Origin of the sequence: Clostridium akagii DSM 12554 (genome assembly GCF_000686725.1) — a bacterium.
Taxonomy (GTDB): Bacteria; Bacillota; Clostridia; order Clostridiales; family Clostridiaceae; genus Clostridium_I; species Clostridium_I akagii.
Genome location: NZ_JMLK01000011.1, coordinates 115,344 through 173,014, shown reverse-complemented (window position 1 = coordinate 173,014; position 57,671 = coordinate 115,344). Strand labels below are relative to the sequence as shown.

General features: G+C 30.1%; 53 protein-coding genes, 1 tRNA gene and 1 riboswitch. Of the genes, 19 read left to right on the top strand and 35 right to left on the bottom strand.

What is annotated here, in order from left to right:
• Positions 1–26: 26 nt before the first annotated feature.
• The 12 genes from BR66_RS0106605 to BR66_RS0106550 all read right to left on the bottom strand — a co-directional run bounded on the left by BR66_RS0106605 (position 27) and on the right by BR66_RS0106550 (position 13,041).
• The gene (locus BR66_RS0106605; protein ID WP_035795620.1) at positions 27–1,778 is read right to left on the bottom strand and encodes a methyl-accepting chemotaxis protein; all 1,752 of its coding nucleotides are present in this window, start codon (positions 1,776–1,778) and stop codon (positions 27–29) included.
• Positions 1,779–1,995: 217 nt separating this feature from the next.
• Entirely contained in the window at positions 1,996–3,921 is a 1,926-nt protein-coding gene (locus BR66_RS0106600; RefSeq protein ID WP_026882203.1) for an FtsX-like permease family protein, read from the bottom strand.
• Between the two features lie 22 nt (positions 3,922–3,943).
• The gene (locus BR66_RS0106595) at positions 3,944–4,714 is read right to left on the bottom strand and encodes an ABC transporter ATP-binding protein (RefSeq protein WP_026882202.1); all 771 of its coding nucleotides are present in this window, start codon (positions 4,712–4,714) and stop codon (positions 3,944–3,946) included.
• A gap of 156 nt (positions 4,715–4,870) precedes the next feature.
• A complete protein-coding gene (locus tag BR66_RS0106590) occupies positions 4,871–5,752 on the bottom strand; it encodes a sensor histidine kinase (RefSeq protein WP_162174143.1) in 882 nt (293 codons plus the stop codon).
• A gap of 146 nt (positions 5,753–5,898) precedes the next feature.
• Complete coding sequence (locus BR66_RS0106585; protein ID WP_026882200.1) at positions 5,899–6,573, bottom strand: response regulator transcription factor; 675 nt, start codon at positions 6,571–6,573, stop codon at positions 5,899–5,901.
• Positions 6,574–6,641: 68 nt separating this feature from the next.
• Positions 6,642–7,736, bottom strand: coding sequence for an ABC transporter permease (locus tag BR66_RS0106580; RefSeq protein ID WP_026882199.1), 1,095 nt, complete (start codon positions 7,734–7,736; stop codon positions 6,642–6,644).
• 2 nt (positions 7,737–7,738) lie between these two features.
• Positions 7,739–8,902: an ABC transporter permease gene (locus tag BR66_RS0106575; protein WP_026882198.1), complete on the bottom strand. Its 1,164-nt coding sequence runs from the start codon at positions 8,900–8,902 to the stop codon at positions 7,739–7,741.
• Positions 8,903–8,904: 2 nt separating this feature from the next.
• On the bottom strand, positions 8,905–9,843 hold the full coding sequence (locus tag BR66_RS0106570; RefSeq protein ID WP_026882197.1) for an ABC transporter ATP-binding protein: 939 nt from the start codon (positions 9,841–9,843) through the stop codon (positions 8,905–8,907).
• 93 nt (positions 9,844–9,936) lie between these two features.
• Positions 9,937–10,596 carry a response regulator transcription factor gene (locus BR66_RS0106565; protein WP_026882196.1) on the bottom strand — a complete coding sequence of 220 codons (660 nt, stop codon included), beginning with the start codon at positions 10,594–10,596 and terminating at the stop codon, positions 9,937–9,939.
• Entirely contained in the window at positions 10,583–11,767 is a 1,185-nt protein-coding gene (locus BR66_RS0106560; RefSeq protein ID WP_026882195.1) for a sensor histidine kinase, read from the bottom strand. Before BR66_RS0106560 ends, BR66_RS0106565 begins: the two co-directional genes overlap by 14 nt.
• Positions 11,768–12,032: 265 nt before the next feature.
• The gene (locus tag BR66_RS0106555; RefSeq protein WP_026882194.1) at positions 12,033–12,446 is read right to left on the bottom strand and encodes an RrF2 family transcriptional regulator; all 414 of its coding nucleotides are present in this window, start codon (positions 12,444–12,446) and stop codon (positions 12,033–12,035) included.
• A gap of 157 nt (positions 12,447–12,603) precedes the next feature.
• Positions 12,604–13,041 (bottom strand): MarR family winged helix-turn-helix transcriptional regulator, encoded by a 438-nt coding sequence (locus BR66_RS0106550; protein WP_026882193.1) that lies wholly within the window; start codon positions 13,039–13,041, stop codon positions 12,604–12,606.
• 268 nt (positions 13,042–13,309) lie between these two features.
• Between BR66_RS0106550 and BR66_RS0106545 the strand changes: the two genes are divergently transcribed.
• The 3 genes from BR66_RS0106545 to BR66_RS0106535 are packed head-to-tail and all read left to right on the top strand — an operon-like array spanning position 13,310 to position 15,151.
• Positions 13,310–13,633, top strand: coding sequence for a PadR family transcriptional regulator (locus BR66_RS0106545; protein ID WP_026882192.1), 324 nt, complete (start codon positions 13,310–13,312; stop codon positions 13,631–13,633).
• The gene (locus tag BR66_RS0106540) at positions 13,626–14,216 is read left to right on the top strand and encodes an HAAS signaling domain-containing protein (RefSeq protein WP_026882191.1); all 591 of its coding nucleotides are present in this window, start codon (positions 13,626–13,628) and stop codon (positions 14,214–14,216) included. The genes BR66_RS0106545 and BR66_RS0106540 overlap by 8 nt, the downstream gene beginning before the upstream one ends.
• A gap of 8 nt (positions 14,217–14,224) precedes the next feature.
• Positions 14,225–15,151 (top strand): DUF4097 family beta strand repeat-containing protein, encoded by a 927-nt coding sequence (locus tag BR66_RS0106535; RefSeq protein WP_026882190.1) that lies wholly within the window; start codon positions 14,225–14,227, stop codon positions 15,149–15,151.
• An 85-nt stretch (positions 15,152–15,236) separates the two neighbouring features.
• Here the strand turns inward: BR66_RS0106535 and BR66_RS0106530 are convergent, their stop codons facing one another.
• A complete protein-coding gene (locus BR66_RS0106530; RefSeq protein WP_026882189.1) occupies positions 15,237–16,034 on the bottom strand; it encodes a nitroreductase family protein in 798 nt (265 codons plus the stop codon).
• Between the two features lie 261 nt (positions 16,035–16,295).
• On the opposite strand from BR66_RS0106530, the gene BR66_RS0106525 reads away from it, so the two are divergent.
• Together BR66_RS0106525 and BR66_RS0106520 are read left to right on the top strand one after the other, a co-directional pair.
• A complete protein-coding gene (locus BR66_RS0106525) occupies positions 16,296–17,159 on the top strand; it encodes a VIT1/CCC1 transporter family protein (protein ID WP_026882188.1) in 864 nt (287 codons plus the stop codon).
• A gap of 167 nt (positions 17,160–17,326) precedes the next feature.
• On the top strand, positions 17,327–17,968 hold the full coding sequence (locus BR66_RS0106520; protein WP_026882187.1) for a pentapeptide repeat-containing protein: 642 nt from the start codon (positions 17,327–17,329) through the stop codon (positions 17,966–17,968).
• Between the two features lie 282 nt (positions 17,969–18,250).
• On the opposite strand, the gene gad is transcribed toward BR66_RS0106520, so the two are convergent.
• Positions 18,251–19,636 (bottom strand): glutamate decarboxylase, encoded by a 1,386-nt coding sequence (gene gad, locus BR66_RS0106515; RefSeq protein WP_026882186.1) that lies wholly within the window; start codon positions 19,634–19,636, stop codon positions 18,251–18,253.
• Between the two features lie 230 nt (positions 19,637–19,866).
• On the opposite strand from gad, the gene BR66_RS23290 reads away from it, so the two are divergent.
• From BR66_RS23290 to BR66_RS26385, 3 genes are all read left to right on the top strand, one after another.
• Entirely contained in the window at positions 19,867–20,253 is a 387-nt protein-coding gene (locus tag BR66_RS23290) for a hypothetical protein (RefSeq protein WP_035795617.1), read from the top strand.
• Between the two features lie 203 nt (positions 20,254–20,456).
• Complete coding sequence (locus tag BR66_RS23285; protein ID WP_242841118.1) at positions 20,457–20,846, top strand: 4Fe-4S double cluster binding domain-containing protein; 390 nt, start codon at positions 20,457–20,459, stop codon at positions 20,844–20,846.
• Between the two features lie 168 nt (positions 20,847–21,014).
• On the top strand, positions 21,015–21,389 hold the full coding sequence (locus tag BR66_RS26385; RefSeq protein WP_242841117.1) for a nucleoside triphosphate pyrophosphohydrolase family protein: 375 nt from the start codon (positions 21,015–21,017) through the stop codon (positions 21,387–21,389).
• Between the two features lie 135 nt (positions 21,390–21,524).
• Here BR66_RS26385 and BR66_RS0106495 read toward each other — a convergent pair.
• The 3 genes from BR66_RS0106495 to BR66_RS0106485 form a co-directional block, all read right to left on the bottom strand.
• Positions 21,525–21,599: transfer RNA gene (locus tag BR66_RS0106495), tRNA-Trp, on the bottom strand.
• A gap of 64 nt (positions 21,600–21,663) precedes the next feature.
• On the bottom strand, positions 21,664–22,044 hold the full coding sequence (locus BR66_RS0106490) for a zinc ribbon domain-containing protein (RefSeq protein ID WP_026882184.1): 381 nt from the start codon (positions 22,042–22,044) through the stop codon (positions 21,664–21,666).
• A gap of 26 nt (positions 22,045–22,070) precedes the next feature.
• Positions 22,071–22,994: a metal ABC transporter substrate-binding protein gene (locus BR66_RS0106485; protein ID WP_026882183.1), complete on the bottom strand. Its 924-nt coding sequence runs from the start codon at positions 22,992–22,994 to the stop codon at positions 22,071–22,073.
• A gap of 142 nt (positions 22,995–23,136) precedes the next feature.
• Between BR66_RS0106485 and BR66_RS0106480 the strand changes: the two genes are divergently transcribed.
• The 5 genes from BR66_RS0106480 (at position 23,137) to BR66_RS0106460 (ending at position 27,907) form a co-directional block, all read left to right on the top strand.
• Positions 23,137–24,384, top strand: a complete 1,248-nt coding sequence (locus BR66_RS0106480; RefSeq protein ID WP_026882182.1) for an HD-GYP domain-containing protein — start codon at positions 23,137–23,139, stop codon at positions 24,382–24,384.
• 65 nt (positions 24,385–24,449) lie between these two features.
• Positions 24,450–24,908 carry a tRNA (adenosine(37)-N6)-threonylcarbamoyltransferase complex ATPase subunit type 1 TsaE gene (tsaE, locus tag BR66_RS0106475; protein ID WP_026882181.1) on the top strand — a complete coding sequence of 153 codons (459 nt, stop codon included), beginning with the start codon at positions 24,450–24,452 and terminating at the stop codon, positions 24,906–24,908.
• Entirely contained in the window at positions 24,905–25,618 is a 714-nt protein-coding gene (tsaB, locus tag BR66_RS0106470) for a tRNA (adenosine(37)-N6)-threonylcarbamoyltransferase complex dimerization subunit type 1 TsaB (protein ID WP_026882180.1), read from the top strand. Before tsaE ends, tsaB begins: the two co-directional genes overlap by 4 nt.
• Entirely contained in the window at positions 25,611–26,060 is a 450-nt protein-coding gene (gene rimI, locus BR66_RS0106465) for a ribosomal protein S18-alanine N-acetyltransferase (protein WP_026882179.1), read from the top strand. Before tsaB ends, rimI begins: the two co-directional genes overlap by 8 nt.
• 464 nt (positions 26,061–26,524) lie before the next feature.
• Positions 26,525–27,907: a radical SAM/SPASM domain-containing protein gene (locus BR66_RS0106460; protein WP_026882178.1), complete on the top strand. Its 1,383-nt coding sequence runs from the start codon at positions 26,525–26,527 to the stop codon at positions 27,905–27,907.
• Positions 27,908–28,029: 122 nt separating this feature from the next.
• Here BR66_RS0106460 and BR66_RS0106455 read toward each other — a convergent pair whose 3' ends face one another.
• From BR66_RS0106455 to BR66_RS0106445, 3 genes are all read right to left on the bottom strand, one after another.
• Complete coding sequence (locus BR66_RS0106455) at positions 28,030–28,665, bottom strand: ECF transporter S component (RefSeq protein ID WP_341350063.1); 636 nt, start codon at positions 28,663–28,665, stop codon at positions 28,030–28,032.
• Between the two features lie 156 nt (positions 28,666–28,821).
• Positions 28,822–28,939, bottom strand: a riboswitch (FMN riboswitch).
• A 76-nt stretch (positions 28,940–29,015) separates the two neighbouring features.
• Positions 29,016–29,714 carry a DNA alkylation repair protein gene (locus BR66_RS23280; RefSeq protein ID WP_051624127.1) on the bottom strand — a complete coding sequence of 233 codons (699 nt, stop codon included), beginning with the start codon at positions 29,712–29,714 and terminating at the stop codon, positions 29,016–29,018.
• Between the two features lie 58 nt (positions 29,715–29,772).
• A complete protein-coding gene (locus BR66_RS0106445; protein ID WP_026882176.1) occupies positions 29,773–31,929 on the bottom strand; it encodes a Tex family protein in 2,157 nt (718 codons plus the stop codon).
• 211 nt (positions 31,930–32,140) lie between these two features.
• On the opposite strand from BR66_RS0106445, the gene BR66_RS0106440 reads away from it, so the two are divergent.
• Complete coding sequence (locus BR66_RS0106440; protein WP_026882175.1) at positions 32,141–33,502, top strand: M28 family metallopeptidase; 1,362 nt, start codon at positions 32,141–32,143, stop codon at positions 33,500–33,502.
• 94 nt (positions 33,503–33,596) lie between these two features.
• Here the strand turns inward: BR66_RS0106440 and hemL are convergent, their stop codons facing one another.
• On the bottom strand, positions 33,597–34,889 hold the full coding sequence (gene hemL, locus BR66_RS0106435; protein WP_026882174.1) for a glutamate-1-semialdehyde 2,1-aminomutase: 1,293 nt from the start codon (positions 34,887–34,889) through the stop codon (positions 33,597–33,599).
• Positions 34,890–35,140: 251 nt separating this feature from the next.
• Here hemL and BR66_RS0106430 point away from each other — a divergent pair, with 251 nt between their 5' ends.
• Positions 35,141–35,698, top strand: a complete 558-nt coding sequence (locus tag BR66_RS0106430; protein ID WP_026882173.1) for a DUF4825 domain-containing protein — start codon at positions 35,141–35,143, stop codon at positions 35,696–35,698.
• Positions 35,699–35,764: 66 nt separating this feature from the next.
• On the opposite strand, the gene pdxT is transcribed toward BR66_RS0106430, so the two are convergent.
• The 3 genes from pdxT to BR66_RS0106415 form a co-directional block, all read right to left on the bottom strand.
• Positions 35,765–36,343 carry a pyridoxal 5'-phosphate synthase glutaminase subunit PdxT gene (gene pdxT, locus BR66_RS0106425; protein WP_026882172.1) on the bottom strand — a complete coding sequence of 193 codons (579 nt, stop codon included), beginning with the start codon at positions 36,341–36,343 and terminating at the stop codon, positions 35,765–35,767.
• A 1-nt stretch (position 36,344) separates the two neighbouring features.
• The gene (gene pdxS, locus BR66_RS0106420; RefSeq protein WP_026882171.1) at positions 36,345–37,214 is read right to left on the bottom strand and encodes a pyridoxal 5'-phosphate synthase lyase subunit PdxS; all 870 of its coding nucleotides are present in this window, start codon (positions 37,212–37,214) and stop codon (positions 36,345–36,347) included.
• Positions 37,215–37,380: 166 nt separating this feature from the next.
• On the bottom strand, positions 37,381–37,914 hold the full coding sequence (locus tag BR66_RS0106415) for a TetR/AcrR family transcriptional regulator (protein WP_026882170.1): 534 nt from the start codon (positions 37,912–37,914) through the stop codon (positions 37,381–37,383).
• A 120-nt stretch (positions 37,915–38,034) separates the two neighbouring features.
• On the opposite strand from BR66_RS0106415, the gene BR66_RS0106410 reads away from it, so the two are divergent.
• Positions 38,035–38,778: an EFR1 family ferrodoxin gene (locus tag BR66_RS0106410; RefSeq protein WP_026882169.1), complete on the top strand. Its 744-nt coding sequence runs from the start codon at positions 38,035–38,037 to the stop codon at positions 38,776–38,778.
• A 176-nt stretch (positions 38,779–38,954) separates the two neighbouring features.
• Here BR66_RS0106410 and BR66_RS0106400 read toward each other — a convergent pair whose 3' ends face one another.
• Entirely contained in the window at positions 38,955–39,566 is a 612-nt protein-coding gene (locus BR66_RS0106400; protein WP_026882168.1) for a hypothetical protein, read from the bottom strand.
• A gap of 182 nt (positions 39,567–39,748) precedes the next feature.
• Complete coding sequence (locus BR66_RS0106395; RefSeq protein WP_026882167.1) at positions 39,749–40,843, bottom strand: hypothetical protein; 1,095 nt, start codon at positions 40,841–40,843, stop codon at positions 39,749–39,751.
• A gap of 221 nt (positions 40,844–41,064) precedes the next feature.
• On the opposite strand from BR66_RS0106395, the gene BR66_RS0106390 reads away from it, so the two are divergent.
• On the top strand, positions 41,065–42,372 hold the full coding sequence (locus BR66_RS0106390; RefSeq protein WP_026882166.1) for a sensor histidine kinase: 1,308 nt from the start codon (positions 41,065–41,067) through the stop codon (positions 42,370–42,372).
• Between the two features lie 11 nt (positions 42,373–42,383).
• Complete coding sequence (locus BR66_RS0106385; protein WP_026882165.1) at positions 42,384–43,133, top strand: LytR/AlgR family response regulator transcription factor; 750 nt, start codon at positions 42,384–42,386, stop codon at positions 43,131–43,133.
• Here the strand turns inward: BR66_RS0106385 and BR66_RS0106380 are convergent.
• From BR66_RS0106380 to BR66_RS0106360, 5 genes are all read right to left on the bottom strand, one after another.
• A complete protein-coding gene (locus tag BR66_RS0106380; RefSeq protein WP_026882164.1) occupies positions 43,120–43,923 on the bottom strand; it encodes an MBL fold metallo-hydrolase in 804 nt (267 codons plus the stop codon). The genes BR66_RS0106385 and BR66_RS0106380 overlap by 14 nt on opposite strands.
• Positions 43,924–43,939: 16 nt before the next feature.
• Positions 43,940–45,082 (bottom strand): glycerate kinase family protein, encoded by a 1,143-nt coding sequence (locus tag BR66_RS0106375; protein ID WP_026882163.1) that lies wholly within the window; start codon positions 45,080–45,082, stop codon positions 43,940–43,942.
• Positions 45,083–45,099: 17 nt separating this feature from the next.
• Complete coding sequence (locus BR66_RS0106370; RefSeq protein WP_026882162.1) at positions 45,100–47,118, bottom strand: Na+/H+ antiporter; 2,019 nt, start codon at positions 47,116–47,118, stop codon at positions 45,100–45,102.
• 245 nt (positions 47,119–47,363) lie between these two features.
• Positions 47,364–47,954, bottom strand: a complete 591-nt coding sequence (locus BR66_RS0106365) for a class D sortase (RefSeq protein WP_242841122.1) — start codon at positions 47,952–47,954, stop codon at positions 47,364–47,366.
• 107 nt (positions 47,955–48,061) lie between these two features.
• Positions 48,062–50,026: a metallophosphoesterase gene (locus tag BR66_RS0106360; protein ID WP_026882160.1), complete on the bottom strand. Its 1,965-nt coding sequence runs from the start codon at positions 50,024–50,026 to the stop codon at positions 48,062–48,064.
• A gap of 338 nt (positions 50,027–50,364) precedes the next feature.
• Between BR66_RS0106360 and BR66_RS0106355 the strand changes: the two genes are divergently transcribed.
• A complete protein-coding gene (locus BR66_RS0106355) occupies positions 50,365–51,531 on the top strand; it encodes a YibE/F family protein (RefSeq protein ID WP_026882159.1) in 1,167 nt (388 codons plus the stop codon).
• 79 nt (positions 51,532–51,610) lie between these two features.
• Here BR66_RS0106355 and BR66_RS23275 read toward each other — a convergent pair whose 3' ends face one another.
• The 4 genes from BR66_RS23275 to BR66_RS0106335 form a co-directional block, all read right to left on the bottom strand.
• Positions 51,611–52,639: an SGNH/GDSL hydrolase family protein gene (locus BR66_RS23275; protein ID WP_051624126.1), complete on the bottom strand. Its 1,029-nt coding sequence runs from the start codon at positions 52,637–52,639 to the stop codon at positions 51,611–51,613.
• A 16-nt stretch (positions 52,640–52,655) separates the two neighbouring features.
• On the bottom strand, positions 52,656–55,112 hold the full coding sequence (locus tag BR66_RS0106345; protein WP_026882158.1) for a beta-mannosidase: 2,457 nt from the start codon (positions 55,110–55,112) through the stop codon (positions 52,656–52,658).
• 98 nt (positions 55,113–55,210) lie between these two features.
• The gene (locus tag BR66_RS0106340; protein WP_026882157.1) at positions 55,211–56,392 is read right to left on the bottom strand and encodes a glycoside hydrolase family 130 protein; all 1,182 of its coding nucleotides are present in this window, start codon (positions 56,390–56,392) and stop codon (positions 55,211–55,213) included.
• Between the two features lie 40 nt (positions 56,393–56,432).
• The gene (locus BR66_RS0106335; RefSeq protein ID WP_026882156.1) at positions 56,433–57,638 is read right to left on the bottom strand and encodes an AGE family epimerase/isomerase; all 1,206 of its coding nucleotides are present in this window, start codon (positions 57,636–57,638) and stop codon (positions 56,433–56,435) included.
• Positions 57,639–57,671: the final 33 nt, after the last annotated feature.

Here is a 57,671-nt window from a genome sequence, read left to right as displayed (position 1 = left end):
AAAAATTATAGTTAGTATCTTTATTTCTACACATTAAACTTATTAGTTACATCTGTTAATACTTGAGCGGTTTCTGCTTGGCTTTGAGCAACTTTTGCTACTTCCGAAATAACATGAGTTATTTCATTTATATTATTAAGTATATCTTCAGTGCTAGTTGCAGATTCATTAGTTGTGGCTGATAGGTTTTCTATGGCAGCATTTGCTCCATCTATAACTTTTTTCATTTGTTTTGATGAAGTAGATATTCCACTCGCCATATTATTAACAAATTCTGCATCTTCCTCATATTGAATACCTGTAGTCATCAATAATTCATAACTTGGTTTCACACCGGTATCAAGGTATTCCAAAACCTCTTTTCCACTATTTGATAAATTATCAAATGCTCTTTCAATCTTATTTACCATGTTCTGAATATTTGTAACTGCTTGAGACGATTGTTCCGCAAGATTTCTCACCTCATCTGCGACTACTGCAAAGCCTCTACCCATTTCACCTGCCCTAGCAGCTTCAATGGCAGCATTTAATGCAAGTAAGTTTGTTTGTTCAGCTATTGCCCCAATAGAATCTGCCATTATAGTGACATCCTTAACTACTTTTCCATCATCAATAGCCTTTAATATATTTATTCGACTCTTTTCATATATTACATTTCCTTTTTCAATGTTTTCCTTAGCTTTTTCTTTGATTTCAGTGGCTCTTTTTTTAATTTCAATTGCAGAATTAAAACTTTCATCAGCTCTATTGATCAAATCAATTATTGTGTCGCCTATTTCTTCAGTTGATGCAGTAATTTCCTCAGTTGTAGCACTTAACTCTTGAATTCCCTTATTTACCTGTACAGTAGATTCATTAACCATATCCATTTTTGAAGAAACTTCTTCAGTTGTTGCAGATAGCTCTTCACTAGCTGCACTAATATCTCCAGAACCGTTCATTATCTCTGATATAAGAAGTTTCATATGATCTTTTGCATTATTTAATGCTCTTGCAAGATCTCCAACCTCATCTTTTGTGTTAATGTCTATGTTATTAGTTAAATCTCCATTTCCTAAATCTTTAGCGAAATTGACAACTTTCTTCAGTTCTTTTGAAATAGAGAGGGCTATTAAAAGTCCTAATATGATTGAGAAAAAAACTCCCAATATAGTAACTAATATTATAATCATTTTAGAAAAATTATAGGTTATGTTATTAGTTACATAGATTCCATCGGCATCTTTAGTAGCTGATTTTTTTAGTCCACCTAATCCTTCAAATAAAGCTGCTCTAGCCTTTGATGTTCCTGAAAGATTAATTTCTGCTGTTTTATAATCTCCTGCTACTCCAAATTCAACTACTTTTTTTCCAGTGGCTAAATATAGTTTAGATGATTTCTGAATTTCATCTATAATTTTTTTGTCGCTAGCACCATCTGCTTTGTTCTTGTATGCCCTTACACCTTCATTACTACTTTTTATTGTTGCAAATAAAGAACCATTTGTTTTAGTTAGATCATCTATCTCTTTAACAATCTCTTCATTTTCACCAGAATCTTTTCTTTCCTTATAAGCCATCTTAATTAAATCTGTTCTAATATTAGAATAATTTTCTGTTAAAGTGTTAACTTGTTGTATAGTCTTTAAATCATAGTCATGTAAAAGCGATGTATTTGCCTCTATTTTTTTCATATTGCTAGTTCCTATAAATCCTACAATTCCTATGAACATTGCTAGAAAAACAACTAATGAAACTAATTTAATCCATATCTTTAAATTTTTAAATAATTTTATCATATGTATTCCCCTTATTTTGTAAAATATTATATATATTATTATTTTATTATAATTACCATTAAACTTTTTTGTTTTTCTTTGCTCTATGATTAATTATCGTGCATTAATATGTATTCTTAACTGTAATTAGCTATGTAATATTTACAAATAAAAAAAGACTTGCCTCTTCAAATGAATTTTTAATCATTTTTCGACAAATCTCTTTTTTTATTCTCTACTATTTTACATCTACTATTTTCCAGTAAGAATTAACCGTTAATAAATAATATATTATATAAATCAGAGTATACACTCCTACAGTTATAAAAACGGGATATACTACACTTGAACCAAGTATACTTTGTAAAATTGTTAATGCAATAAGACTATGTGCTATCCCCACAACTAAAGGGAGTGCGAATATAAATGCCATTTGTTTTGCTATAGAAACTCGTATTTCTGATTTTTTTACGCCAATTTTTTTTAGAATATCATATCTTTCTTTATCATCACTGGCCTCAGAGAGCTGCTTAAAGAATATTATGCTTCCAGTACATATTAAAAATACAAACCCTATAAATGAAGCTAAAAATATTATAATTCCCAAACTAGTCATAGTGCCCCTATAAGACTCATAATATGATAATAACGTTCCTTTATTACCTAAAATATTTTTTATTTCTGATGTAAGTTTTTTGCTTTTCCTTTGATTTTCGATATCTATGAATGTGTATTTTAGCCCCTTATCTTTATCATATAATTTATTGTAAACTTCATCCGTTACAACTACAGTATCATGCATATATAAATCATTTTCGGTGATCTGATTCGTTAAAAGACCATCTTTAAAAGCTTTTATTTTTAATGGCATCACTTTTCCTGCTACCTTAAGTTCTATATTTTTGCCAACAGGACTCTCCATGAGTTTGTCAGAAAAAGTAACCATAAAAAACATAACTTGATCTGACTTTAAAGATATATTATAATTCACTCCCCTTGCTTTTGATAATTTTTTCATTGAGCTTTCTGATATAACAAATGATTTTGAGTTTTCTAATGAATTTGCCTTCACTTTTGATATATCAGGCCCTTTGCTATCTAAAATCAAAAATTCACTATTAGTAAAACTTTTCATTTTATTACTAGGATATTTATTTATGATTTGCTTAACTTGTTCATCCGTACTTTTGCCCTCACTCTTATAGGCATAACTAAAAGGTGTGAATTTATTTATACTGTTTATTTGAGCGTAATAAAGTGATGCTGCCGTCCCCATAGCAGTGATAGTTGTTGCACAAAGTATTGCTATAGTTGCTAAGGATCTTCCATTAGCTTTTATTCTATATAAAAGTTGAGAAGTTCCTATCATATTAAGCCCTCTAAAATATTCAACTTTGTTTTTTTTAGAAAACTTAACTAAAAATACTATAAATGAAGAGAAAAACATATAATTTCCAATTATTGTTATGACTAATATAACTGGCAATTTAGTCAAACTTTCAAATTTATATGTTAATGCCATATAATAACCCGTTCCAATAAAAATTATTGAAAGTACTGCTAATATTGCTGAAGCTTTAGGTTGTTTTTGTCCCACCTTGGCTGATTTGAAGAGTTCTATAAGCTGAAATCTATAAATTAGTGTATAAGAATGTAATGATGCTATAATAAATATAATTAAAAACACTATAATTGTGCTAATAATAGCTTTTAAAGATATAGAGAAATTAACATTTACATCAAAAGTCATAATATGAATTAAAATCATTACAAACAGCTTTGAAAATAAAGTTCCTATTAGTATACCTGCAACAAGTGCAACTGCTCCCATAACTAGATTTTCATAAAAAAGCATTCTTCCTATCTGCCTTTTCTTAACTCCAAGCATTGAGTATAAAGCTACTTCTTTTTTCCTTTTTTTAGTAAAAAAAGAATTTGAATACCATATAAACATAGCTACAAATACTGCTATAACAATGGATCCACCATTAAAAGCCGTACTTACACTCATAGAGTTAGCCGTTAACTCTGCAACCTGTTTATTGTACTCTATGGATGTAAATGTATAAAAAATCATTATACAAAATACCATGGATACAAAATATATTAAGTAGTTATGAAAATTTCTTTTTATATTTCTAAAAGTAATATTAAGTAAAGTCATACGTACATTTCCTCCTTTCTTTTTATTGTGTTATTTCATCTAAGTTACCACCTAAGGCAGACAATACATCTAATATCTTTTTAAAAAATTCTTTTCGTGAAATTGTGCCTTTAACTATCTCTGTAAATAATGAACCATCTTTTATAAATATTATTCGTTTGCAATAACTTGCAGCAAAAGCATCATGAGTTACCATCATAATTGTAGCTTTTTCGTTTTCATTTAAATCACTTAATGCCTGGAGTAGTTCGGCAGAAGATTTAGAATCCAAGGCTCCTGTTGGTTCATCAGCTAGTATAAGTTCTGGTTTAGTAATAATTGCCCTAGCCGCTGCTGCCCTCTGCTTTTGTCCTCCTGAAACTTCATAGGGATATTTATTAAATATATCCGTTATCCCTAATGTATTTCCTATAGTATTGGCTCGTTTTTCAATATCTTTTATATTCACTTTAGCAAGAGCTAGTGGAAGCACAACATTTTCTTTTAAGGTTAATGTATCAAGTAAATTAAAATCTTGAAATATAAAACCCAATTTGTCTCTTCTAAAAGAAGCAAGCTTGTCTTCGTTCATTTTTGCAATATCTTCTTTACCTATAGTTACTACCCCTGAAGTTGGCTTATCTATAGTTGATATAATATTTAACAATGTAGTTTTCCCTGCCCCTGAAGGTCCCATTATTCCAATAAACTCCCCTTCTTTTATCTCAAGGTTTATATCACTTAAAGCAGTATAAACATTTCCTCTTGAACCGTATATTTTTTTTAAATTTCTTGCAACTAATACATTTCCCATTTATATTTCCTCCTTAAAACTTTTGTTTCACTATAACCATATTTTATAACAAATCTAATACTGAATCCATTTCATAACATTACAAACCTAGCTACAAACTTACATTGTTGTAAGTTTTGCCTCAAAACTAAAAAAATAACACTACAAACCATATTTTTAGTTTGCAATGCTATAATAATCTAAAAGTTTTGGGAAATGAACTGTTACTCTAGTAAATTCAGAAGGCTTAGATTCTATAGTTATTTGGTGACCAAGCTTTGTAGCTAGGCTTTTGGATAGATAAAGTCCCATACCTGTTGCTTTAAAATTCTCCCTACCATTATATCCAGTAAATCCTTTATCAAAAACCCTATTAATATCCTCAGCCTTTATCCCAATTCCGTTATCTTCAATAATAAGCTGTTTTTCGCTATTCATCAATATTCCGCTGATTTTTATAAGTCCATTATTCTCTGTATATTTTAAAGAATTTGATAAAATTTGATCTATAATAAAAAAAAGCCACTTTTTATCCGAGTCTATGGTAAATTCCAAATTCTTCATCTCTATCTTTATTTTTTTCCCTATAAATTCTTTGGCATGTTTTTTTACAAGATTAATAATTAGTTTATTTATATTGATTTCATTTATCAAATAGTCCTTAGAAAAACTATCTAGCCGTGAATAGTATAGCGCCTGCTCAACATAATTTTCAATATAATCTATTTCATTTTCTAGGCTACTTAAGGTTTCCTCTTTGGACTTATACGTACTGTTTTCTATAACTAATCTACATACAGAAATAGGAGTTTTGATCTCATGAACCCAAGAATTCATAAAGTCTATATTTTCTTTTTTCACTTCGTGTAATTTATCAATTTCCAAATTGAATTCTGTATTGATTTTTACAAGAAGTTCCTCATATAAACTTTGTTCATTATTTAGAGGCCTTGGCAAAGAGTTAATAATATTGTGATTTTGGCTCTCTATACCGTATTTAAGGTCCTCATAATATTTTTTATTTTTTAAATACTCAAAAATTAGGTATATGACGAACATAATAAAACCTACAACATTCATATAAACTATATTCTGAATGTTTATTTTTACTTCATTATTAAAATATACTAAGGAAGAAATAAATAACAGCAATAGAAAATAAAATAGAATTAGAAATAATCTGTCCCTTAAAAAGCCTCTGAATTTCATAATATTATATAACCTTGCCCTTTTTTAGTTTTAATTAAACTGGCAAGTTCAATATCCTCCAATTTTTTTCGTAGCCTATTCACATTCACTGTAAGTGTATTGTCGTCAACAAAACTCTCATCTTCCCAAAGACTTCTCATAATTTTATCTCGACTTATTAAATTGCCATTATTTTTCATAAGCAAATACAAAATGCTGAATTCATTTCTGCTAAGTTCTATTCTTTTATCTTTAAAAAACACGCTGTCATCTTTCATGTTTAAAACAATGTTTTTATATTCAAGCACATTAGTTTCTGCATCTGCATATGAATAAGTTCTTCTTATCAATGCTTTTATTTTGGCCATTAATATCTCTAGGGAAAATGGTTTTTGAATAAAATCATCTCCACCCATATTAATTGCCATTATTACATCCATATTATTGTCTCTTGACGAAACAAATATAATTGGAACCTTTGATATTTCCCTTATTTTATTACACCAATAAAAGCCATCAAAGAATGGCAAATTTATATCCATAAGAACCAGGTGTGGCGAGCATTTTGAAAACTCCCCTAGCACCTGATTAAAGTTTTCAACCGCTACTGCCTCAAAGCCCCATCGCAGTATATTTTCTTGCAATATATTTTTTATCATCACATCATCTTCTACTATCATTATCTTGAACATGTGAAAACCCCACTTTACATATATAATTGGATACTTTTATTATACTATAAATAGAGTTCAAAGTTTTCTTACATCTTTTTAGCAAAGTTTGAATACCTAATACTGCCTGCACTGAAAAAAACTAAAGCTAGTAATAATAATACAAATACATTTGGAAATAATACTGATTTATCTATACTTCCTAATGCCCAATAAAATGGAGTAAACTTGCTTAGGGTAATTATTATTCTAGGAACCTTTGATGATGTTTCCCCTACTAGAGCTACAATATATAAGAAAAACATGGCCATTGATATCATATTTATAACAATTGATGCAACTCCTGGCTCTTTAAAAATTCTGATAATCATCACACCTAAGCTTACGGAAACCATACTCATTAACCCGATATTTAAAATCAAAATTCCGAAATTTTGAAAAGCTAATTTAAATAATACATCCATCACTATAAAAGATGCTAGAAACATAAACACTTGGACAATAACCATAGATATATAAATGCTTCCCATAATTTGGTATCCCTTATTATTAGTAGATAGAAATCTTTCTAATATTTTCTCTTTTCTTAGGGTTAATAAATCAATACTAATATTGGCAGAAAATGTGACTATAAAAAACATAATGAGAACTATAGGCATAAATCCATCAGAATCTAATACTCCAGGGCTTAAATTATACTGAACCCTTATAATATTATTATCTATTTCATTTTTATCCTTTATTATATTACTACTTTCTAGAATTTGAACCTTTACTAATTTGTTAAGCTTTTCTTCTAGTTGTGCTTCAAATACCTGCGTACTGTTTCCTTGTTCAAGTTTGTACGCTGTGACTTTTGGTTTTACCCCTTTATGAATTTTTTCAGTGAAATTATCTGAAATTACATATACAGCTACTACATTATAATTTTTAAGTTCCTTAATAGCTTTTTCTTTACTATCAAATACACTATTAACACCTAGTTCTTCTATTAGTCCTTTTCCTAAACTCCCCTTGTCTAAGTTTACAATAGCCACTTTTGCGTCTAACCCCTCACTACTATTATTGGTAAAAAATTGCACCATGCCTACAACTAATATGGGGACAATAAACATAATAACAATATTTTTATAATTCTTTAAATATTTTTTACAGTTAACAAAAATCATTCTCATAAATTTCATGTTTATTCCTCCCATCTAATTTTAACTTTTAATATGCTTATTATATAAAAAACAATAGATACTATAAACATCATTAACAAATATTGCAATATCTTGTCAAAAGAGTTAAAAAGCATACAATTTTTATATGCTCCTGAAACTATATTTCCCGGGGAAATCTTCGATAATATTGTAAATACCTTATTTGTTACTTCCTTTACAGGGATAAAAGCTCCACCAAATATAATCTCAATATACATAAATATTATAATTATAATATTAGAATTCTGTTTGTTTAAAAAAGCAATAATTATCCCTGATAAAGTTGTTATTAATAAACTTTGGCCTATTAATATAGCCAGTAAATTTAATGGATTTACCCCAATAAACGCAAGTCCAGCAATTGCAAAAGACAAAATATATACTGCTCCGTATATTAAACTTGCAATAAAAAATAATAATAAATCTAAATTAAAAAATGCTACTCTTGTAATTGGTGTAGAATTTAACCTTTTAAAGCATCCATTTTCCTTATCCAAATGGTATCCTGCTACACACCCCATTACCATCATAAAAATCATATAAGTCATCATTGATGCACCTTGGTTTTCAAAGGAAGTCAATGTTTTTTCACCTTTCATTAGATTGGTTTTTAAAGCAGTTTCAGAAGAAACTTTATTTATTTTACTACTAACATCATTAAATATTTTTTGTTTATCCTGTATATTTAAAGCTTCTATTTTTTTAGATATGGTTATTGCTTCTGTTAGACTTTTACCATACTGACTTATAATACTTTTAATTATTATCTCATTATTTCTAGAAACACGTTTTTTTTCGTCTACCTTTATGGTGCTTTGTTTAAGCTTATTTATACTACTTTCATACCCCTTAGGTATTGTTAAAACATATTCACCTTTATCAGTTAAATTAAATAGTTTTTTCACACCTCCAGTTTTAAATAATTCTCTAAAATTTTGTGAACCTTTACTATTATCTTCATCTATAATCCTAATATTAATCTTATCTATAGTTGTTTCAGGTTTAAAAACATCCCTTTGAAAGTACCCCATTCCTATGGATAATACCAAAGGAAATATTGCATACATCAGTAATACTACTTTCCATTGAGCTATTATAGCCTTAAATGTAACCTTTATAGTTGCTTTTACTCTCATCATAGCCATCTCTAATCCCTCAATTTCTTTCCAGTAAGTGACAGGAAAACTTCCTCTAAGGATGCTTCTTCTACATTAAAACTCTTTATTTTTTTGTTTTCCTTTGCTATCAGTGTAAGTAACTCTTGTAAATCAAAATTTAAATCGTCAAAAAAAATATTAATCTTATCTTCTATAATAAGACATTCTTTAACTCCTGATAATTCTTTTACCTTTAGAATAACTTCTTCACTAGAATCTTCTAGAGTGAGTTTAATGGTTCCATGAATACTTGCCATAGACTTAATTTCAGAAATAGATCCTGATGCAACCTCTTTTCCTTCATCCAAAATAAATATATTGTTACAAAGCTGCTCAACTTCCTCCATATAATGCGATGTATATATAATAGTTGTATTGTTTTCTTTGTTGATTTTTTTTACAAATTCAAAAATACAGTTTCTTGATTGAGGGTCAACTCCCACTGTGGGTTCGTCCATTATAAGCACTTTGGGTCTATGCATTATTGCTACAGCCAAATTTAATCTTCTTTTCATTCCACCAGAGAACTTTTTTACTTTTTCTTTTTTTCTATCACTTAGACCTGTAACTTCCATTGCCTCTTTAATTCTTTCCTTTAATAATCTTCCTCCTAGACCATAGAAGGCTCCAAAATACTCAAGGTTATCATAGGCTGATAATTGTTCCATAAGAGCAAGTTCTTGAGGTATAAGACCTAGCAATGCTTTGGCCTTCAATGAATCTTTTGAAATAGAATATCCTCCAATTTCGACTTCTCCACTATTTTCTTTAAGTAGTCCAGTCATTATATTTATTAAAGTTGATTTACCGGCTCCATTGGGACCTATTAAACCAAATATATCTCCTTCTTTTATTTCAAAGGATACATTATCTAAAACCAATTTATCACAGAATCTCTTTGTAACGTTTTTTACACTTATTTTGCTCAACAAAAATACCCCCTTAAACTTTCTAATTATATTGTAGAAAATTTAAGGGGGTATTCATAGGCCCATAAGTAACTATAATAATTACTTAAGTCACTATTCATCAGCTATATTGTTTTTAAATGCAAAAATAGTAAGTTGAGTTCTATCCCTAAGATCCAGCTTTGACAATATACAACTTATATTATTTTTAATAGTTCCTTCGGTTAGAAAAAGATTTTCTCCTATCTCCTTATTAGACAGTCCCCTTGCTATTTCTTTTATAATACTTATATCCTTAGAACTTAGATTGAATTTTATTTTAGTTTCACCTAGAGAATTTTTATTATTATATTTTATGTTTTCACTTATAATTTTTGATACTACCTCAGGATGAATAACAATATTTCCTTTTAAACAAGCTTTTATCCCCTCATATATCAAATCATAATCACTATCCTTTAAAATATAGCCTGAAGCTCCATATTTTAATGCATTATGAATATATTCCACGTCATTAAATGTAGTTAACATTAAAATCATTACCTTGGGAAACTCTTTTTTAATAAGTTTAGTTCCTAATACTCCATCACACTTTGGCATTCGTATGTCCATAAGAATAATATCAGGCTCATTTTCTCTACAAGCCATTAAAGCTTCTTCTCCATTTGAGGTAGTAGCAGTTATTTCAATATCATCATAGGTTTCAAGTATAATCTTTAAACCAGTTCTAACTAATTTTTCATCATCAGCTAGCATTACTTTAATTTTCCTCATTGCTATCCCCCCAAGAATAAATTTTAAGCTTTTCCTTTTTATCTAGATCTATTTTTACTAAAAATCCATCTTGCAGTTTAGTACTATATAAAAAAGTTCCTCCCAGTTCATTAACCCGCTGCCGCATGCTCTTAAGTCCAATTCCTTCAATTATTGTACCTGCTCCAATACCGTTATCCCTCAAGGAAACTGATAATTTCTCATCTTTAAATATCATCATTATTTGAACTGAAGTAGCTTTTCCATGCCTTACACTATTAACTAAAAATTCTTGAATTACTCTATATATTACAAAAGCTTGATCTGAATTTAAGGACCATTTTTCTTTAGTGAACGATAATCTCACATCTATACCTGCCATCTTTTGGAAGTTGTTTATAAGTTCCTCTATCATGAAAATCCCTTGGTATTTTTCAAAATCCTTAGGTTTAATTTCTCTCACTGCTTTTCTAACTTCATTGAGACTTTCTTGCACAAATTTTCTAAGATCTTTTGTTAATTGTTTTGAAACATGGCTATTTTTTTCAACAGTTCTTTCAATGGCACCTAGCTGAATTGCTATGGTTGAAAGTGCATGTCCAACACTGTCATGTATTTCTCTTGATATCCTATTTCTTTCCCTGAGCAGGGTAATTTCTTCAATGGAACTAGCATAAAGTTCTAAATCTCTATTAGCCTTTTTTAACTTTTCCTCGGAGATTCTAAGCTTATCGTATAAATCCTGTGCTCTAAGCTTTCTATGGTTTTCATCTACTACAAAATATAATATAGCTATAATAACTATTACTATTCCTATGTTTATAAATTTGAATTCTAAACTCTTATTTGCAGAAAAATAAATTGCTTCTAAAATTATTGCTACATTAAAAACACTTTTCCATGGATTTTCAAATAAAATATTGCTATCTATAGCTGCCAATATAAGATATGCACTAATGTATCCTCCAAGCCAATTATATGCTATAAAAATATATATTATTTCCACTATAAACGATATTATTTTTTCATAGTTTTTATCTAAAGAGAAGAATCTTAACTGATTATTTATTATGTATATAAATATACAGATTATCATAGCCGTAGTAATTGATTTGCCATTTATTATAATACCAATAATAATCATTAGAAGTAGGTAGTATCTAATGGCTGTTAGTAATGTTTTATTCCACATTTTTCCTCCATCCATAGTTATTTTATTTTACATCTAGATTTTTCTTAGAATTAATCCAGTTTAACTATGGTATGACCAAATATTAACATACTATTTATAAAAGTCAAACCGTTTTTTAGGTATCTGAAAAGAAATAACAAGCAAAATATACCAGAATGCTGACTTGTTATTTCTTTGATCATGCCTTATATTGTCAGCACTAAAAAAAGCCGGACACTGTCCCGCTTTTATCACTTATAAAGATTATATTCCTTGAATTATTTTCCTAATATTTCCCACATTTAAGATTTTGAAAATTTATTTTTTCTAGCTCATTTAAGAGTTTTTGCTGTACTCCTGCTAATGCTCTATGAATTTCACATGGTCCTTTCTGTTTTGCATTGCAAAATTGTGGATCAATTAAACAACGGTTAACAGAAATAGGCCCATCAATAGCTTCAACAACATCCTTCACTGTAATTTCTTCTGGAAGTTTGTTTAGAGCATAACCTCCATTTACTCCTCTATAGGATTTGATGATTCCTGAATCCATAAGTTTTCTTATAAGTTTTAATAAAAATCTTAATGGAATTCCATCATGTTCTGACATAGTTCCCGCATCCATCCTATCACCATACTCCAATTTTGATAGGCAAAGTACAACTCTTAATCCATAATCAGCTTCTTGGGTTATTTTCATATATTTCTCCTCGAAAGTGCACTTAATATATATATTTTATATATACTACTATTATGTTAATTTGTCAATAATAAGGTATCTAAAACAATTTAAACTGACATACTAACCTGTTATTTTTTCAAAATTTCTAAGGTGCATCAGCAATATAATAAAAAAATCAAGGCACCAATGCCTCAATTTTAGAAAGTAATACTGTGAAAGTGTTCATCTCTTCTTTCCCTAAATATTGTTCAATAAAATTTTGTGCTGCTAGCCAAAGTGGTGTAGCTTTTTCTAAAACTTCAAACCCTTTATCCGTAAGTTTTAGCTGACGGCTTCGAGTACCCTTGTTTGCCATATCTATAATAAAACCTTTCTCTTCTAGTGGTTTAATATTTCTTACAATAGTAGTCCTGTCTAACCTAATCTCTAAGGCTAAATTACTCACACTTATAGGTCCTAGTTTGTTTATATTATTAAGTAACAAATATTGGCTTACCTTAATTCCACTTTCTGAGAGCATTTCATCATAAACTTCAGTAATAGCTTGAGATGCTCTTCTTAAATTAATACAATTACATGTGGCGGATTGTTTTTTATGGATTTTATTATCCAATTTATCACCTTATTCCATTTTAGTGTACTTACACTATTAAGAGTTTACGATAATAACATTTTTTTGTCAATATCTTCACTACAAACCCTTATAAAAGAAGGCTTTATTTTTGCATAACTTATATATTGCTTTACATTATTAATGTACCTTGAAAAAATAAAAAGCTAAGATATATTGATTGGTATCTTGTAATAAACAGTACTAAATGGTATAGTATATTCATGGTAAATATAAACAAATAATTGTAACTTACAAGGAGTGTGACTAAATGAACACACAATTAAAAAAAGGTATTCTTGAACTTTGTGTATTAGCTGTGTTAGATAAAAAAGACTGTTATGGCTATGAGCTAGTAAATGAAATTTCAAAAAACATTGAAATTTCTGACGGTACTATTTATCCAATACTTAGGAGACTTAATCAAGAAGGTTATTTTACAACATACCTTCAGGAATCCCAAGAAGGACCGCCCAGAAAGTATTATAAATTAACAGAGCTTGGTAAAAATACCAAAGAGCAGCTTTTAAAAGAATGGTTTGATTATGTTAAAGAAGTTAATAGTATTGTGATGGAGGGTGGTTCAAATGAATAAAAAGGAATTTTTACACATTTTAGAAATGTCTCTTAGTGATTTCAAAGATGAAGATAAAAAAGAAATATTATATGACTATGAGGAACACTTTAGAATAGGTGAAGAAAGCGGAAAAAGTGAAGAAGAATTAATAAAAGAACTAGGTGATCCAAATAACATAGCTAATCAATATAGAACATCAAACAAACAAGAAAATAATGATGGGTCAAAAAATAAAACAGAAGAAGACAACCCAATTATTGTACCTATAATTGCCACTTGTGGTTTATTATTTTTCAATCTTATATTCATCTTGGGACCATACCTTGGTATAGCTGCAAGCATACTAGCGTTATTTGTTTCAGCTATTGCTGTTATTATTGCTGGAATAGGAACTATACTAGTCACGATTTTATCACCTTTTTTTCCACTGTATATTGGTGTGCCAAATGGAATTTCAATTTTGGGAATAATACTTCTTGGAATTGGAGTAACTGCCCTTGGTTTATTGTTTTTAATAGGCATGTGTTATGTATGTAAGTATTTTTATAAAGGAACTGTTAAATATATAAATTGGAATCTAACAATTATAAAGGGTAGGTGATAAAAATTATGAATTCTTTAAAAAAATTCAACGTTAAAAAAGTAGTAATATATCTTTTAGGAATAATGTTTGTAACACTTGGTCTTGGAACTTTGATAATGCTACAAACAGGAACAAATTTGATAAAAGGAACAAAACCTAACCACACTGTAAATGATTCTAAAACTTCAAGTCTTACTGGTATAGATGAAATTGATGTAGATGTTTCTTCTAGTGATATAAATATAATTCCAGAAAGCACATCACAGGTTAAAGCTCACTTTTATGGAGGCGTGACCTCCGGTAGTAGCTATAAAAGTCCTAAAATTCAATGCTACAAATCTGGTAACACTTTAGTTATAAAGCAGGTTGAGCCTCACATGTTTTTTGGATTTTCTAACTCGAATTTTAAACTTGATGTGTACATTCCATCTGGTTATAATAAAAATATTAAGCTAGTATCCTCTTCAGGAGACATAAACATAAATGTTAATGGTTATCATTTTAATAAGCTTGATTGTAATCTAAGCTCTGGAAGCTTAACAATAAATGATCTTACTGCTGATACCTTTAAGTATTCAAGTAGTTCAGGAGATTTAAAAGCTGATAAATTAACTACAAAAACCACTGCATTAGATTCATCTTCTGGATCTATTAATATTAATATGTTCAGTGGCGATTTAACATCAGAAAGTTCTTCTGGGGATTGCAAAATAAAATATGCGGATTTTCATAATAATATAGATGTGCATTCTTCCTCTGGCGAAATTGAACTTACGCTACCTAAATCTGCCCAGTTTGATTTAAATGCCGAGGCAAGCTCCGGAGATGTATCATGTGACTTTCCCGTAACTGTTTCTGGGAAGAATGAACACAAACTTCGAGGCATTGTAGTAAATGACAAAAATAAAATTAAACTTGATGCTTCTTCTGGGGATATAAAAATACTTAATTAGTTCATATAAATTATAAAGATGCCATGAAAATTATTTTCATGGCATCTTTATTTTTAGTACTGGATAATTACTAAAGAGTTTTCTATTAAATAAAGGTAACTTCCAAGGGATTTCTATCTACAAGTCTATTAAAACTGTATTTTGGATATCCAACCATAACTGCTCCTGTTATTCTTTTTCCTTCTGGAATATTGAACAATTTAAGCATTGGTGAATCTGGAAGCAATGCGCAAACCTCAAATAATCCAGCCCAGCATGAACCAAGTCCTAAAGAAGGTGCATATAACTCTAAATAAGCCAAAGAAAAAATAGAATTTTCTCTTCCTCTTGAGAAGTCTTTATCTGCAGTTGTTAAAACTAGATTTGGTGCCCCACGGAAAATCCCATCAACTCCAAATTCTCTGTAAGCATTAGTAAGTCCTTTAAATCTATCTTTAAGCTGAGAAGTTTCCATCCACTTAATAGTTTCTTCAAGTGCTTCTTTAACTACTTTTGTGTCAAGTATTGCTACAAATGATACTCCTTGCGCATTGCTACCAGTAGGTGCAAGTCTCGCAATATTAACTAACTTTGTGAGTTCTTCTTTAGATACTGATTCCTCTTTATAAGTTCTTATGGATCTACGAGATCTTAAAAAATGTTCAGCTTCAGCAGCATCTAATTTAGGAAAATCTTTTGAATTGATTTGACTAGCCAAAGGTGATTTAATATTATCTATAGCCTCTTTTGGGCATACAGCAGTACAATGTCCACAGGCAATACACGAATCTGCTGAAATTGCTTCTGGTCCTTTTTGTCCCATTTTAAGTACAAATGTTGGGCATTCCTTAATACATAATCCACACTTAATACATTTATCTTCATTTACAGTTATAAGACTCATTTTTTTAATCTCCTCTTCACAATCATTTTATATGTATATGCATATATTATATTGTTATTACACCATTGTCAAGTATGGTATTTATTAAAACTCCTCTTTATTTTAACCTCTTTACCATGTTTGTATATAAAAATTTTTAATGGTAAAATGCAGGTGTGTACTGTTAGTTTCCATAAAATAATGAGTCCTATTTTATTTTTGGTCTCTTTTAACTATATTTTTAATTTAAACTACCATTCTAAACTTTAAGGAGGAAATTTAATGAATTACCATGAAAATCAGAATCTAAAAAAACATATATTTCTTCAAAGAATAGAACTTACTCATTCAAATGTATATTTTAGGTTGAGTAAAACAATCAAAAATCCCCAAAATAAAGCAACCTTAATGCTACTTTCTGAGCAAGAAAAAGCGGATTATAATATATGGAAAAATTATACTAATATTGATGTAAAACCATTTAAGCTTTATGAATTATTTTATTATTTATGTTCATTAATATTGGGAATTACCTTTGGAGTAAAACTAATGGAAAAAGGTGAGGATAACCTTGAAACTGAATTAATAAAGTCTATTGTAACGGAAACAGATTTAGGCATTATTTTAGAACATGAACAGCAACAAGAAAAAGAATTAGTTGGAATAATAAATGAGGAAAAACTTAATTATGTTGGTTCCATAGTTCTTGGGTTAAATGATGCCTTAGTTGAACTTACGGCTATGCTTTCTGGTATTACCTTTGCAATTCATGATTCTAGAACAGTTATAGTTACAGCTTTCATTACTGGAGTTGCAGCAGCTTTTTCTATGGCTGGTTCCGAATATCTCTCCTCAAAAGCTGATGGTGAAACAAAAAATGCAAGGGTATCTGCTATAATTACTGGCCTTGCCTATATGTTTACAGTGGTAATTTTACTATTGCCCTACATGTTATTCTCTAACCTTTATATAGCTTTATTATTTACTATTATAAATGCTATATTAATAATCTTTTTATTTAATTTTTATATTTCAGTGGCAAAAGATTTGAATTTCAAAAAAAGATTTGGCGAAATGTTGACTATAAGTTTGGGGGTATCTTTCTTATCCTTTTTAATAGGTTTATTGATAAACAAAGTTTTTTGACAAGTTTCAAGTTAATAAAATGCCACTATAACCTTGACTTTTATTGAAATTGTGTATAATATTTATAATGAAATATGAGAGCTTCTGACCACTTCTTAAAATTGGTTGGAAGTTTTTTTCAAGTAATAAAAAAAGCAAATAAGTGTGTTTGCTGTGGAGGTTTAAAAATGGCTACTAATCGAAGTGTTAAGGGTAATTTTGTTTACAACAATATAGAGAAGATAGGTAAAAACTTTATGTATAAAAATTTTGAGCGAAGCAATTGCTATAATTGTAATTTTTCAAACTCTAATTTTAATTATACAAGTTTTAGAGGTGCACATTTTAAATCCTGTGATTTTTTTCAGTCTACGTTCAAATGGGCTGAGTTCATTGGAACAAATCTTAAGGGCAGTGATTTCAAAAATGCTATTTTTGAAAATGCTATTTTTGATTCTGTTAATTTAGCTGGTGTAGATTTCAAAGATGCAGAATTCAAAAATACGATATTTTTATCAACTGATGTGAACAGTGCTAAAAACTTTGATGCTGAAAAATACGATATCAAAATTTATGATAAAATGCCAAAACTAGAACTTAGTGATGAACTTGAAACAGCTGTTAAAGATGTAATGGAGAATAAATATGTAAAAAAATCCAGAGTTCTTGATACAAAAGATGGTCACATCAACATAATAAACTTAATGATATTATTAGAAAACTTTGATGAGAAATCTTTAATTAAAGGATTTAATCTAATTGAAGCTGAACTAGATTGTGATTTTTACACATTAAGTTATTTGATCAAGTTTTTGAAAAAAAATATGTAATATGTTCCATTTTAATGGTCATATTTAGCTAAACAAAATAAAAGTAGTAAGATTTTTTCATATCTTACTACTTTTATTTTAGTGTTAACGAAAATTTCAATTTTCAATCTAAAAAATAGCACTTAGGGGGGACCTAAGTGCTAAATACTATATTTAAAGGGGTAATCTTTAATTACTATAGTTACATATTAAACTATATATATGACAATTCTATGTCCTTATTAAATACTATTTGTAAATACTTATTATTTTCGCTATTTTTTTAATTCATATATTTTTACCCTAGTGGTGAAAACTAATTTTTTCCGAATTGTTTAATCCTGGATTACATTTTAAATACTCTAATTCCTTACGTAAATCACGAAGTAGTAAATATATCATATCGCGACTAACGCCATGACGAATTAAAATACGTTGTACTGTGGTATTCTCTCGATTACTTGGAAGTGGATAAGATGCTATTTGCCAACCATGCATTCTTAACCTATCCGAAAGATCATAAAGTGAAAAACCCGCTTTTTTTTCATCCTTTAGTGAATAACAAACTGTTGGTATACCACCATGACCATCATATAATATTTCTAGTAAATCTATGGTTTTCAGTTGTTCTCCTAAATACTGAGCAGTACTAGCACAATCTTTTTGAATTGCAGTATAACCTTCACGACCTAGTCGCAAGAAATTATAATATTGAGCGATAATTTGACCTGCTGGTCTTGAGAAATTTAAAGCAAAGGTTGGTAATTCTCCTCCCAAATAATCAACATTAAATATCAGCTCCTTTGGTAAATCAGCTACAGTTCTCCAAATAACCCAACCCACACCAAGAGGAGCCATTCCAAATTTATGACCTGAAGCATTAATTGATTTAACCCTAGGTATACAAAAATCCCACTTTAAATCTTTATGTATAAATGGGGCTATGAATCCTCCACTAGCTCCGTCTACATGAATGGGAATATCCCACCCTGTTTCATTTTGAATACTATCTAAAGCTTTTGCAATCTTCTCAACTGGCTCATATATGCCAGTAAATGTACTACCTAGAGTGACCACTACGCCAATGGTATTCTCATCACAATAATTCTTTAATTGATCGGCCTGCATACCTAATGCATCAGCTGTTATAGGAATTTCTCTAATTTCAACATCAAAATATCTTGCGAATTTATGCCAACATATCTGTACTGGTCCACATACAAAGTTAGGCTTATTTGTTGGCTTTCCTTCAGCTTCAAGGCGCTTTCTCCACTGCCATTTAAGTGCTAGACCTCCAAGCATTGCTGCTTCACTAGATCCAGTTGTTGAACACCCAATGGTATCATTTTTTTCTGGTGAATGCCATAGATTAGCTAATATACTAACACATCTCTGTTCAATTTCAGCAGTTTGTGGGTACTCATCCTTATCTATCATGTTTTTGTCAATTGACAAATCCATAAGTTCACGAACTTCATCTTCCATGTATGTAGTACAAAAAGTTGCTAAATTTTGACGTGCATTTCCATCCATAAAAAGTTCATCCGCCACCATTTGCTTAATTACATGAGGATCTGACATTTTTTCTGGCAGCTGATTTTTAGGAAGCTGTCTCTGAGATATTGAATTAGTGTACAAATCTTTAATTCCTTCTTCATCCCTCTTTTTCTTGTAATGATGTAATGCCATATTTCACTCCACCTCTCATACCCATAATTTAATAAAAATCCAAATAATTGATTTCATTGCTTTATCTTAATTATAATAGAGTTCATAATTTAAATATAGCTTTATTTAAATTAATTATCCACCTTATTATTTATGCTGTAACGTGATTGTAACTTGTCACTATTATGGGTAACTTTATCCTTGGTAAATCATACAATAAAAATGTAGATAATTAAAATTCGGGAGGAATTATGGTTAACAGAAATGAAACTGATACTTCGCGCATTAGTACTGAAAAACAAAATGATTCAACTGAAAAATATATTAGTCCCATTGACAACAACATTGATCCTGTAGATTCTCCTATTTATGATGATAATGAATCATTGACATGCCCATTTGATACGTACAGACTAGATAACAATGATGACCCAATGACTTATGATTATTCTTCTAATCGACCAATACAACCAGGACCCTATTCACCTAGACCTGTTCGCCCTTTACCTTATCCACCTCGTCCTATTCGTCCTCAGCCAATTTGGCCTCAGCCTTGGCCCTACCCTTCTAATGTGCATTATATAATACATCATCATCACCACTTTTATCATAACAGGCCTCATGACGGCAATTGGTAAATGTTATTAATAAAGTGTTCTACTTGTTGTTAAAAAAATACTTGAAAAGCCCACAGAATTTTTTCTGTGGGTTCTCTATTAAATAACCGATCAATGGTAAGAATAATATTTGTTATATAAATGGTGAAAGCAGCTTCTATTGGATTGGCGTATACCTATCAGATATGCCCTGCGAAAATGATTCTTGGGATAAATATACTACTATGGGCATGTGTGAAAACTGCGATTTGTGCTTAAAAAATTGCCCCACAGGTGCAATAGCTAATGACAGATTTATAATACATACAGACAAATGTATCACACTGCATAATGGAAGCAATGAAGAATTTCCAAAATGGCTAAACTCAAAGTGTCATAACTCAATAAGGGGTTGTATGTGCTGTCAACTTATTTGCCCTGCAAATAAGAATTATATTAAAAACATAGAAGATTTCGCTAAATTTGATGATTGTGAGACAAGAATGATATTATCAAAAACTCAATTAGATGAACTGCCCCAAATAACTTATAAAAAGTTGGAATCAATCAATTTTATAGAATATTATAACTTGCTTGCTCGTAATTTAAATGTTCTAATAGGCTATCGGCACTAAATAATACAGCATAATTGAATAATATATTTCACAATTAAAATTAAAACATTAAAATCATTTATAATATGACATGGTGTTGTCATGTTATAAATGATATTCTTTAATTATAAAGAAAGGAGCAATTATAATAATTTACAAAATAGGAGTATATGATTGGTTTAATCGTAAATGGAAATAAATTCAAGATTAATAAGAAAAATAAAATTTATATATGGAGATGAGGAATACATGAAAGATATAAACTTTAGTAATATAATAGAACGTTCCATTAAAATACGAGAAAATTATCATAAATTAGAAAATCAATATCATGGTAAAGAGTGGACGGTAGAAGAAGATGCCCTTGCTTTTTTGACAGATGCTGGGCTAGTTGGTCGATTGACTATGGCTCAACAGAATCGGTGGCCCCAAGGCGGGGATACAGTAGATGATCTGGAGCATAAACTTAGCGAATGCATTTGGTGGCTAATTGTTCTTGCAGATCGTATGGATATAGATATCAGTACATCATTGGATGATTTTTTATCTAAACTTCAGAATTAGTTAATAAACTGCTAAATAGATATCATAGGTGAATGTAATTGTTTTTATTAATTTAGGTAGGCATAAAAAAAGCTACATTTAAGCTGTATTAACATACAGTTTAAATGTAGCTTTCTCAATAGTTTCCAAGTATTATGGCAGGGGTACTAGGATTCGAACCTAGAATCAATGGTTTTGGAGACCACTACTTTACCGTTGAGCCATACCCCTAAGACATTAATATTATAACTTAAAAAATCAAGAATTGCAATAGTTTATTATTTTAGGTTTTAGATTATCTTAATTTATTACCACAATGAGGACAAAATTCAAATCTTGCTTCTACTGATTTCCCACAGTTATAGCATAATATATTAGTTTTACATGAATTATCCTCAACTATGGTCATGTTTAAATTATTTAAGATAGAATCTTTTCCATGTTCTAAATCTTCTCCTTGTACCTTATCAAGCTGGAATACACTTCCACAACATTCTGAAATCATCATATACCTTTCATCCCACTTGAAAATTGGGATGAAAAACAGTTGAAAATATTTATACGTTTTTACAAGCCTGTATGATGTAAGTTTTCCACAGGCTTTACATATCAAATTAGGGATAACTCTTAGTTTCTTTTCTTTATTGGCGATGCCCATAATTCCTATAAAAAACATTTTTTGCCTCCCTGCTTAGGCTTATACTATTTCGTTGCGGCTGTTAGACTTGCAATATTTTGTTTAAGCATATTAATATAACTTATATTACCATCATAAACCACTAACTTTACAGTTTTCATATTATATTTATCAATTATATCTCTATTTTGATTTAGGTCGTTATCATCGTCATAAATGAAGCATAATTTTTTATTGTCATCCTGCTCACTGCGAATTTCTTGCTCATCATCTGAAGAAATTGCAGCTTGGTCATTTCTATAAAATTTTATACTTTTTATACTCACACTACTTGTCATATAATTAAATTTGTCCACATCAGTTACTAATGTATATTGTTTCATTTTGCTTGATAAATTATTCAATTTGGTTATGTAGTCATCAACTTCCTTAATTGAATTTTTAAAGTTATTTTCGTATGTAACATTGTTTTTTGGATCTTTTTCCTCTATAGCATTTTTAATATTTAAGAGCATGATTCCGTAATTATCTGCATCCATCCAATAATAAGGGTTTTTCTTTCCGTAATCTTTATCTATCTTGTTTTCATAATTGGTAGTTTTAACCCCTCTTGAAACATTAGTTATTCCAACTTTACTCTTATCTACTGCATTTAAAAAGGCATCTGACCAATCTTCAAAACCAGCTCCGGCATAAATGAATAGATCTTGTTTACCAATATTTGCAATACTATCATTAGTGAATTTAAAATCTTTTTCTTCACTTTCATCTTTAAACATAAAATCCACATTATTGTTACTACCAGCTATATCCTTTACCATTGTATAAAGGTATTTATTTGTAACCATAATATCAAGCCCAACTCCAACTGAATATGTTTCCTTACTGCCTTGTGCATTTACGTCTATATTTCTATTGTTTTTACACCCCGTTATGAGTACAGCTATTATAATTAATACTATAAAAAAGGATTTTCTCAATTTTTTCACCTCTGAATTTAAAGTTCTTTATATATTATACTTTAATTTCCACCATACATAAACATTTTTTATTTATTCTTATATTGGTAATTTACTTTATACCCAAATATGTTAAAATGTAATTGCATAATATTTTAGGTGGGATAAGATGATGAATATAAATTTAGATAAAACGATTAGAGCTATGGCAGTAGCATTAGATCTAGCACAAATTAGTTCAGTAAAAAATGCAACCATTGTTGAAGATATATCAAACGTAAATTTTTCAAAACATAATTATCTAAATCATTCAAAGCGTACTACATATATTGCATTAAAACTAGGAGAACATTTTAATCTATCCGAAATTACTATGCAGAAATTGTACATAACAGCGCTATTGCATGATATTGGAGCTGCGAATTCATTAAAGGAAAGTCATATTTCAAATACTTTTGTTATAGAACATTGTAAAAAGGGTTCTGAAATAATTAAAGATTTCCCTGTTTATAGCAATATTAGTCCTTTGATTCTATTTCATCATGAGAATTTTGATGGAAGTGGTGCTATGGGTTTAAAAGGCGATGAAATCCCTTTTGTTAGCCAACTTATAAGACTTTCAGATTTAGTTGAACTACTATATTCTGAGAAGAGTCCTTCGCATGTGCAAAAAAATAGTATAATTGAATGGGTAAAATCAAATTCCAATTCTATTTTTTCACAAGAACTGGTAGATGGTTTTTTATATATAGCTGAAATAGATATATTTTGGTTTGACATTGAAAATATATCATTTATGGATTTTATTTTAGATAACATATCTCCTAAACTTGGCATTTCACTTGATTTATTTCAATTTGAAAAAATAGCTTACATTTTGGCAAGTATAATAGATAACAAAAGTGCTTTTACAGCTAAGCACTCTAGAGGTATTGCAGATCTAGCCTATATGGTTTCAAAACATGTAGGTTACTCAGACGAAAAATGTCTTCAAATGAAGATTGCTGGCCTCCTTCATGACATTGGAAAACTTGCAATCCCAAATTCCATCCTTGATAAGAACGGTAGCTTAACAGAAGATGAGTTTTCTATTATTAAATCTCATGTTTATTTTACAAAAGTTATTTTGGATAGAATTGAAGACATAAGAGAAATAAGCGATTGGGCCTCAAATCACCATGAGAAATTGAATGGTAATGGATATCCACGAAAACTAGATGCACCTAAACTTTCAGAAGAATGTAGGATAATGTGTGTCTGCGATATATATCAAGCGCTTACTGAGGACAGGCCATATAGAAGTGGACTAAATAGTCATAGAGCTCTTGCTATCCTTGATGGAATGATTGATGATGGGTTAATTTGTAACGATGCTTTAAATAAATTGAAAACAACTTTAGTGGAAAATGGTTTTATCTGAAAAATTATGCCACTTTCTTTTCTTTTTTTGTTTTTTAGGATAAAATGTTATTGAGGTGAATTCTTGTGGAATTTATAGTTAACAATGAAAGTATGACATTGGAACTTGGTTCAAAACTAGGTTCTCTTTTGAATAAAGGTGATATTATATGTCTTAATGGCGACCTTGGTACTGGTAAAACTCATTTTGCAAAGGGCATTGCAAAAGGACTTTTAATAGATGAATATATAACCAGTCCTACCTTTAACATAGTAAATGAATATACTGGTAGATTAAAACTATATCATTTTGATGTTTATAGAGTAAATGATCCTGATGAAATCTATGCCATTGGCTTTGACGAATATATATTTAGCGATGCTGTTAGTATAATCGAATGGTCAAGTTATATTGAGGAGCTTATACCAGATGAGCATATTTCAATTAGTATTGAAAAGCTTCCCAGTCGTGGAATTGATTTTAGAAAAATAGTAATAAACCACGTTGGAGATAGATACAATTATATAGAGGGGATAACACTATGAAGATTTTAAGCATAGATACAGCTACGCAAGCAGCCTCTTGTGCAGTAATTGAAGATGATAAACTACTTGGAGAAATTACTTATAATTATAAAAAACAACATTCAGTTATTTTGATGACTATTATAGATACTTTACTCAAAAACGTAAATACAAGTATAGATGACATTGATGGTTTTGTGGTTTCAAAAGGTCCAGGTTCCTTTACAGGCCTTAGAATTGGCATGTCTACAATAAAGGGTTTAAGCCAAGGTACTAACAAACCTTTTGTTGGAATTTCTTCCTTAGATGCTTTGGCATATAATCTTGCTTATACAGATGGAATTATATGTCCAATTTTAAATGCACTTAGAGGAAATGTTTATACAGCTCTTTACGTCTTTAATGGTGTAAGATTTGAAAAGCTTACTGAATACCTACTTATATCCATAGATGAGCTTTTTGCCTTAATCAAAGAATATAATAAACCTGTAACTTTTATAGGTGATGGTATATCCATCTTTAAAGAAAATATTGAAAACTCTCTTCTGGATGTTAAATTGGCACCGACTCATTTAAATATAGCACGTGCTGCTGCTTTAGGTGAGCTTGGCCTTAAAAAATTATTAAAGGGTGATTTTGATGACTTGTTCACTAGTGCACCGACATATATCAGAAAATCTCAAGCTGAGAGAGAATATGAAGAAAAGACCGGTAAAGATGTAAATGATTGATTTGATAGCAGCCCCATTTGAAAAAAAATATTTAGATTCAATACTTTGTATTGAAAACAAAAGTTTTCATGATCCTTGGAGCAAAGATTCTATGGAAAAAGAGCTCTACAATAGTTTTGCTAGATATGTTGTAATTCTAAAGGATAATCAAGTTATTGGCTATGGTGGAATGTGGCTTATTTTAGATGAGGGTCACATTACAAATATTGCTGTTCATCCAGACTTTAGAGGTTTGGGAGCTGGAAATCTAATAATGGAATCACTTATAGCAACTTGTCTTTTAGAAGATATTATAGCTCTAACTCTTGAAGTCAGAGCATCAAACACTGTTGCACAAAATCTCTATTACAAATATGGTTTTGTCCTTGAAGGTATTAGAAAAGGCTACTACGGTGATAACAAGGAAGATGCTCTTATACTTTGGAAAAGAAAGCTGAAATGAGAATGAACAGATATAAGTGATAAATTAAAACTCTTAACAAAATGAAAATAGAGCTGTTGTACTAATTTCTTAGTGCAACAGCTCCTTTTTATTTATTTATTTATTTATTTATTTATTTATTTATTTGTTTGTCCATTTATTGCTGGTTTACCTAGAAATATATATTTTATTTAATAGATCCTATGTAACTTCGAATACGATTACTATAGATACTTTTGTTCATATGCACAAAAAAAATATGATATATTCAATTCAAATCAACATTGTATAATGATGTAAATGGGTATAAAATTATACTAATATATTTATTTGGTGCATATGAACAAATTAGCAAATGAATATATATTCTTAGATTATATTCAGAGGGGGAATCATTTTATAAATTATTAGATTGTATACAGAAGATTAATCATTTTAAGTAATTATTTTAAGTAATTAGATTATGTACATGGGAGGAATTATTTATGGAACTAAAAGATACCTTGGAAAAAGTAGCCAAGCAAACAGTTATAAACAAGATTGTGGGATATCTAGATAAAAATCCCGAGGAAAATATGGATAAGATATTTAGTGCTATTCGTTTCTTAACAAAAGATGAGTTTGCACTATCTCAAATTGACTTTGTTTATAACTACTATAAGAATGACAAATCAAAACATGATTTTATTCAGAATATTTTAAAAAATACTGATAAAAAATGTTTAAAGAAACTTTTTACTAATTTTTTTGCTAATGCTAATTGGTACGCAGGGCCAAAAAGGCAAAAATATTTGGATAAAGAAAATACAGGAATTCCATTTGTTATGTTAATAAGTCCATCTATGAGGTGCCCACTTCATTGTAAAGGATGTTATGCCTCAAGTTTTAGCAAAAAAGATGATATACCACCTGAAGAAGTTGATAGAATAATAGGAGAAGCAAGAGAACTTGGAATTTATTATATTATAATTCTTGGTGGTGAACCATTTTTTAATGATTATTTGCTTGATATATATGAGAAGTATGATGATATGATGTTTACACCATTTACCAGCGGACTTCTTTTAACTGATAAAATAGCGGACAGGCTTAAAAAGTGTGGAAATGTCATACCTATGCTTTCAGTTGAAGGTTTTGAAAAGGATACTGATGATAGAAGAGGTAAGGGAACTTATAAAAAAGTTTTAAAAGCTATGGACCTGCTTAATGAAAGAGGAATTTTATTTGGTGTATCTTCAGCTGTGACAAGAACTAACATAAATGCTGTCGTAAGTGATGAATTTACAGACATGCTTATTAAAAAAGGTTCAAAAATGAGCTGGTACTTTTTATTTATGCCTGTAAATGGTGATGATAATGATTTTGATATGATGCTCACAGCGCAGCAAAGAGATTTACTGGGCAAAAGATGCAGAGAAATAAGAGACTCAAAACAATATTTCACAATTGATTTCTTTAATGATGCACCATATATTGGAGGGTGTATTGCAGGAAAGTACTACTTTCATGTTAATTCCAAAGAAGATGTTGAACCATGTGTATTTTCTCATTTTTCTACAGTTAATTTAAAAGGAAGACATCTTATTGATGCATTTAGGGATCCATTCTTTAAAAAATTGAGATCCATTCAACCATATAATAAGAATATGTTACGACCTTGCATGATGATAGATAATACTGAGGTTATACGTCATGTTTGTAAAGAAACTGGAGCCAAACCTGATGATCTTGGTGCAGAAAAAATGCTAACTGACCCAATATTCCATGAAAAAATAACAAAAAGTGCACATGAATTTATACCCTATGCAGAAAAAACTTGGAAAGATGTTTTTAACGAAAAAGGAAACGACAAGCTTTCAAAAGGATAATTTCTTTTATGAAACGTACGTAGATTTGTGTGTAAATCAAATCTACGTACGTTCTTTTATCTACTTTTCTGCCCTAGCAGAAAAGTTTCATTAACTTGTCTTGTCACTTTGAACTGTTCTTTTCAGCTTATTTTTGACTCTGCTTTTTGTAGTTGGTCTTCAGCGGCTTCTTTATGAATAAACGGTGAAACCTTCTTATACACTGCCATGGTTATAACTGAGACAACTATCCCTTTTAGAATGTTGAATGGCAATATTGATAATACAAGAAAAGAATTAAAACTAGTTATATGAGAATTTATTTTTGATCCCATAGCAACTACTGCCACTTCTGGAAAATGTAATAGCGTTTCATAAAGTGGAAATACTATAAAATAGTCTATTATACATGTACCTATTGACATCACAATAACCCCAGTAATTAAGCCAAAAACCGCATTAGCTTTTGTCTTTTTTCTCCTATATATTAATGCAGCAGTGCTGGCAAGTAGTGCTCCCGCTACGAAATTTGCAAATTCTCCTATGAATGCACTGCCACCTACAAATAAACCGTGTAATATATTTTTTATAAGTTCTATTACAATTCCTGCTACTGGTCCAAATATAAAGGCTCCTATAAGTGCTGGTAAATCACTTATGTCCAGTTTTAAAAACGTTGGAAATATTGGTATTGGTATTTCAATAAACATAAGCAGAAACCCTATTACACTTAGCATTGCAACTTTTGTCATAAAATTTAATTTTGAATTTTTCATTATTTTCCTCCAAATTTGACCTCTCCAAAGATTTTTGGCGATTCCCCATGCTTATAATCCATCAGTCTACTTCTAATATATAAGTTTCAACTGTTTCACAAAGGCGTCTAAAAAAGCCCTAACTAAAAAAGTTAGGGCTAATAAACGCAATAAGCACGTGTTTATCTTCTTTATCCAGACTATACTGTCGGCATCGGAGTTTCACCGAATCATACCAAAATTTGGTCCGCGGGCTATAACCGCCGGTAGGGATTTTCACCCTGCCCTGAAGATTGTCTTTATTTTATTTTAATCTAATTATAATTAATTTTCACTGTAAAATCAATGGTAATTTTATTATTCTATAATAATTTTTATTTTCTCTTTAAAGATTTCACAAATACTTTGTCTTCTGCACTTACTCTTGTTGATTCTATAATTTTTTGACAAGCCTTGTTAATAGTCCACTTATCAATAGCAGTTACATTTATGAATTCTACTACTCTTTCTTTGTTTACAATGTAAAGTGAACTTAAAAGCCATGCTTCGCCCATTTTTACATAATAATGATCGATTGATATATTTTCAATATCAGCAAGCATTTCCTCTAAATATTTTTGTTCATTAAAGTATTCTACATATATTATAAGCCCAAATCTTACTACCCATGGTTTTTTTGATTTTACACATTTATTAGCTAATTTATAAAACACATCAATATTGGCTAATACTAATTTTTTAAGTGATGTAACAAAACAATCACAAAGGGACCAGTTGTTCATTCTGTTAATATGCCTATTTATATACCAAAGCATTTGTCTAGTATCTTCATATTCAGAATATGCAGTTATAAATCCTTCAAGTAATTTATCTTCGTATACATCACTACTATTAAGCTTATTACGAAGCAAAGCAGTATCCTCATCAAGTGCTATTTTTTTTGCTATATCTTTTAGAATAGGTAGTCTTACCCCATAAGATTTTCCTGTATCTGGTATAATTCTAGAATTAAATTTTTTGTATTTTTCGTCACTGTTCTCTAATAATATTTTAGTTAGTTCCTCGTAATTCATAAATTTATTCTCCTTTGCGAAATAGCCAAATGTTTATAAGTTGACATATTTAATGTTTTTATTTTTTCATTGAAAGTGATATTCTATTTCTCTTTTCATCTATTTCTAAAACTGAAACTTCAACAATGTCACCGACTTTAACGATGTCTAAAGGATGCTTTACAAATTTGTTTGAAAGCTCACTTATGTGCACAAGTCCATCTTGGTGAACTCCAATGTCAACAAAGGCTCCAAAATCTGCAACGTTTCTTACGGTTCCTGTAAGTACCATTCCTAGTTTTAGCTGATTTATATCAACTATACCTGTTTTAAGTACTGGTTTTGGCATATCTTCTCTTGGATCTCTTCCTGGTTTTTTAATTTCTTTAATTATATCTGAAAGTGTTGGTGTTCCAATAGATAACTTATCTGCAAGTGTGTCGAGCCCTATAAATTTAACTTTATTATCTATATCTACGATACTCCCGTTTTTTATATCTATTTCGGAATACCCTAATATCTCCAGAAACTCTTTTGTGGCTTTATAAGATTCAGGATGCACTGATGTATTGTCAAGTGCTTCCTTGCTTTCCATAACTCTTAAAAAACCTGCACATTGCTCAAAAGCTTTTGGTCCAAGCCTTTTCACCTTTAAAAGTTCTTTTCTACTACTAAATTTACCTTTTTCTTCTCTATATTCAACTATATTTTTCGCAATATTAGCATTAATACCTGATATATAAGAAAGTAATGATGGTGTTGCTGTATTTAAATCAACTCCAACATTGTTAACACAATCTTCCACTACACCACTTAGAGATTCATCCATTTTTTTAGGATTAACGTCATGTTGATATTGACCTACTCCTATAGACTTTGGATCTATCTTAACAAACTCTGCAAGTGGATCTTGAAGTCTTCGTCCAATGGAGATTGCTCCTCTTAGTGATACATTTATATCGGGATACTCTTTGCTTGCAAGCTCAGATGCTGAATATACAGATGCTCCAGCCTCTGAAACTATAACATAATATAGTTCCATGCCTTTTTCTTGTTTAACCTCTTTTATAAGTCTTGCTACTATCTCTTCTGATTCACGACTTGCAGTACCATTTCCAAGTGATATCATCCCTACATTATGCTTATAAATAAGCTTTTTCAGAACTTTAATGGAACCTTCAACATCATTTTGAGGTGCTGTTGCATATATTGTTGCTGTATCTAAAAGCTTTCCTGTATCATCAAGCACTGCTATCTTACATCCAGTTCTAAACCCTGGATCATAACCTAAAACTGCTTTTCCTTTGATAGGTGATTGCATCATAAGTGCTTTTAAATTAGCTTTAAATATGCTAATTGCACCATCTTCCCCAACTTCAGAAAGTTCAGATCTAATTTCCCTTTCTATTGAAGGATAAATAAGCCTCTTTAATGAGTCCCTAACGCTTTCCTCTATTAATTCATCTGCATATTGATTACCTTTTAAACATTTTGTTTTTAAATAGTCAATTATTTTATCATTATTGCAAGTTATTTTTACAGATAATATCTTTTCCTTTTCCCCTCTATTTATTGCAAGAATTCTATGAGGAGGAATTTTACTTACTGATTCCTTATAATCATAATACATTTCATAGGGCGTTGGCTCATTACTTTTTCCAGAAGTCTCAATAATACCTTCTTTTTTAGCATAATGTCTCACCCATTTTCTGTATTCTGCTTCATCAGAAATTATTTCACTCATTACATCTCTAGCACCTTGCAGTGCTTCTTCAATTGAATTCACACCTTTTTCTTCATCAACAAATTCCTTAGCCTTTAATTCAGCATTTTCATCTAATTTCCCGCTAAAAATAGTTTCTGCCAATGGTTTTAGTCCTTTTTCCGTAGCAATAATTGCCCTTGTTCTCTTTTTTTGCTTGTATGGTCTATATAAATCTTCCACCTCTGTAAGAATCACTGCTCTATTAATGCTTTCTTTTAGCTCATCTGTTAATTTTCCCTGCTCTTCAATAGATTTAATCACAGCTAATTTTCTATCATCTAAGTTTCTAATATATATAAGCCTTTCATATAGGTTTCTAAGTAAAGTGTCATCTAGCCCGCCAGTTCTTTCTTTTCTATACCTAGCTATGAATGGTACAGTGCTTCCCTCATCAAGCATCTCTACCACACTATTAACTTGTTTCACACTTATTTTTAGCTCCTCAGCTAATCTCTGGTTTATATTTGTCATTTTAATCCTCCTGATAATTAAATACCCAGCTTAACACATTGAAAATAAAGAGACATACTAGATAAAGTTTTTCATGAAAATTATTGATAAAACTCTTTAAAAATACATTTCTAATTCTCCCAGCTGCAAAAGTTGAGTTAGATATAAGTATATTATATCATTTTTACGCATAGTATGATTAGAGAAATAATAAACCGTTAGGAGTTTTATCGTGAATAAAAAAATAATAACTGCATTTTTAATACTATCATTGTTACTTTTTGCATACAGTATTCAAAAATTTATTTTTACATATCACTTCAATTCTGCACAAGTTAAAAGTAATATTACCTACCTATCCTCAGATGCATTTAAAGGGAGAATGCCTGGAACTTTAGAAAATGAACTTGCCAGCACATATATTAAGTCCCAATTTCAAAGTTCAGGTATAATGCCACTTAGTGCCACATATTATGAAGATTTTAATGTTGTATATCCACAAAAAATTGATGGACTACCCTGCCTAAGAATACTTGACAAAAGTGGAGAAGTAATAAAAAGTTTTCAATATAATAAAGACTTTAAAGAAGATACTTTATCCTTTAAACAAAATCATATTAGCTTTTCCAAGGCTTCCTCCACAAATATAAATAATGATTTTATAAAAATAGTATCAGGCAATAATATTTGTGTGTTTTATGCTCCAACAGATGATAAAATTTCTTTTAGAAGTTCTTTTGATGCAAATAGCAAACTAGCTTTGTTAATCATTGTAAAAAAGGATGTACTTAAATCCATTAAAGATTATCTTAGCAAAGACAATAATGTAGACTGCTATATACCTTACAGAGAAAACACAGCAAAGATAAATAATGTACTTGGATATATAAGTGGACGAGATCCATCTCTTCCTCCAATTGTCATATCGGCACACTTTGATCACATGGGTGAAGATTTCTCTGGAAATATCTATTCAGGAGCTTTGGATAATGCCTCCGGAATAAGTTTTGTTATAGAGATGTCAAAATATATAAAATCTCTTGGTACACCGGATCGAGATATAATTTTTGCTGGTTTTAATGCTGAAGAATATGGTTTTAAAGGCTCTTCTACCTTTGCTAAAACCTATTATTCAAGAATAAAAGATGGTAAAGTATTTAATTTTGATATGATAGGTGGAAGTAGTTCAGTGCCACTTTCTATTATGGGTGCAAAAAAAGACAATACTAATACACCTTTAGTAAATGAAGTGTCAAATATCTGCGGTGAAAGCCATATAAAATATAAATTAATGTTTCAAGATGCCAGTGATCATAGCCCTTTTAGAAGTCTTGGCATTAATGCTGTTACTTTTTGCGATGATGATACATCTAAAATTCATACACCTAGTGATAAAGCAGAATTTATTAATACTAGTTCCATTGACACATGTTATACTGTAGCTTCAAAAGAAATTTTAACCTCTGCTTTCAGTAAAAATCCCATTGTTCTCTATGATAAATTTATCCTTGTATTTTCCGCAGTAGGAAGTGCTTTTGCTGGAATTTATGTTGTACTGATATTTGTGAAAAATAAGAAAAAGCTGCAGAAATAGTTCACACATAGTGGCAAGTGACAAGTTAATGAAGGTTTTCTGCCACAGCAGAAAACCCAATTAAATTTTTATTTTGCCCTAAGTCAAAATTTCCTTAACTTGTCACTGTTTCAAGCGCTGTTCTTGCACATTCAATGGTTTTGTCTATGTCTTTATCGCTATGGCTATTTGATATAAAAAAAGTTTCGAATTGAGCTGGTGGCAAATACACTCCACAATTAAGCATAGCTTTAAAATACTTTGCAAACATTTTTGTGTCACATTTTTTAGCATCTTCATAACTCATGACCTTCTTTTTTGAAAAGAAAAGCGTCATCATGGAGCCAACTCTATTTACTGTGGCATCTATATTGAAATCTTCTATTGCTTTTTCAATTCCTTTTTGAAGTTTTTCTCCTTTTCTTTCAAGTTCTGCATAAACACTTGGGTTATCCTTTAAATATCTCAGCGTTACAAGCCCCGCAGTCATTGAAAGTGGATTACCTGAAAGAGTTCCCGCTTGATATACAGGCCCTACTGGTGATACACACTGCATTATTTCTCTTTTACCACCATAAGCTCCAACAGGAAGTCCTCCGCCTATTATCTTTCCAAAACAAGTAATATCAGGTTCAACCTTATATAAACTTTGAGCGCAGGAGAGCGCAAGTCTGAAACCTGTCATTACTTCATCTATAATAAGAAGACTTTTATATTCCTTAGTTATCTTTCTTACATAATCCATAAATTCTTGAGTTGCTGGAACTACACCCATATTCCCTGAAACCGGCTCCATAATAACTGCTGCAATACGATCTCCATATTCAAGGAATATTTTTTTCACTGATTTCATGTTATTATATTCTGCAACTATAGTATTTTTTGTAACACTTTTGGGTACCCCACTACTACTTGGTACTCCTTGAGTAAGTGCTCCTGAACCTGCTTCTACCAAAAGACTATCTTCATGTCCATGATAGTTGCCTGCAAATTTAACAATCTTGTTTCTACCTGTATAACCTCTTGCAACCCTTATGGCACTCATGGTTGCTTCTGTTCCTGAATTAACCATCCTTATCATTTCTATAGATGGCACTATTTCTTTAATTAATTCTGCCATATCAACTTCAAGTCTAGTTGGTGCTCCGTAACTCAATGATTTATCTATCTGTTCTTTCAATTTGTCCCCTACGAGTTTAATATTGTGACCTAAGATCATAGGCCCATAGGAACCAACATAATCAATATATTCATTTCCATCTTCATCATAAATCTTGCTACCACTAGCACTGACTATAAATGGTGGTGCCATATTCATGTCCTTAAATGCTCTTACCGGACTATTAACGCCCCCAGGAATGCTGACTTTTGCTCTTTCAAATAATTCTTCTGACTTTACATTTTCCACAGTAATTAGCGTTACGCAAAACTGTATTCACGTAACTCCTCCTCTCAAGTTTTATTATATTGTTACTATAATAAATCATACCATAATACTACTAATCTAGGCAAAACATGATGAAAGAAAGTTTCAATTCAACATATATAAAGTTACTTCTGCTTAAACATTAGAAACAATTTTGAAAATAAATTGTCAAGAACTTGAATATACATTATAATATAGTTGGCGTAAAACTAAAAATATGGGGTATTAGTAATATGAAAAAAGCAAAATTTGTAATTATTATATCAATAATAGCGGTCATACTTGGAATGACTTTTTTTCAATTATATTTAATTCCTAAGTTTAGTGACGATAATCTTGAAAATGTTACAAATGACACAGATGCGATTACTCAAGATTTTAATAATGTGTTAATATATAAAACTAAATACATGGGTAACAATAGTAACATTATAAATATCAATAATAATCTACCACTTTCAAACATAAAAAAATCTTTTTCCATTCATCCTGAAACATTTGCAGTTGAAATCAACTACGATGTAAAAGCTTCAAGTATTGAACAGAAAAAGCTTGAACAAGCTATAATTTACAACGCCACTGTAAACTTTGTACTTGTTGGTAACCTAGAGTCTCTTAATCTAAATTTTAACGATATTACCTACACAATTTCAAGAAGTTCACTTAAAAATTGGTATGGCGTAAACCTTTCATCTTTTGAAAATATAGACAAACTAAAAAAAGGAGTTCAATCTAAACTCTCAAATAAAACGTATTTGGATAAATTTATGGAAGAAGTTGTTCAAAAATAAGTGACAAGCCTTAATAAGCAGTGACACTTAAGAGACAGTGACAAGTGACAAGCTTGCCACTTGTTTTCATTGCTTTGTTTTTCTGCATATATTGATGAAGTATCTATGAAACTCCAGATTTTCAGTAAGTTCTGGATGGAATGAAGTAGCCAGAATATCCCCCTGCCTTGCCGCCACTATATTTCCATCTATTTTATGCAAGACCCTTACATTTTCACCTACCGATGTTATATATGGTGCCCTTATAAATACAAATGGAATAGGGATTTTGGAAATTTCTTTTATTATCCCAGAGCTTGTAAAACTATCTATCTGACTACCATAGGCATTTCTTATCACCGTTATATCCATGACTCCTAGAAACTTTTTATCCTCATTCTCAATTTTTTTTGCTAAAAGAATCAAGCCTGCACAGGTTCCCCATGCTGGGAGACCCCATAAAATTTTATTTTTAATTGTTAGCATCATTCCTGTAATTTCAAGTATTTTCCCAATTGCCGTACTTTCTCCACCAGGCATTATTAATCCATCAATATGCTCAAGTTGTTCTTTTTTCTTAACTTCGACAAAGGTATGACCTAAGGCCTCAATATGATGTTTATGTTCAGCTACCCCACCTTGAATAGCAAGGACACCTATTTTCATATTACCAGCCTCTTTCCGAATATTTATCATTTAAATCTTTTATTTCAAGGCTGTCCATAGCTTCTCCTAAGTCTTCTGATACTTCCGCAAGTACTTTTGGATCATTATAATAAGTTGTAGCAAGTACTATTGCTTTTGCTCTTTTCTCAGGATTGGAAGATTTAAATATTCCTGAACCAACAAAAACTCCTTCGGAACCAAGTTGCATCATAAGTGCTGCATCTGCTGGCGTTGCAATTCCACCTGCTGCAAAATTTACAACTGGAAGTTTTCCTTCTTTCCATACATATTTAATTAAATCATAGGGTGCTGAAAATTCTTTAGAAAGACTCATAAGTTCTTGCTCATCAGCGCTTTTAACTCGTTTTATTTCGTCAACCATACACCGCATATGTCTTACCGCTTCAACCACATTCCCAGTTCCAGCCTCACCTTTTGTTCTTATCATTGCAGCGCCCTCGCCAATTCTTCTTAGAGCTTCTCCAAGATTTCTTGCTCCACATACAAATGGAACTTTAAACTCACGCTTATTTATATGAAAACTTTCATCTGCTGGCGTTAATACTTCACTTTCATCTATATAATCTACTTTAAGACTTTCAAGTATTTGAGCTTCCACAAAGTGCCCAATCCTAACCTTTGCCATAACAGGTATTGAAACAGCTGCCTGTATTTCTTTTATCATTTTAGGATCTGACATTCTTGCCACGCCGCCTTCTTTTCTTATATCTGATGGTACCCTTTCAAGCGCCATAACCGCACAAGCCCCCGCTTTTTCTGCAATGATTGCTTGCTCTGCATTAATTACATCCATTATAACTCCGCCCTTTAACATCTGAGCGAGATTTTTGTTAAGTTCATAATTTTCCATAACTCGTAGCCCCCATATATTTAATAATTTACTACATAATATCTCAAAATTAATAAATATCAAAATGTATGGATACAATTAAAAGGTAGTTGCCAGATTTTAAATACTAGTTACAAATTAAGATTTTGGTGCAGGGGTTAAAAATCACACGTATAATTTTTTAATATTATTCATTCATTAAATCGCATATAATTTTTGACATTTCCTCATCACTCTCCTTCATTCCACTATTAGCCCACTCAATTAATACTTTATAAAGCCCTCCTACTAAAAATTCAATAGTATATCTGTCTCTCTCTGGAAAATGTGACTTTTTACATACACTATTCTGGAATAATACATGAAAAAATCCAGTACATCTTTCAAGTATTAAATAATTTAAATTTGAATTATTTAAATTATTTATTAATTTATCCTGTTTTCTAAAATAAGCAAAATAAATTCGTACACTTTCGTAGTTATCAATTTTCTCACTACCTAATATTCGCTTAGCATAGTTTTCTAAAAATTCATCAAGATAATTGGTAATAATATCTTCCATTTTATTATAGTTTCTATAAAAAGCCATCCGTGAAACTCCTGCTTTTTTGGCTAATTCTGTAATAGAAATTTCGTTAAAATTCTTTTGCTCCATTAAAATCATAAGTGCAGTAAAAATACTTTCTTTTGTTATCCCATTTTGTGAGTTCTTATTTATCATAAACAATATCCCCTCTTTTGTAACACTTTATATGTATACCGTTGCAATGTTTTGTATACTGTATTATAATATATTAATCGATACGTTACAATTGTAACGCTAAAATCTAGGGGGAAAATTATGAAAATATTATATTTTACATCAACTGGAAATAGTTTGTATGTATCAAAGAAAATTGGTGGAGAATACTACTCAATTCCTAAGTTACTAAAGGAAAATAGTTTAGATTTTGAAGATGAAAAAATAGGTATAGTATTTCCAATATATAATGGTGGTGTTCCTAAAATTGTTGAGGAATTTCTAAATAAGGTGAACATTAAAAGTAAATATATTTTTGGAGTAGCAACCTATGGAGCTTTTTCTGGCTCAGCATCAGCACACCTTTTAGAAATTGGCAGCAGAAATGGATTCAAATTTTCTTATATTAAAGAAATACTTATGGTTGACAACTACCTGCCTGGTTTTGATATGAATAAGCAGATTCAAGGACAAGCTAAGAAAAAAATAGAGGAAAATCTTATGATAATAATTAAAGATATAGAGGCTGGAAATAAATATATTAAGAAAGGCTCTAATATTATGGAATTTATTAGAAAACAATTAGAAAAACATTATAACACTAATTTCGAGAAAAATTTTTCTGTGGGGAACAATTGTAATGGATGCAAAGTATGTGAAAAGGTCTGCCCTGTGGATAATATAAAAGTAGAACACAAGCCAGTTTTCAAAAATAATTGTCAACATTGTTTGGCTTGTATTCAAAATTGTCCACAGAAGGCTATAATAATTAAAAAAGAAAAAAGTGAAGCTAGATTTATTAATGAGAATATTAAATTGAAGGAAATAATTGATTCAAATAATTAATAAAAGGCTTTGAAAAATGGTTAGAAAGGTGTACTATTTTCCCACATGAATTACACTTAATATTTTCATATGTTAATTTTTTAAATGGGGAAATAGCATTCTCATTACAATAAGGACATTTCATAAAACTCATCCCACTCTCTTTAATTAAATTTTCCCTCCATTTAAATCATGCATTATTTTCCAACTACTAACTTTGGCCTAGCAGTTATAACGAAGGTAGAAACTTTCCATTGCGTTCCTTCCTTTGAAAGTGTTATTTGTCCCTCACCGGTGTCTGACTGTACGCTTTTATCTTTACTGGATGTAAATTTTAGCTTAGATTTATAATTATATATTTCTGTATTTTGTTGATTATCATCGGAATCCTTTGTTAAAGTGACACCAGTAACTTCCATGATAAAATTGTTTGTTGAACAAGCTTCTACATTCATAATATTTTCTCTGTTAATAACAAGAGTTTTATATGATTTTTCTGTCATTAATGGTTTTGTAGTTTTATCAACAAGGGATTGTATAGACGTTTGATATTCCTCAGATTTTTTTACCTCATCTGAATCATTAGTGTTTGCAAATTGTGTACCCTGGGCTTTTGATAATTCATCATATTTAGCAACTTCCTCTGAATCTACTGTATAAAAACCTTTCACAAATTCCTCTGCAACTTTTTTACCACTACTACCATCAGAAACAACCTTTTTATCACTATCTCCACCAGAACTACTGCACCCCACAAACGTTATTGATAATAAAAGTAGTAAACCTAATAATTTTATTACTTTTTTCATATTTTTCCTCCATCCTGATTAAAATTTTCAAACAATTCACAGTCATATTATATCATCATATACTATAAAATGGGTATCCACTATAAATTTTACATATTATAATGAAATGAATTTAATGTCTACTACAAAGGCAATTTTAATTCATCTTGCTAATTATGTTTCAATAGTAATTCTAACATTCTTTAGTTATTCACCCTTGAAAATTGAGTTATTAATTTTTTTTCAATAAGGCTATAATTTTCACTAATAGTGAATTCAAAATAATTATCCAACATATTTATTATTTGTTCTAAAGACATCAAATGTCCCAAAAAATATCTAGATCTTTGCAGCAAATAACTATCATTTGGAATTTTTTCATGTTCTAAAAAGTATAAATTATATATTTTATTAGCTAAATCAAAATTCTTTTCAACTGAAGTAAGATATAGTATTACTGTATGAATATACAATATTATTCCTGGTTTTAAATTTTCAAGTTCTATTTCCACGTTTGAAAAATTTTCGATGTTTTTTTTCAATATCTGAGGATAATTATTATTGTTATTTAAAACAGAATTATAGATTAGATAGCTTTGAATTTCGAATTGAAGGAGAGCTTTTTCATCAATATTTTTTAAATCTATTTCTTCAAAGCAATCCTCTGCAACTTTATATAAATAATTATTACTAAAATAATTACTAGAATAATTATTAAAAGACATTAATGATTTTAAAACATAATTTTTGTTAGTTAACAATAATAAAAAGATAGATCCATCTCCATAAATTAAAGATAGCATTGCTAAAAATAATGATGTTATTCCTAATATTTTTTTTAGCAAAATAATTTCCACTATATTTGTTGGGAATATTAAACAAACTATTCCTAATAAAATACTAGTAATTGGACCCGCTAAAGTAGCTAAAGCTATTTTTCTTAAGTTTGAATTATAATCATGTAAATCTCTAATAACGTGGATGTTAGGTATAATAAATCCAACTATATCAGTATCAATTTTAAAATTTATATTAATGAACCATTTGTTATTTTTCCTGATTAAAAGAACTGGATAACATGAGAAAACAGAGGATTTCATTCCTAAAATAATCAATAATATTTGATGTCCTAGTCCATGTATAAATGTAGTGACAAATATACTAAATAAGCAATTAACAATTATAATAAACATTTTATATCTTTCTAAACTAACCCAACCTAGAACAAAAAAATAATCAAGACTTAATATAGTAATTATAATAGATATTAATATGCCCTTATATAAATTTTGCTTCAATTTTCCACCTCCTTAGTAAAATCTAAATACTATTTTAGATTTTGCCTACTAATAAATTCATCATATAATCCTATTACAGATTATACGATAAATTTATTAGTATAATCTGTAAAAATACTAAACGTATATTTTCTTGTACTTACCGTGAAAAATATAGTAAGTATGTGTTCATAATATGATATAATATGATAAAATTATACATAAGGTGGCTTTAATCAAATATGCACGGTTCAATAAAAACATTAGCCTCGATTTTAATAATATATTGTTCTATAATAAATTTAAATTCCTATAAAATAGTAATTAATAAGCTAATATTAATGATAATAATCACAGAAATTATTTCTGTAATTGCATTTCAACAAGGTCAATTTATAGCAGTATTTCCAGAGATCGTTATACCCATTATTTTTATTTATGGAAACAATAAGAACATAATAAAAAGTGTTTGCTTATGCATATTTTCATTTATTATTACCATAGTTTTTGAATATTTAATAAGTTACATTTGCATTTATATTTTTGGAATGAATTTAAACAAATCAGTAAATAGTATGTCAATTTATTTAATAGTTTTTGTTATTGAATTTACATTAGTATTTGCCTTTAGTAAATTTTTAGGCATTTTAATAAACAAAAAAGTTAAACTAAACACTATGATTTTAAATATTAAAAATGGATTATTGATACTTTTAACTTTAATATTAACGCTTACAATTTTTTACACAAATATGATTTTACAACCTAACAATGGTAGCACTAACAAAATAATAAAGATAAATTTAATATTATTTTTTTGCTATTTAATAATTTTATTGATAATTATGTATGTACTAATTAAAAGTATTACTAAAGATTTAGAATATAAAAATAAGCAAATTCAATTTGAAAACTTGCAGCAATATACTGATAGCTTAGAAAAGATATATACAGACATGAAATCTTTTAGGCATGATTACATAAACATTCTTTCCACTATGGTTGGTTATATAGAGGAAAAAGACATGGATGGACTTGAAAAACATTTTAATCGTAATATTTTGCCTTTAAGCAAAGGTATTGAATCAAACAATTATAAATTAGGTTTATTAAAAAATATAAAACTCCCAGAATTAAAAGGCGTGCTTTCCTCTAAACTCATACGAGCTCAGGAACTCGGCATTGATGTACTTATAGACATACCCAAATCAGTAGAAAAAATTAATATGGACATTGTAGATCTTTGCAGATGTATTGGCATTTTAATTGATAACGCAGTTGAAGCCAATGTAAAATGTGATAAACCTTCCCTTAAAATCGCTATTTTTTATGGAAGTAGTTCGATTTTTTTTACTATCATAAACAATTATTCAGAAGAAATGCCACCTATTTACAAAATGTTTCAAAAAGGTTTTTCCACCAAGGGTGAAACCAGAGGATTAGGTCTTAATAGTCTCAAAGAAATTTTAGGAAAATATAATAACATCACTATAGAAACATTAAATAAGGATGATGAATTTATCCAAAATATTAAAATAGACAATCTTTAGGAGTTGATGGGATGCTTAAGGTATTTATTTGTGAAGATAATGATTTGCTACGAAAAAAGTTTACAAAAATCATAAAAAACTTTATAATCATTGAGAACTTTGACATGGAAGTAGCGCTGTCTACAGAAAATCCTTACAGTATTTTAGATTACATAACTAATAATGAAACTTCCGGATTGTATTTTTTAGATATTAATTTAAATACTGATATAGATGGCTTAATTTTAGCAGAAAAGATACGAGAATATGACCCCCGTGGCTTTATTGTGTTTATTACTACCCATGAAGAGATGACCCCTCTCATATTTAAATACCGAATAGAAGCTATGGACTATATTATAAAAGATGATTTTCATGCTGTAAATGAAAGAATATATCAATGCATTATTAATGCTAATAAAAGATATTCTGCGAAGGCTACAAAACTCGGACAAATTTTTAATGTTAAGCTTAATGATAAAATAATAAATGTTGAATATAATAAAATTTTATTTTTTGAAACTTCACAAAACAAACACAAAATCATATTGCATGCTATTGATAAACAATTTGAATTTAATTCACAGGTTAAAGAAATTGAAGACAAGTTAGATATTAATACATTTTATAAATGTCATAAATCATATATAATAAACATAAACAATATTAAGGAAATAGATGTAACAAGGCGGATTGCACATATGGTAAACGGTGAAGAATGCCTTATTTCTTTTAGAGCATTAAATGGATTAAAAAAACTACTTATGCTTACAATTCAATAATATCTAGATCATCAGGAACAATAATATTTCCCGAATAAAATTTTCTACCCTCATCAGTATATAATTTTTTTCTCTGGGTTATATTTTTATCTTCAGTATGATACATAACTATATTCTTTACATTTAATCGAGATGCATTTTCACATGCATCCTTTACTGTAGCATGATGTTTTTCGTAAGGCTTAAATATATCTTTTTGTGAAAACAAGCAAAAGGCTTCATGAAAAAGATAATCTGCATTATTTGCATATTCAAAGGACTTTTCATTATAAGGCTCATCACCTAAAAAAGTTATCTTTTTACCATTTTTAAGTATTGTACTAAACCCGAATTGTAGTTGTTTTGTGCTTCTAATATCAAAAAATTTTATATTCCAATCTAGTATAGATAATTTACATTTATCATTAATTTCACGAAATATTATCCTCGTTCCAATATATTTTGTAAATTTCTTATCTAAAAGTAGATCCGAAATTGTATTTATTGCATCAATATTTTCCTTATGGCAATAAATCGTCAAATTATTATCATATTTTCCATTGATGATTTGCTGAGCCACAGCCCTTATAACCCATATAATACCAGAAATATGGTCATTATGTCTATGTGATATAAAAACATTATGAATTTGATCCATACCAATATCTAATTTTTCTAAATTTGAAAGTATAGTATTTCCTCCACCTGTATCCACCAAAAAATGTTCTTTCCCGTTTGAAATAGTAAAACAAGTGTTATAACATTTTGTAACCATAGCACTCCCAGTACCTAAAATATTAATTACTTCCATAATTTTTGCCTCCAATTTATATTAGATTCATTAATCTTACTACATTCTCAGCAGTTTTCTCTATATTTTCTTTACCGTTTGATAAAGCTTCTTCCAAAGTTGTTAATTCTCTTACAATACCGAATATAGAATCTATGCCCTTATCGTATAATACGTCTATATTTTCACCAACTCTTCCAGCAAACGCTATTACAGGCTTGTTATATCGTTTTGCCACCGTCGCTACCCCTAAAGGCGTTTTACCATATTGAGTTTGAAAATCTATGCTTCCTTCACCAGTCCAAACCATATCTGCTAATTTCACTTTTTCCTCTAAATTTGTATATTCAATAACTATTTCTATACCCTTTTTTAGAGTACCATTTAAAAATGCCATAAGGCCTGCTCCAAGTCCTCCAGCTGCTCCTGCACCTGGAACATCTAAAATATCCTTACCTAATTGTTCCTTAACAATTTTAGCAAAATGCCTTAGGTTAATATCTAATTCTTCTATCATTTGTGAAGTAGCTCCTTTTTGCAATCCAAACACATTTGAAGCACCCTTAGCACCACATAATGGATTATTAACATCACAAGCTACTTCTATTAAAGTATTCTTTAATCTTGGATCAAAATCAACTAAATCTATATTTGCAAGGTTACTTAATTCCCCACCACCAAAGCCAATTTCATTTCCGCCTTTATCCATAAGCTTTCCACCCAAAGCCTGAATAACTCCTGCACCGCCATCATTAGTTGAACTACCACCTATACCTATTAACAGTTTTTTTACTCCATAATCTAGGCAAGCTTTTATTAATTGTCCGGTACCATAAGTTGTGGTTATTAGCGGATTTCTTTTCTGTATAGGCACTAAATGCAAACCGCTTGCACTGGCCATCTCTAATATTCCCGTTTCGCCATCACCTAAAATGCCATAGGATGCTTTTACTTCATTTCCTAATGGACCAACCACATTTAAGTAATATATATTTCCACCTGTAGCATCAACTAGGGATTGCATTGTTCCTTCCCCACCATCTGCCATTGGTACATGTATGCAATTAATGCTTTTATTGACCTTTTTAATTCCTCTTTCCATAGCTTCACAAACTTCTTTTGCCGTCATGCTTTCTTTAAAAGAATCTGGTGCCAAGAGAATAGTTAAGTTTTCTTTCATATCAATTACCTCCAAATTCAAACTATTTCTTCCTCTATAATAATAGCCTCAAGATAATTTATAAATTGTCTTAATTTGCTAGCAATTTCTCTTGTAATTTCATTATTTTCAAATAAGGATTGTACTTCATTCCTTTGTGCCTGAAGAGCTTTAAATTGTAATTCCCTTCTTTGCTTATAAAAATTAAGATCCTTATCTTTATTGCTTACTCTATTCATTTTTCTTATAATTTCATTATAATGATCTATAACTACAAATGAAGCTTTCATATTTTCTTCATTCATTTGAGCCTTTATTTTAACTATAGCGGCTTTAGAAGTTAATATCTTTGCCCGCTTTAACTCTTGCATATTTGCCTGCTCTGCAGTTGTTGATTTAACTAGTAAATTTTTAATAATCTTTCTTACTAATATAATTTTATTTATTACTCTAAACTTTATTTTTCTATCTAAATACTTCTCCATGTTATTCAGTACATACTCCTGTTTATCCATAACACAAGTAGAAATTTCGCCAGTTTTAAATAACCTTTTTATTTCAACATGCTCAGCTTTAAGCCCTATTGCTAATATATCTTTTTCTATCTTTCTATCTTGGATGTTAAGCTGGAATTCTTGCTTATTTATAAAATTATTTTTTATGATTTTTTTATAACTGGAAATTAATGATAAGGTTGCTTTTTTGTTATCTAAATCTAGATCATCATTTAAAGCTTTAATTCCAACTCTAATTACTTTTCTAAATATTTCTTTTTCTAGCATATCCACATTATAGGCATCTAGTTTTTTATCTCCCTTTGACAAAATAGGAAGAACAGTACTAGCCAAAATCAATGAAAACAAAATAACACCTGCTGCTATGAATATAATTAAGTCACGTTCGGGAAAAGCCTCATTATTGCCCAGAACATAAGGTATGGAAAAAGCTCCAGCTAAAGTTACTGAACCCCTAACACCTGAAAGCGCTGTTAAAATAGATGGCTTTAATTTATGTTTGTATACATGCTTTTTTTTACCAATATTCCAACTTTCATTCCAAAATAAATATACCCACAAAAATCTAAGAACGATCAATGTTAATGAAATAACTAAAATATATATAAATACCTGAACATTACTAATACTGTTATCCTTTAAAATCACAGATTCTACTGCTGGAATCTGTAGTCCAAGTATCAAAAACACTAAGCCATTTAATATAAATAAAATTACTGACCATGTGCTAGAAGATACAATCTTTAACTTAGAAATTGCTGATTCTGTAAAATCCGATTTAATTGATTGAACTATTCCACCTGCAACTACAGCTAAAATACCTGATACACCAAGTTCTTCGGAAATCATATAAATTATAAATGGAGTTAATATTTGCACTAATACATGGAATGTTGCATCTTCCATTCCAAGTCTTCTTATTGCCTTACTACCTCTTATTATTAAATAAGCAGTAATTATTCCGCACAAAACTCCACCTATAGCAATAACAAAAAAGCTAAACGTGGCATGAGTTATAGAAAATACTCCGCTTACGGTAGCCGCAACTGCAAATTTAAATGCAACTAAACCTGAAGCATCATTCATTAAGGCCTCGCCTTCAAGTAATCTCATTATTTGTTTTGGTAAATGGATTCTCTCTGATAATGCACCAACTGCAACTGCATCTGTTGGTGATAAAATAGCCGCCAGAGCAAAGGACGCTGACAGTGGAATAGAAGGTATCATCTTGTTTATAACTAGCCCTACTATCACTACTGTTGTAAACACCAAACCTAAGGACATTAATAAAATCGGAATTCTTAATTTCCATATCTCGTCACGCTTAACTATTTTTCCATCATTATAAAGAAGTGGTGCAATAAACAATACCATAAATAGCTCCGGGTCAAGAGGCATATTTACTCCTAGTGGAGAAACAGCTAAAACTATTCCTAGTGCTATTTGGATTAAAGGTACTGGTATCCATGGGGTAAATCTATTTATAACATTTGAAACACCAATGCTGGTAAGAAGAATTAGTACAACAATAAATATCTCCATATAATAACATAACCCCCTTAAGGTATATAAAAAAGCTACATATCTCCTAATAACTTTTTCGTGAAACCTAATAGATTTAAACATCTATATGTGTATTATACCTTAAATTCACATTATCTATATGTTTTTCAACACTAATATAAAGCCGTCAAGAAATTTATTGCAGCTTCTTAGATAGATATGCATTATAATACTCCTAGATTATAAATGAATGGGGATCAATTAAAACAAAAAATACATAAAAATCATTCTAATCTTGCTTTAATTATTAATCGATGAGTAGCAATCCTTATAGGTGTGCATGTTACAAGAGTCATAGTGGAATCCGTAGTAGGGTTTAATACTTGAACCTGGCTTGGAAGCACAACTTGTATATCATATACTTTATATTTATACTCTCCATTAACTGTTTTAACCTGTATTTCATCTCCATCTTTAAGCTCGCCTAACCTATTAAAATATTCTCCAAAAGTATAGCTTCTGTGACCTGCTAAGCAAAAATTGCCCTTTTGCCCAGGCATAGCGGTACCTTTAAAATGTCCCACTGCATATTTTAGTGTTTTAAGGTCAGCACCTTCACCTATAGCAACTTTTAAATCTATTTTGGAAATAGTCAGTATACCTATTGTTCCATTTTTTATTATGTCTTTGAGGTCCGTGGAATCTATGGTACTATCCTTGACGTTAGATTTTTTGTTGTTTTTTGAATTTTTAATTTGTTTTTCATAATTATTTATCATAGTATTTTGTTTTTGCATTGTCCAATACTTAGCCGCAAATGCATATGAGATTATTAACACACCTATTAATACTAGTACCCCAGCAATGATTCTCACCTTTCTCAATCACTTATCCCCCTTATAAAAAATAAGGGCTACAACAAAATTATATATTTTCTAATTTCAGTGTAGCCCCTAGCAATTTTTTTAACCATTAATTAATATTATACTCTTTTTCTCTTTCTACTTATTAATATTACTGAAGAACCAGCAATAATTAATACTAATCCCAATGCCATAAGAACACTTTCATCTACAAACTGTCCAGTCTTTGGCAAAGTACTTGCAGTTGTTGTAACTCTTGAAATTGGTGTTGCAGTTGCGGTTGTTGCAGTTGCTACCGGTGTTGTTGTAACTGCTGGTGTTTGAAGTTTTGTTATAGTGCTTTCAGCTGTTGTTAATTTATTGTAATTTGTAACTAAAGCCTTTTGAGCATCTGTAAGTGCATTGTATGCAGTTCTTAAAGCCGTAACAGTTTCTTTATCTGATAAAGCTACATTTTGAGGAATTGCGTCTATTTTAGCAATAACTGTAGCTGCTGCTTGTTGATCAGCAGCTTTTACTGCTGCAGCTTCAATGCTTGCAATCTGTGTTTCATCATCTGAAAGAGAGGTAATATTAGTTACAAGTTTTTGCTCATCAGCACTTAAAGCAGTGTAAGCAATACGCGCATTTTGGACATTATTTTTATCATTTAATGTAATTGCACTTGAAGCGGGTAAACTGTTTATTTGATCAATAACATTTGCTGAAGATACATCCGGTTTAGTGGATTTAAGTAATGTATAGCTATCAGTTTGAGTCATTGTATCAGTTCTATATGTTGTAATTGTGAAACTATTGCTTGTTACTGTAACCCTAGAAAATGTTGGTACTTTGATTTGTTCCTTTTTAGCTTCATAAAAATTATTTGTACCTGGTTGTTGCATTTCATAATACTTACTTCCACTGGCAGAATTAGCAGTGATATAAAGAGTACCTGTTGCATCTACTACTCTACCCTGAGCATCCACAGCGTCAGTTTTAATAGCTTGTCCGCCCTTCATTTGATAAGTTCTAGTATAACAGTGATCATGTCCATCTAAAACTACATCTATTCCTAAAGAATCAAATATTGGAGGTAAATCCACCCTTCTTTGTATTATGTCTGCATCTGTTTCATGATCTGCTGAACTGTAGATTGAATGATGTAGAACTGCTACCTTCCAAGTTGCACTTGGATTTTTTGCAATAGCATCTTTCATAAATTGTTGATGGTCTGCTTCATTTACATCATTACTGTTTAACATCAAATATAATGTATTGTTATATGTGAAGTAATAATCTGTACCAGAGTCTTTATTACCACCGGATAAACCCGCATCAAAGCTTCCATATTTATCTGATAGATTTGGAGCATCAAAGTGTGTCTTGTGTCCTGGTCCATAGGTTTCATGATTTCCTGCTATTGATGCTACTGGTAGAGATTTTAATTGCTCAGGCGCAAAATAGCCAGTGTATTCCGATTCATTGCTTGCACCATTAAGCTCTTTTCCATTATTTACTTGATCACCAACAGAAATCATAAAACTATTATCAGTAAATAGTTTAGTCGCTTTATTTAATGTATCTACCCATCCAGCGGAATCCTTGCTTATATCTCCGCCAGCACCAATCTGTGGATCACCTGCAAATAAGAAGCTGTAGCTATTTTTATTGTAAGTATTATAGCTATACGTAGCACTCCAATTAGTACCGTCACCTAAACGATAAACATATTGTGTATTTAATTTATATCCAGTAGTTGAAACCTTGTTAGCAGTGAACCCGTTATTTCCAATGGAAGTTTGTCCACTAAATGTTTGTGCCGTGCTAACTGGAAAGTCGGTGCCTGTTACATCAGATTTTAAAGCTACCTGTACTACAGGTTTTGCATTACTATTACTTGAATACCAATTAAAATTCAGCTGCGAAGAATCAGCCCCTGGAGATAATACTATGTCATTAAAATTATTATCAACACTTGCACTTGCTAGTACAGACTTACTATTTACGGAAGTTGTTGCTGCCATGCCACTTGTCATTAATACACTTGAAAAAATAACTGAAACCCCCAAAACTAATGCTACTAACTTTTTACGATTTTTCATTCATTTTACCCCTTTACATATTAATAAAATTTGGATGTATAAAACTCTAAATCCTCCCTATAAAAATTTTTACAATTACTACATTTTTCCATAGTTCAATGCAACTATTATGATATCAGCTTTCTGCGGCCGTTTCCTCCTTGTTATTGTAAATTGTGTGTAAATTTAAATCTATTGAATATTAAGAAAATTTTACCTTTTATTTAACCTAATTTTTACACAGACTTAATTTTTTACCATGATTTATGTTTTATAATTTAAGATATATGTATTTTATCTTTAAGTCATCCTGAAAAAATACCTAGGCACTTTGCCTAATTTATCATAGGAGGAAATTTATGACTAATTATTCTAACAAATCAAAAATTATTTTTTCATCAATAGTTTTAATTTTATTTTTTATCTTTTTATATTTTTTTAATATCAATCATCCCATAATTTTCACCTCCCAAAATGGTACTGCTAGTGTTGACTATGAGAAAGCAAAGGTTTTAAGTGTAAAAAATACAAACCTTAAAAAAAGTATAAATTTAAATAATCTATATTTTGGTAGTCAAGAAGTAACTGTGAGAATTCTTTCCGGGAAACACGAAGGAGATATTAAAACAATACCAAATTACTTAACAGATATTCATAATGTTTTTACCAAGGAAGGCATGACTATTATTATAGATATTGACTCAATTAACACAAAAACATATAATGCAACAGTCTATAGCTATTATAGGGCTCCGGTTGAATACCTCTTTATTTTCTTTTTCTTTTTGGCTCTAAGCATAATCGGAGGTAAAAAGGGAATTAAATCAATTTTAGGAATTATATTTACTTTTATCTGTATTATATTTTTATTCATTCCAATGATATTTAATGGATATTCTCCAATTTCAACCTCATTTTTAATAATAGTTCTTACAACTTGTGTTTCATTATTCTTATTAAGTGGTTTTACAGCAAAAACTCTCTCCGCAATACTTGGTACTATTATTGGAGTCACTATTGCTGGAACTATTGCTATGATTTTTGGAAATCTAGCTCATTTGGATGGTCTAAATGGACAAAATACAGAAACCTTAAGTCTAATTTCAACTAAATCTGGCATGCAGGTCCAGGGACTACTCCTAGCATCAATACTTATCTCTTCTTTAGGTGCAGTACTAGATTTAAGTATGTCTATTGCTTCTTCTATACAAGAAATATACATATCAAATCCAACCCTTACTTTTAAACAGCTATTTAAGTCAGGCATGAATGTAGGTAAAGATATGATGGGAACAATGGCCAATACCCTTCTACTTGCTTTTACAGGTTCTTCCCTTACTATGTTAATTGTTATATATTCTTATAACGTTAGTTTCACCCAATTAATGAATATGGACATGGTAAGTATAGAAATAATACAAGGTGTGACAGGTAGTATAGCTGTCATATTAGTGGTTCCAATTATAGCTATGATTTCTGCAAAACTAATTCCATCTTTTTTACATGTAGATAAAAATAAATCCTAGAGCTACAAAAACATAGCTCTAGGATTGCATTTCAAAAATTTTTAGTTAACAACCTTGATTTTTAGATTTTATGTGTTTGTCATAAAATTTCTCTGATTTTATTTGCAAGACGTTTTCCCATTATTTTATGAGTTTTTATGCTTGGATGGCCTGAAATTCCACGTCCATAGGATTCTAAATGATGATCATATTCTAAAAAATATATCCAGTCATTGTGTTCATTTTTTATGGACTGAACTACGCCATTTTTTACATATTCTCTTGTTATTTCTAAAGCCTCATTTTCAATCACTGGACCTATAGAACATATTATTTTAGCTTTAGGATAGTTTTTATGAATTGTATATACTAACTTCTTATATAAATCCACAAATGCTTCTCTGCCTGGCAAACAATTCTCACTAAAATCATTTGTTCCAAGGTTTATGGCTACAACTTCAGGAATCCATTTATTAAAATCCCATTTTTCTGTGCTATTAGGTATTACTAAAGGGTATTTTGATGGCATTGTATATACTGTTTCTCCACCATAATTCTTAGTAAGTCCAAAGCCAGAACAAGCAATAATCATATGTTCTGCATTTAGTTCTTTGGCAGCTAATGTTCCATAAGAATAATACGAATTGTCATATTTAGGATCATATTCTATAGTTTCATTTGCCCCTTCAATTCCAAAGCCACAACTTATGGAATCCCCTACAATTTCTATTTTTAATTTTTTACTATCATCCTTAGGTGGAATAATGTTTCCATCTCCAAAGTTAAAACCTAAAAACTGAGCCCAGCCAATATTAAATTCTGTGCGTTTAATAAGCTTAACTTCATGTTCTCCCTCTTTAAGCCCCTTAGCAAGTATATAGATTCCCTCAGCATCCTCTTCTAATTCAAGTGAATCTATTACTACTTCATTATCAACAATTACTACAAAAAAATTTCTTCCAAAGGATTTTATTTTTGCCGAAACACTTTTTCCATAAAATCTAGCGCTAATAATACTGGCAGACCAACCAAATTTAGGTCCCTTCCCTTCACTGAAATCAAATCTTCCAAAATATTTTACTCCAGGTTCTCCAAACTCCCTAGACTCTTCAAATGTAAAGTTATCCATGATAATTCCTCCATTCTCATTCTAAATCATATATACTTCTGATTCTTAGTTGTTTTGTGAATTGTTCTAAATTTAATTTTTTTGATAGAGTTTGCTTATTCGTTTTTAAAATTTTTTGCGAATTTCCATCCATATCGAAAAAATTATCATCAAATATACAGTCATAATCTGTTAACTCTAAGTCAATATACTTTGTAAAATTCTCAGCTTTAATTTTTATTAAAAAATCATCTTGGCCTTCAGTAACCTGAATTTGCAATTTGGGATTTAAAAATTCAAAATGTTTAGGTTTACAAAATAAAATTGTACCAAGTTTTATAATTTCTCCTTCTGATTCTAAAATGTATTCTAAATATATTTCTCTTTGATTTTTCTTTGTGTATATCTGTTTTTTGAAATCCAATTGTTCACAAATACTTGAAGATAGAGGTTCAGAATATACTTCCTTGGTTCCTTGGTTTATTATTTTGGAGTAATTATCTCTTAGTTTCCAAATAATTTTACCATTAAATGGTTTTAGTGTTTCATTTGTAACATAGAGATCAACTTTAGTCCCTTCATCAAAAGCAGATAAAAGTATGGGTGCAAAAAAATTTTTAGCGTAATAGTGAAGCGCCTTCCATCTACCATAATAATCTATACTTGACCAAGAGGCCACCGGCCAACAGTCATTTAGTTGCCAATATATTGCACCCATACACCTTCCGCGATTTCTTCTCCAATGCTCTACCCCATACCTTATTGCTTCAGCCTGAGTTATTTGAGATGCATACAACATATTTTCTAAACCACTAGGATATTTCAAAAATTCTGAAATGTAATATATGATTTTACCATTTCCACCTTCATGCTTTTGATGATTTTCCATAACATATGAAAATGGGTTTCTATCCTTAGGTAGTGTAAAACTCTCAACAGTTTTAATCTCAGGGAAAGATTCAAATCCAAATTCCGACACAAATCTAAAAAAATATTTTCTGTATTCAGTAAATGTTTTTAGTTCATGCCAAACCTCCCAGTAATGAGCATCTCCCATGTTATCATTATCTAATTCTTTAAAACTTCCAAGTTTTGAAGGAGATGATGGCCAATAAAACGTATTAGGATCATTTTTTTTAAGTATCTTAGGAAATAATACTTCATATTGCCTTATATACTCTTCTTCTGTAGTTTTTCTCTTGTTTATTCCCCAGTGTTTTATTGCACTTTCATTCTCATTGTTTCCACACCATATACCTAATGAAGCATGATTTCTTATTCTTTTTATGTTATCCTCAAGTTCTGCCGTGATATTTTCTTCAAATTCTTCTGATAATTCGTAATCAGCGCAGGCAAACATAAAATCCTGCCATACTATTAATCCATGTTGGTCGCACAAATCATAAAAATAATCTTCTGGATAATACCCTCCACCCCAAACACGAATGCAATTCATATTTACCATTACTGAAGATTTTATAAGTTTTTCTGTTTTTTCCTTAGTGCAACGTGACAGTATATTATCCTCTGGAATATAATCAGCCCCCATGGCAAATATTGAAGCTCCATTTATATTAAATTCAAAGCTTTCTCCCCACTTGTCTTTTTCTTTTTTTACTGTAAGGGTTCTAATTCCTATATTCATTTCTTTTTTATCTATTATTTCTTTGCCCTTCATTAAAGTTACACTTACATTGTATAAAGGATGATTGCCATATCCATTAGGCCACCACAATTCCGGATTTTTAATATTAAAACTTATAATATTCTCTTTAGATTCCGCTATTACATTTTTTTCAATAACTTCTCCCCTCGGACTATTAATTTTTACATTTATATTAAAATTTTCGTGATAGAAATTTTCATGATTAATCTTTACATATATATTAACTTCATTATGGAAATGCTCTTGAGTAACATATACTTCTTCTAGCTTTCCTAGGTTATAACACTTAATATATATATTTCTCCATATTCCCATATCAGGAATCCTAGGTCCCCAATCCCATCCAAACATATGATGTGATTTCCTGAGATTAGGGAAACCTTCCATAGCATTTGCTCCCCATATATGATTTTTCTCAAAGCTTTTCTCAATATATTTTGTGGGTGAGAAAAGTATTATATTTATAACATTTTTCCCAAGTTTCAAGACTTGCTTAACCGAAAATTTATACTGCCTATGCATATTATTTGTTTTGGAGATCAATTTACCATTTATATAAATTTCACTGATTGTATCAATCCCATCACAATATAAAATCATTTCATCACTTTTTAATATTTCTTCCGTAACATCAAAAGTCCTTTCATATTCATAATTATAATTTGCTTTTTCAAGAGTTTTCTCCTCATTATCTCTATAAAATGGTTCCTCCATTTCACCATTTTTAATCAGTTCACTAAATACTGTTCCTGGAACAGATGCAACTATCCATTCACTACAATCTTTTCTTTTCATTTTCCATGTTCCATTCAAATCAAATATAAACATACTTTTTCTCCTTTTTAATAATTATTGAAAAGGTAAATCCCCAAATAGTCCTTATATGGATTATCTGGGGATTCCAAACTGGGCATAATCAATTTCAATTATTTTTTATTAATTAATTCCAAATTTTTTCTTATGAGCTCTGTTCTTTGTTTTACACAATCTACGGATCTTAACGGATCGGCAGGAGTGGAAAAAGTATAATCTACTAATTTATCAATTGTAGTAGTTGCTACATGAGTGCGTGTATCTGAAGATGCATAATATATGTAAACATCTCCGTTATCTTTAACAATTGCACCATTTGTGAAAACAACGTTTGATACATCTCCAGTTCTCTCTATTCCTTGAGGTGCAATAAAAAATCCGTTTGGTGAAGCAATTAATTTACTTGGATCATTTAAATCAGTAGCAAATACATAAACTACATATCTTAATCCCGCAGCTGTATTTCTTACCCCATGTGCAATGTGTATCCAACCTTTTTCAGTTTTAATTGGAACACAACCAGCACCATTTTTGGTTTCAGTAATTGTATGGTATTGTCTTGGACTTATCACTGTTTCCTTATCTATTACTGCATGGGTTATATCATCACATACTCCAAAGCATACTCCACCACCGCTTCCAGTGTCTATGAATCCATCTTGTGGTCTAGTGTAGAAAGCATATTTACCATCTATAAACTCTGGATGCAATACAACATTTCTTTGCTGATGTGAAACAGTTTTTAAATTAGGTAGTCTTTCCCATGTTTTTAAATCTTTAGTCCTAACTATTCCTGCTTTTGCTATGGCCGAAGATAAATCACCAGCTATTGCCTCAGGATCCTTGCTTTCTGAGCAAAATACTCCATAAATATAACCATCTTCATGTTTTGTCAGTCTCATATCATAAACATTAGTTTCTTCTAGGTCTGTATCTGGCAGCAATATTGGATAATCCCAAAACTTAAAATTGTCTATCCCGTTATCACTTTCTGCCACAGCGAAAAATGACTTACGATCATTACCTTCTACTCTTACAACCAAATGATATTTTCCATTGAGTTCTATTGCCCCAGCATTAAATGCAGCATTAACCCCTATTCTTTCCAATAAAAACGGATTAGTGTCCTTGTTTAAATCATACTTCCAAAATAAAGGTGCATGCTCTCCTGTTATTACTGGATATTTATATCTATGATAAATACCATTACCACCTTCAACTTTTTCATTTTTTCTTTCAATTAATTCCTTATGTTGTTTTGTTAAAATTTCTAGCCTCTCTTCAAAAATTCCCATTTGTACTTATCCCCCTATTTAATAAAATCATTTATTTATATTATTTATTAAGTCTTTTTATTACTTCATAACATGTTCTGCTATTATGATAAGGGCATTTCCACATGTCAACTTTGGGTAATTTATCATGATCATTCCCTTCACCTTTAGCCATCCAAAACCACTCGCCATTAACTTTATCGATTATATTTTTATCGATAAAGTTCCACATATTATAGGAAGATTCCAGATATTTTTCATCACCAGACAGCTGATATGCATTTAAAAATCCTACAACCGCTTCTCCTTGTGGCCACCAATGCTTGTCCCTGTCCATTTCTCCATTCTCATGGAGTTCATTTATAATACCACCATCTGTATCTATTCCTTGATCTAAAACTGCCTCAGCCATATCCAATGCAATAATTTTAATCTGGTCTAACAATTTTTTATCTCCAAGAACTTCAGCTGCTTCAACAAGGAGCCAACTTCCTTCAATATCATGCCCATAGGATACAGTTTTAACTTTACTATTCCACACTTCATCAAAAAACAATTTAAAATGATGTGTATTTTTATCTATAATATGTAAAACTATAATTTCAATAATCTCTTTTAACTTTGCTTCTAATTCTTTAGATTTATAAACTCTAAATAAGTTTGTATAACCTTCTAGTACATGCAGATGGGTGTTCATTGATTTTTTTTCATTCATATCCTTGTCGCTTAAACGCAAATCCTCAAGTAAGTTCCATTCCTTAGAATATGCTTCGAAATATCCTTTATTCTCACTGTCATAGCTATGCTTCTCTATAGCATTAAATAATAACATTGCTTTCTCTAGACTTTCTTTTTCTCCTGTAGCCATATAATATTCACTTAACGCATATATAGTAAATGCTTGTCCATATATTTGTTTCTTTGTGTCATAAGGCTTACCTTCATAGTCCACTAGCCAACATACACCTGAATTTTCATAATCCCAAAAATATTTGATTATATATTCATATGCCCTTTTTGCCATAAACAAATATTCATCCTTTTTGTATAATTTATACGCCGATGAATATGTCCATAGAATCCTAGCATATAATACTGACCCTTTAGGTGCCTTCTTGTCAATTTTAAGTTCATTATCAATTTTTCCATAAAATCCACCAAACTCATCATCTACAGTATTTTCTATCCAAAATTTTAATATGTCATCAGTAAGTTCATTTTGTACATCTGATATAAATTTTTCTTTACTAATTTTACTATTTGGCATTTTAATCATCACCTTATAAAATATAATTTATAG

Bases quoted from the DNA above. Each gene is read 5' to 3' on its own strand.
- BR66_RS0106565 (WP_026882196.1), bottom strand. From the start codon at position 10,596: ATGAGGAAAATTAAAGTAATGCTAGCTGATGATGAAAAATTAGTTAGA.
- BR66_RS0106340 (WP_026882157.1), bottom strand. From the start codon at position 56,392: ATGGGAATTTTTGAAGAGAGGCTAGAAATTTTAACAAAACAACATAAG.
- rimI (WP_026882179.1), top strand. From the start codon at position 25,611: ATGATTGATTTGATAGCAGCCCCATTTGAAAAAAAATATTTAGATTCA.
- BR66_RS0106410 (WP_026882169.1), top strand. From the start codon at position 38,035: ATGAAAATATTATATTTTACATCAACTGGAAATAGTTTGTATGTATCA.
- BR66_RS0106345 (WP_026882158.1), bottom strand. From the start codon at position 55,112: ATGTTTATATTTGATTTGAATGGAACATGGAAAATGAAAAGAAAAGAT.
- BR66_RS0106360 (WP_026882160.1), bottom strand. From the start codon at position 50,026: ATGAAAAATCGTAAAAAGTTAGTAGCATTAGTTTTGGGGGTTTCAGTT.
- BR66_RS0106540 (WP_026882191.1), top strand. From the start codon at position 13,626: ATGAATAAAAAGGAATTTTTACACATTTTAGAAATGTCTCTTAGTGAT.
- BR66_RS23275 (WP_051624126.1), bottom strand. From the start codon at position 52,639: ATGGATAACTTTACATTTGAAGAGTCTAGGGAGTTTGGAGAACCTGGA.
- BR66_RS0106460 (WP_026882178.1), top strand. From the start codon at position 26,525: ATGGAACTAAAAGATACCTTGGAAAAAGTAGCCAAGCAAACAGTTATA.
- BR66_RS0106595 (WP_026882202.1), bottom strand. From the start codon at position 4,714: ATGGGAAATGTATTAGTTGCAAGAAATTTAAAAAAAATATACGGTTCA.
- BR66_RS26385 (WP_242841117.1), top strand. From the start codon at position 21,015: ATGGAAATAAATTCAAGATTAATAAGAAAAATAAAATTTATATATGGA.
- BR66_RS0106415 (WP_026882170.1), bottom strand. From the start codon at position 37,914: ATGATAAATAAGAACTCACAAAATGGGATAACAAAAGAAAGTATTTTT.
- gad (WP_026882186.1), bottom strand. From the start codon at position 19,636: ATGGCATTACATCATTACAAGAAAAAGAGGGATGAAGAAGGAATTAAA.
- BR66_RS0106445 (WP_026882176.1), bottom strand. From the start codon at position 31,929: ATGACAAATATAAACCAGAGATTAGCTGAGGAGCTAAAAATAAGTGTG.
- BR66_RS23290 (WP_035795617.1), top strand. From the start codon at position 19,867: ATGGTTAACAGAAATGAAACTGATACTTCGCGCATTAGTACTGAAAAA.
- BR66_RS0106560 (WP_026882195.1), bottom strand. From the start codon at position 11,767: ATGTGGAATAAAACATTACTAACAGCCATTAGATACTACCTACTTCTA.
- BR66_RS0106545 (WP_026882192.1), top strand. From the start codon at position 13,310: ATGAACACACAATTAAAAAAAGGTATTCTTGAACTTTGTGTATTAGCT.
- BR66_RS23285 (WP_242841118.1), top strand. From the start codon at position 20,457: ATGGGCATGTGTGAAAACTGCGATTTGTGCTTAAAAAATTGCCCCACA.
- BR66_RS0106370 (WP_026882162.1), bottom strand. From the start codon at position 47,118: ATGGAGATATTTATTGTTGTACTAATTCTTCTTACCAGCATTGGTGTT.
- tsaB (WP_026882180.1), top strand. From the start codon at position 24,905: ATGAAGATTTTAAGCATAGATACAGCTACGCAAGCAGCCTCTTGTGCA.
- BR66_RS0106585 (WP_026882200.1), bottom strand. From the start codon at position 6,573: ATGTTCAAGATAATGATAGTAGAAGATGATGTGATGATAAAAAATATA.
- BR66_RS0106530 (WP_026882189.1), bottom strand. From the start codon at position 16,034: ATGAGTCTTATAACTGTAAATGAAGATAAATGTATTAAGTGTGGATTA.
- BR66_RS0106580 (WP_026882199.1), bottom strand. From the start codon at position 7,736: ATGAAATTTATGAGAATGATTTTTGTTAACTGTAAAAAATATTTAAAG.
- BR66_RS0106590 (WP_162174143.1), bottom strand. From the start codon at position 5,752: ATGTTCGTCATATACCTAATTTTTGAGTATTTAAAAAATAAAAAATAT.
- BR66_RS23280 (WP_051624127.1), bottom strand. From the start codon at position 29,714: ATGAATTACGAGGAACTAACTAAAATATTATTAGAGAACAGTGACGAA.
- BR66_RS0106600 (WP_026882203.1), bottom strand. From the start codon at position 3,921: ATGACTTTACTTAATATTACTTTTAGAAATATAAAAAGAAATTTTCAT.
- BR66_RS0106525 (WP_026882188.1), top strand. From the start codon at position 16,296: ATGAATTACCATGAAAATCAGAATCTAAAAAAACATATATTTCTTCAA.
- BR66_RS0106520 (WP_026882187.1), top strand. From the start codon at position 17,327: ATGGCTACTAATCGAAGTGTTAAGGGTAATTTTGTTTACAACAATATA.
- BR66_RS0106385 (WP_026882165.1), top strand. From the start codon at position 42,384: ATGCTTAAGGTATTTATTTGTGAAGATAATGATTTGCTACGAAAAAAG.
- BR66_RS0106535 (WP_026882190.1), top strand. From the start codon at position 14,225: ATGAATTCTTTAAAAAAATTCAACGTTAAAAAAGTAGTAATATATCTT.
- BR66_RS0106605 (WP_035795620.1), bottom strand. From the start codon at position 1,778: ATGATAAAATTATTTAAAAATTTAAAGATATGGATTAAATTAGTTTCA.
- BR66_RS0106390 (WP_026882166.1), top strand. From the start codon at position 41,065: ATGCACGGTTCAATAAAAACATTAGCCTCGATTTTAATAATATATTGT.
- BR66_RS0106555 (WP_026882194.1), bottom strand. From the start codon at position 12,446: ATGAAAATAACCCAAGAAGCTGATTATGGATTAAGAGTTGTACTTTGC.
- BR66_RS0106400 (WP_026882168.1), bottom strand. From the start codon at position 39,566: ATGAAAAAAGTAATAAAATTATTAGGTTTACTACTTTTATTATCAATA.
- BR66_RS0106380 (WP_026882164.1), bottom strand. From the start codon at position 43,923: ATGGAAGTAATTAATATTTTAGGTACTGGGAGTGCTATGGTTACAAAA.
- BR66_RS0106375 (WP_026882163.1), bottom strand. From the start codon at position 45,082: ATGAAAGAAAACTTAACTATTCTCTTGGCACCAGATTCTTTTAAAGAA.
- BR66_RS0106355 (WP_026882159.1), top strand. From the start codon at position 50,365: ATGACTAATTATTCTAACAAATCAAAAATTATTTTTTCATCAATAGTT.
- BR66_RS0106430 (WP_026882173.1), top strand. From the start codon at position 35,141: ATGAAAAAAGCAAAATTTGTAATTATTATATCAATAATAGCGGTCATA.
- BR66_RS0106335 (WP_026882156.1), bottom strand. From the start codon at position 57,638: ATGCCAAATAGTAAAATTAGTAAAGAAAAATTTATATCAGATGTACAA.
- BR66_RS0106575 (WP_026882198.1), bottom strand. From the start codon at position 8,902: ATGGCTATGATGAGAGTAAAAGCAACTATAAAGGTTACATTTAAGGCT.
- BR66_RS0106480 (WP_026882182.1), top strand. From the start codon at position 23,137: ATGAATATAAATTTAGATAAAACGATTAGAGCTATGGCAGTAGCATTA.
- BR66_RS0106490 (WP_026882184.1), bottom strand. From the start codon at position 22,044: ATGTTTTTTATAGGAATTATGGGCATCGCCAATAAAGAAAAGAAACTA.
- pdxT (WP_026882172.1), bottom strand. From the start codon at position 36,343: ATGAAAATAGGTGTCCTTGCTATTCAAGGTGGGGTAGCTGAACATAAA.
- pdxS (WP_026882171.1), bottom strand. From the start codon at position 37,214: ATGGAAAATTATGAACTTAACAAAAATCTCGCTCAGATGTTAAAGGGC.